Origin of the sequence: Pseudomonas sp. NIBRBAC000502773, assembly GCF_006517195.1 — a bacterium.
Lineage (GTDB): Bacteria > Pseudomonadota > Gammaproteobacteria > Pseudomonadales > Pseudomonadaceae > Aquipseudomonas > Aquipseudomonas marginalis.
In genome coordinates this window covers 573119-628636 of record NZ_CP041189.1, presented here as the reverse complement: position 1 = coordinate 628636, position 55518 = coordinate 573119, and the positions used below count along the sequence as shown (strand labels likewise).

The following is a 55518-nucleotide window of genomic DNA, read 5'->3' as shown; positions in this document are numbered from 1 at the left end:
GGCGTCGGTGACTTGCACCTGGGCACTGGCGTGGGCGGCGAGGCCCAGCAGGGTCAGGCCAAGGGTAAAGCGCTTGAGGTGTTGAACGGCAGTCATTAGCAGACCTCCATGACGGTGAGCAGGTCTTCTGCGCACTCTTTAGCGGTAAGGGATGCCTGCAACCCCAGGCGCAGGTTGCCACGGGTGTCGAAGACAAAACTGGTGGCCGTGTGGGACAGGGTGTAGGTGTCGCCGGCGGGGATCTTTTCATAGAAGATCCCGAATTCTTTGGCGGCCACGGCGATTTCTTCCGGGGTGCCGTACAGCGCTTCGAAACTGGGGTCGAAGGCCTTGACGTACTTGTCGAGAATCTCCGGAGTGTCGCGTTCCGGGTCCAGGGTGATAAAGATCACCTGCATGATCTCGCCGTCGCGGCCCATCAGTTTCTTGGCCTGGGCGGCGCGGGCCAGCGTGGTCGGGCACACGGCCGGGCACTGGGTGAAACCGAAGAACACCACCGGCATCAGGCCACGGTAGGAACTGAGGGTGACGGTGTCGCCCTCGGTGTTCTTGAGCTTGAAGGTGCGGCCCATGATCTTGTCGCTCAAGTCCTTGCCGTACTTGAAGTTCAACTTGGGGCTGTTGTCACAACCGGCCAGCAGGCCCAGGCCCAACAGGCCCATGCCGGTCAGGACCTTGCGGCGGGTGAATAACGTACTCATCAACGGTGCATCCTGTGAAACGCCCGCATTGCGCGAAATCAACTCGGCGGGCTTTGAATAGGAGTAAACGAGGAGGGCGCCAAGTCTACCAACCCTGGCCAGCCCGCGTAATCTGCGACGTTCTGCCACAGGGGCACGCTGAATTTCATCCTTTTGCACCGCTGGTGGTAGAGTCGCCGCCATGAAATCGAGCCACCCCGACCGTTCCCTGATCGTCTGGACCCTGTACTTCTGCGTGCTGATGAACCTGTTCGTGTGCGGTTTGGGCCATGGCCAGATGACCGGCCAGCAACTCAACGGGATCGGTGGCGCGTTCTGTGGAGTGGACGGCCAACAGCTTCCACTTTCCGACAAAGGGCTGGGCGCGCCGTCTTCCAGCAACATCTCGAACTACTTTGCCTGCCCGGTGTGCAACGCCGTGACCGTCGCGCTGGTGTTCCTGATCGGCCTGGCCTGGTTGCTGGGCCTGGGGCAGAACCCACGCCCGGCCCATGAGCGGCGCAACAAGGCGCCGCCGCGTTATTCCTGGCCCTCGGCCAACCCCCGCGCATCCCCCGCATTCTGACGTGTGCCCTGGGCCTCCTGTGAACAGGGGGCGTTCTATCGTCACGACTGTGAGTGTGCTTTATGAATCATCACTTGCCTGCCGGCGCCAGCCGTCTGGTCAGCCAGGCGTCCCGTCGCCTGCGCGCGGAACCGGCACGCCCGGACTACCCGAGCAATGCTCGCTGCTTTGTGCACCTGGATGCACGCCTGTTGCCGTATTGGCACACCCTGTTCGACATCTGCCCGACGCTGCTCAAGCTCGACCCGCCCGAGGGCCTGAACCTGTTTCGCAGCTTCATGACCTGGGCCTATCGCAACCAGCCGGCCCAGGATTGGACCTGGCACCTGAACGTGTGCCGTTGGTTGCTGGCGTCGCCGTATCGCGGGCAGATTGATGAAGAGCCCATCGAAACCTTCATGGCAGCGGCGGCGGCGCGTTGGATCAGTACGGATGACAGCCAGGCCCAGGGAGTGGTCCTGGCCTGGCAAGGCTTGACGGTGTTCGATTGGAAGGGCGTGCGCAGTGCCGCCGCCGAACAACAGGCACTTCCTGCCACGCAATGGGATTTTGCCTGGTGTCCGCTCTCCTCCCCAGGGGTATTCCAGGGCTGGTTGCCGGTGCCTTGAACGAGCGGGATTGTTACGTAAACCGCAACAGTGATTGACGGTTTTGGCGGCTGTTTCCCCAAGGCCCAAGGCTATACCGTGCGCGCACCCGTTGAATGCAGCACCACCCGACCGACAAACAACAGGGTTGGGCTGTAACGGGGTCGCCTCAATCACTTCACGGAGCCTTCATGAAACACACCACGTGCCTGGCGTTCGCCGTCTCCCTCGGCGCCGCGCAGCAGGCGGCTGCAGCGGGTTTTATCGATGACAGCAAAGCCACCCTCGACCTGCGCAATTTCTATTACAACCAGGACACCCGCAACACCAGGGCACCGTCGGACAAGGAGTGGGGCCAGGCCTTCATGTTCAACTACCAGTCCGGTTTTACCGAGGGCCTGGTGGGCTTCGGCCTGGACCTGCAGGCTATGTATGGCCTGCGCCTGGATGCCTCGGGGCGCGCCGGCAAGGCCGGAGAAGACAACACCCCCGGCAGCGTTTTCCCGTTGTCCGATGGCAAGGCCGCCCATGACTTCAGCAAGACCGGCGCCACCGGCAAGGTGCGCATCTCGCAAACCCAGCTCAAGGTCGGCACCTTGATGCCGAAGATGCCGGTGCTGATGTCCGAAGACGGCCGCTTGTTGCCGCAGACGTTCCGTGGCTATCAGGTCGATTCCAGGGACCTCAAGGACTTCAACCTGATCGCCGGCAAAATGGAGCAGGTGCTCGACCGCAACTCCAGCAACGGCCAGGGCCTGTCGATCGCCGGGGCCAATGACCCGGCCAAGGGCAAGTCCAGCAACCAGTTCTACTACGGCGGGGTGGATTACGCCGTCAGCAGGCAACTGCAAGTGCAGTACTACTACGCGACCCTGGAGAATTTCTACCAGCAGCATTTCGTCGGCCTGGTGCACAACTGGCAGTTGCCGGTGGGGCAGCTCAAGACCGATCTGCGTTATTTCTACAGCACCGCCGACGGCAAGAACGGCAGCGCCGCCGGGCGCGGTGAAGGCTATGTGAGTTCCGGGTATTACGCGCCGGGAGTCAACTCAGGCAAGGTCGACAACCGCCTGTGGAGCGCGATGTTGACCTATGGCGTGTACGGGCATTCCGTGGGCCTGGGGTATCAGAAAACCACCGGCGCCAGTGACTTCCCCCACATCAACCAGGGCCAGGGCCGTTCGCTGTACCTGATCACCAACGCCCAGTCGTTGAAGTTCGTCAACGCCGGCGAACAGGCCACGGTGGGTAACTACACCTATGACTTTACCGGCCTGGGCGTTCCGGGCCTGAAGTCGAGCGTGACCTATATCCACGGCAGCCACATCCGCGCGGCGCGTCGCGACAACAGCGAGTGGGAGCGCGATGTGCGTGTCGACTACGTAATCCCCACGGGCACGTTCAAGGGCCTGGGCCTGACCTGGCGCAGCGCCGTGCTGCGCGGCAATGACACCGCCGACAAGGATGAGACGCGGCTGATCGTCAGCTACAGCCTGCCGTTGCTGTAAGCCAGGCAGGAGCAACGCTTGACCGGCATCAAGGCCGCCCCGTGCGCCAGCCCGCACACTGGGCTCCCCACGGCCGGTCCCTCTGCGAGGCTTGCATGCTCTACCTCCTGTTGCTATTGGCCCACCTGTTCGCCGCGCTGGTCTTTATCGGCACGGTGTTCTTCGAAGTGCTGATCCTCGGGCACCTGCACCAGCACTTGCCGATTCGGGTGATGGTGCTGGTGGAGCAGGGCGTCGCCCGGCGTGCCCGGGTGTTGATGCCGTGGGTGTTGCTGGTGCTGTTCGGCGCCGGGCTTGGCATGGTCTGGCTGCGCTACCTGCCGGCGTTGTCGGCCCCGCTGGCGTCCTCGTTCGGCACGTTGCTGGGCCTCAAGTTGTTCCTGGCCGCCAGTGTGCTGCTGCACTTCCTGGTGACCATGGCGCGGATGCGCCGGGGCAAGGTCAGTGCGCGCTATAGCCATTTCATTCACCTGAGCCTGTTCGTGCACATGGTCGCCATTGTGCTGCTGGCCAAGGGCATGTTTTACCTCAGCTGGTAGCGACCTTGATGCATATCAAGGTGCGCGCAGCGGTCGCACCGGACAATGGACCACCGCCGCCCGCTCCGGAGTCCGCCATGCGCAGCCATCTTCATCCCACCCGCTTTCGTCAGGACCAGGGCGTGCTGGGCCTGGCCTGCCAGACGGACACGCGCCGCTTCCATGCCGGCGTCGGTTCCCTCGACCTGCTGCGCGCCCTGCGCGACAGCCGCCAGCGCCAGCGGCCCCTGGCGTTGAACCTGCACTGGCCGGCAAGCGATGCCGGCGCTGAGTACCTGCAGAGCCTCACCCAGGAAATCCAGCTGATCGGCTGCCAGCTCGGCCCGCGCCAACCGGTCGAGCACTTTCACCTGCGCGGCACCACGCCGACGATCGAGCAGGTGTGCACGTTGCTGGAACACCTGCACAGCCGCTTCAACTTTCTCGACCACGACCGTGGCGACTACCGAATCGACCTCGACCCCTGGCACACCGACTGGGCCACCATGGGCCTGTTGCGCGACCAGGGTTTCAACCACGCCAGCATCGGCGTGCCCGACGCCAACCGGGACGGGCCGCTGTCCCAGGCACACTATCAGGACCCGGCGCCCATCGAGTCGCTGGTGGATGCGGCGCGGACCTTCGGGTTTCGCTCAGTGAACATCGACCTTGGCTACGGCCATGCCTGGCAGACGCCGGCCAGTTTCGAGCAGAAACTGGCCAGCCTGATCGCCCTGGAGCCGGACCGCCTGCAGTTGTTCGATTACGCCCAGCCACCGGTGCGCTACCTGGGCCGGCAATCCCAGGCGTTTTGCAGCGCGGCGGATAAACGCGCGATGCGCCGCAGCGGCTTTGAACACCTGGCCGCCGCCGGGTACCACTACATCGGCCTGGGCCAGTTCGCCCGCACCGACGATGACCTCAAACAGGCCCAGGAGCGCGGTCGCCTCAGCCGTAATTGCGAAGGCTTCACCCTGCACGGCTACTGCGATCACATCGGCTTTGGCCTGGGCGCCATCAGCCAGATCGACACACTGTGTGCCCAGAACACCCCGGATGCCCGTGAGTACTGTGCCCAGCTGAGCAATGGCCAGCTCGCCACCTGTTGTGGCAGGTTTCACGAAACCGCCGACCCGGCGCGTCTGTACGTCACCGAGCCCCTGACCACCCCCGTCAGCGCCAACGACGAGGTGATCGACCATGACGGCGTTTGAGTTCGACCGTGCCCTGGTGCACAAATACGACCGCCCGGGGCCGCGCTACACCTCCTACCCCACCGCGCCGCAGTTCAACAGCGCGTTTGCCCTGGACGACTATCACCAGGCCGTGCGCGCCAGTCACCACCTCGCCGCGCCCAAGGCGTTGTCGGTGTACATCCATATTCCGTTCTGCCAGAGCCTTTGCTACTACTGCGGCTGCCACAAGATCATCACCCGCAAGACCCATCGCGCCGTCGAGTATGTGGCGTACCTCAAGCGCGAGATCCAGATGCAGGGCGCGTTGTTCGAGCGCTCCCGGCGCCTGACCCAATTGCACCTGGGCGGCGGCACCCCGACGTATCTGAACGATGCGCAACTGGCCGAACTGATGGCCTGCCTGGCGGACAACTTCAGCCTGGATGACAGCGACGCCCATGAGTTCTCCATCGAGGTCGACCCGCGCACCATCAGCCTCGAGCGCATCAACACCCTGCGCCGCCTGGGCTTCAATCGCCTGAGCTTCGGCGTGCAGGACTTCGACCCCGACGTCCAGGCCGCCGTCAATCGCGTGCAAAGCGAAGCGCAGATCGTGCAACTGGTGGCGGCGGCCCGCGAGGCACGCTTCAAATCGGTGAGTGTCGACCTGATCTACGGCCTGCCCCTGCAAACCGTGGCCAGCTTCGACGTGACCCTGAGCAAGCTGATCGCCCTGCGCCCCGACCGCGTGGCCGCCTACAGCTACGCGCATCTGCCAAGCCAGATCCGCGCCCAGCGCATGATCCGCCCCGAAGACATGCCACCCCCGGCGCGCAAGCTGGAGCTGCTGGAACTGACCATTCGCCGCCTCACCGAGGCCGGTTATATCTACATCGGCATGGACCACTTCGCCCTGCCCGACGATGAGTTGGCACTGGCCCGCGTCAATGGCAGCCTGCAACGTAACTTCCAGGGCTACTCCACCCATGCCGATTGCGACCTGATCGGCCTGGGCGTATCGGCCATCGGCAAGGTCGGCGACAGCTACAGCCAGAGCGTCAAGGAGCTGTCCCAGTACTACGCGCGCATCGATGCGGGCATGCTGCCGGTGCAACGCGGTTACCGCCTCAACCCCGATGACGTACTGCGCCGCGAGGTGATCAATGGGTTGATGTGCGACGGCCGCGTCGATGTCGCCCAAGTGGAAGCGGCCCATGGCATTCGGTTCAATGAGTATTTTGCCCAAGCGTTGACGCAGTTGGACGAGCAAGTGGCGGACGGCTTATTGCTGGTTCGGGACGACGCGCTGCAACTGCTGCCCAAGGGCCAACTGATGGTACGCAGCGTGGCCATGGCCTTCGACGCCTACCTGGGCGGCGCCCACAAAGGCCAATTCTCCCGTACCGTCTGACACTCCCCGTTAGCAGTGTGTCAGCCAGCACCTCTACCAACTGTGCCACCGCCATCGAAGCCTCGCTGAAGCTCGACATCTCCCACAGGGGACCGGCGGTGCCCATGCGCTCTACGACCTGGCTGCTTCCTGCCTGTCACCCGTGTTCAATGCGACGTCCCTTCCGCAAACTCCACCTTATTGCCCACGTTGTACTTGCCCGACGGCTTATTCATGGGAATGCGCTTCACCTCCTCGAGCGTCTGGCTGTCATACACAATCAACGCCCCCTCCGTGGCCCAGATGCTCAGCAACACATACCGCCCATCCCGGGTGAATTCCACATGGGCTGCCGTCTTGCCCGGCACTGGCCTCAGGGTGTGGGCGATCTCGAGGGTCTGCTTGTCGATCAGGTGAATCGCATCATTGCCCGGCCCGAAAAACACGTCGCTCCACACATAGCGCGAGTTCACATGGCTGCGCATGAAAAAGCCCGGCCCGAGGGTGGGGATCTGGTTGATCAGGGTCCAGGTCTTGAGGTCGATCACCGAGATTTGCCCCTTGCTGATGTTCGGCGTGGCAAACACCCATTGCCCGTTGCGTTGCCAGTACGTCCCCGAACCCAGGTGCGGCATGCCGGACAGCGGGATATCGGTGACCACGCGGCCGCTGTCCAGGTCGATCACCTGGCCGCCGCCGGCCTTGCGTGAGGTGGCGATCAGTTGGCGGTAATCGGGCGAGAACGAGAAGTCATCGAGCACGTCCTGGGCCTGGATGCGCCGGGGCTCGAAGCTGGGGCGGGCGTCTGCATAGGACAATTCCCAGACCTCGTTCACGTCCTTGAGCGCGACGATAAAGCTGTTGCGCGGTGGCGCGGTGTACACCGCACTGACCCGTGAGCCGGTGTCCAGGGTCTTGACCAGCGACAGGTCGCGCGCATCCAGCAGCACCAGGTTGCCCGGCAGGTAATTGCCCGCCAGCACCCAGCGGCCATCCTTGCTCACCGCCAGGTTGCGGGTGTTGAGGCCCACGCGGATCTCGGCGATCAACTTGAGGTTGTGCAGGTCGTACTGGCTGATCCAGCCGTCCCGCGAGGCGAAGTACACAAAGCGTCCGTCCGGGGAGAATTTCGGCCCGCCGTGCACCGCGAAGTGGGTGGGGAAACGGTCCAGCACGGCAAAGGTGTCGCCGTCGAGAATATCCATGTGATGGTCGCCGGACTCCACCACCACAAACAGGTTGAGCGGGTCGGCGTGATGCTGCGGTGTGCTCGGCAATTGGCGCAGGTCCGCCAGCACGCTGTGGCTGGTGCGGATGTCATGCTCGTTCCACGTCGCCGGTGAGTCAGGCGGCTGTTGCAGAAGCTGCGCCAGCCCATCGATCTGCGCGGCGCTCAGTTGCGCACTGAACGCCGCCATCTGGCTGGCGGGCCGGCCTTGTTCGATGACCTTGCGCACTTCATCCGGCTTGATCCGCCCCAGGCTCTCCGGCAACAGCGCCGGGCCGCTGGCGCCGATGCGATTCAGCCCGTGGCAGCTTTCGCAATACTGGCGGTAGTCCTGCGCGGGCGTAGCGTGCGCGGCCGTCGCCCACAGCAGCGGCACCAGCAGCAGGCGTTTCATACCGCCACCGCTTCACGGGCCGGTGCCAGGCTGGCGGGGAAGTGCAGGGCGGCGTCGGCAAACAGGTTGACGACGTGGCCGATCACCGTCAGCGTCGGCACGCCGGGTTCGCAGTCGGCGGCCAGGGTGGGCAACTGGCGCAGGGTGCCACGGGCCACCTGTTGATCGGCGCGCGCGCCGTTGCTGATCAGGGCGGCCGGTGTATCTGCGGGTAAACCGGCCGCCACCAAATGCTCGGCGATCAGCGCCAGGTTTGACAAACCCATGTAGAACACCAGGGTCTGGCTCGGCTCGGCCAGGCTGGCCCATGGCAGTTTCAACGCACCGTCGCGTTGCAGGTGGCCGGTGACGAAACGGCACGAATTGACCAGGTCGCGGTGGGTCAGCGGGATACCGGCATAGGCGCTGCAGCCGGAGGCGGCGGTGATGCCCGGCACCACCTGGCACGGGATACCGCGCGCAAGCAGGTACTCCAGCTCCTCGGCGCCGCGCCCGAAGATAAACGGGTCGCCGCCCTTGAGGCGCACCACCCGCTGGCCCTGGTCGGCCAACTCGGCCAGCAGTTCATTGAGTTGATCCTGGGGCAGGCTGTGGCAACCGCTGGCCTTGCCCACGTAATGACGGGCGCAGGTCAACGGGATCAGCGCGAGCAGTTCGGCACTGATCAGCCGGTCGAACACCACCGCGTCGGCCTGCATCAACAGGCTCCAGGCGCGCAGGGTCAGCAGGCGCGGGTCACCGGGGCCGGCGCCCACCAACGCGACTTCGCCAGGGTGCAAGGGGCTGTGCAGACTGGCCGGCAGGCCAGTGGAGGAGTGGGCAGTTGAAGTGTGCATGCGACGTCCTTGGTTCATCATCAGGTAGGCGGCCCCCGGTTGTGTCACCGGGTGGTCGAGCAAGGGATCAGGTTGAGGGGCTGGCGCGCGATCTCGGCGTCGCTGAAGTAGCAACCGGGGTCCGGGCCCCACAGGTCGCCATCGGCCCAGGCGCGGGTGCGGGTATTGCCGTTGCAGATCGCCAGCCAGCGGCACTCGGCACAACGCCCGCCAATGCTGCGCGGGTGTTCGCGCAGGCGCAGCAGCAACGGGTCGGGCTGTTCCAGCCAGAGCTGGCGGAAGGTGGTGTTGCGCACATTGCCCACCGATTGCTGCCACCAGTAGGTGTCCGGGTGCACCTCGCCGGTGTTGTCGATATTGGCGATGCCGCTGCCCGAGGCGTTGCCGCCCCAGCCGTGCAGCAGGTGTTCAAGCTGCGGGTAGTGTTCGGGCAGGTGCTGGTGTACCCATTGCAGCAACAGCACGGCGTCGGCGTCGTTGTTGCCGCTGACGAAATCGCTGTCCACGCCGTGTTGAATATCGCTCCAGGCCTGCTGGAAAATCAGCGCCATGGCCTCGCGGCTCATCTGCCGGTGCGCATCCAGCTGGCGGCTGCGCTTGCCGCGCCCGCTGTAGTTGAGGTGTGACAGGTAGAACTTCTGCACGTCATAGGTGCGCATCAGCGCCAGCAACTGCGGCAGCTGCCCATGGTTGTCCTGGGTCAGGGTGGTGCGCAGGCCCACGCGAATCCCGGCTTCGCGGCACAGGCGGATGGCGTGCATGGAGCGCTGGAAACTGCCGTGCAGTTGGCGAAACGCGTCGTGGGTCGCCTCCAGGCCGTCGATGCTGATGCCCACGTAATCGAAACGGGCGTCGGCGATCTGCTGGATGTTGTGCTCATCGATCAGCGTGCCGTTGGTCGACAGCGCGACGAAAAAACCTTTGTCACGGGCATAGGCGCTCAGCTCGAAGAGGTCTTCGCGCAGCAGCGGCTCGCCCCCGGACAGGATCAACACGCGAACCCCGGCGTCGTGCAAATCGTCGATCACCCGCAGCGCTGCCGGGGTATCGAGTTCATCGCGAAACACGCTGTCGGCACTGGTGGCGTAACAGTGTTTGCAGGTGAGATTGCAGCGCCGCAGCAGGTTCCAGATCACCACCGGCGGCCGCTCACTGCCAGGGGGCGAGGTGCGCGGCGGCGGGCATTGACCGGCGAGGGTGCGCAGGTACTGACTGATTCGCAGCATGGGCTATTCCTTTGAGTGCGCCGGCGTCAGGCGCAGGCCGGTCTTTTTCAGGATGCGGCTGCTCACCAGCATCTCGTCGGCGCGGCAGGCATCCCCCAGCAGGAAACGCAGGTGCTCGCGGTAGCTGTCGATTTCTTCGCGGCTGCGGCCATGCACCATGGCGAACAGGTTGTAGGGCCAGTCCGGGCGCCGGGGGCGACGGTAGCAATGGCTGACAAACGGCTGGGCGCCGAGCAGTTCTCCCAGGCGCGGCAGGTGCACATCGGCCACGTCCCACACGGTCATGCCGTTATGCCGGTAGCCCAGGCGGTAATGGTTGGGCACCGCGGCGATACGTCGGATCGCACCTTCGGCCTGCAGGCGCTTGAGCAGGTCGAGGGTCGACTCGACGCTGATGCCCAGTTGCTCGGCGAGCCAGGCCCATGGGTCCTCCACCAGCGGCAGGCCGCTTTGGGTGAGGGCGACCAGTTGCAGGGCCAGGGTCTTGTCAGACCGGGAAATACAGACCGACATGGTAGGTGTGCTCCTTCGGCAGGTTGAGCACCGCCAGCCCGGTGAGGGCCTCGATGCACGACAGGGTATTGGCCAGCTCCTGCGCGGTGGCGCAGGCCAGCACGAACCACATGTTCCAGCGGTGTTCGCGGCGGTAGTTGTGGGCCACCTGGGGCAGGGCGTTGAGCTGTTCGGCGACGACATCAAAGCGCGCCTCGGGTACGGCGAGCGCCGCGAGGGTGAAAGCGCCGCCGAGATGCTCGATATCGAACATCGGGCCAAAGCGCGTGAGCACGCCGTCTTCGAGCAGGGCATACAAGCGGTCGAGCAGTTCACTCGGATGGCTGTGCAGTTCCTCGGCCACCTGCTGCCAGGGCTGGCGCACCAGCGGCAGTCCGCGTTGCAGGCGGTTGATCAGTTGTCGATCCAGTTCATCCATGGGCCCATACCTGCGATGGCGGTGGTGCAAAACGCCCGCCGCATTGCTTGAAGGCGCGGGTGCTGAACAGCAGTTGGTGGGGCAGGTCGCTGAGCAGATGCTGCTCCAGCAACGCCTGGATCTGCGCCTCGACCACCGCGCGCTCGCGCCCGTGCACCATGCAGAACAGGTTGTAGCGCCACTGCGGCAGGCGTCGCGGGCGCTGGTAACACAGGTTCACGCCGGGCGCGCGGCCCAGGCGCGCCCCGACTTCATCGACCAGCGCATCCGGCACATCCAGCACCAGCATGGCGTTGGCCACATAGCCCAGGGCGCGGTGATTGAGCACCAGGCCGACACGACGGAACAGACCCTGGTCGTGCCATTGCTGCATCTGTTGCAGCACCTGATCGTGGTGGGCACCGATCTGCTCGGCGAGCTCGTCGTAGGGCCGTGGCACGATGGGCAAACCGCGCTCCAGGCACTGGCGCAGGTCGAGCATCTGCTCGTGGTTCAGTGGCGCGATCACGGCTGCTCTCCGAGGGAAAAACCGAGGTCGATGCGGTAGGCGGTGAGCATCGGCAGGTCCAGGGGCGTGAGGCCGGTGTCTTGCTCCAGCTCATCGAGGACTTGCTGCAAGTGCTGGCGATGGGGCCCGGTGAGCACGAACCACAGGTTGTAACGGTGCTCACGGGCATAGTTGTGATTGACCTCCGGGTACTGGCTGACCCGTGCGGCCACTTGTTCCAGGCGCTCGATCGGCACCGCCAGGGCGGCCAGGGTGCTGGCGCCGGCGCGGGTGTGTTCGAACACCGGGCCGATGCGCGACAAGGCGCCCGCCAGTTCCAGGCGTTGCAGGCAGGCCATCACCTCGGCCGCGCTGCAACCCAGCACCTGGGCCATTTCGCGGTAGGGCTCGGCGCACAGCGGCATGCCGTGCTGGAAGCGTTCGATCAATTGCTGGCTGAGCGAATCAAGGTCCATTTCAATACCCCATCTTTTGCGCGCGCAGGCTGAAGAAAATCCCGCTGGGACTCTGGGCCGGCAGGCTTTTCAGCAGGGTCAGGCGGTACGGGTCCCACACTTGCAACTGTTCGCCATCGCGCACCGACAGCCACAGCTGCTCGCCACGCCCGGTGAATTCCATGTGCAGCACACCGGGGCCTGGGCGCAGGTCGGCGACCACCTGGTGGGTTTCGGTGTCGAGTACCTGCACCCGGTCGTTGTCCGGGTAGGCGAAGTTGACCCACAACTGGCGCCCGTCGGGCCGCGCAGTGACGAAAATCGGCTGTCCGGCCACCGGGATCGCCGCGGTCTGCTGCCAGGTGCGCGCGTCCATCACCAGCACCTGATGGCGCCCCACCGCCGGCACGAACGCCTGGTCATCGGCAACGGCCCAGCCCTCCAGGTGGGGCATCTTGTACACCGGCAGCTTGGCCTGGCCGCGGCCATAGTCCTTGAGCACGCGCACCACGCCGCGCTCCGGGTGCCACAGGTCGAGCTGGGCCATGCCGTCTTCACCGAACAGCCCGGCCATGTAGTAGCGGCCGTCGGCGGTGATCAGCGCGTCATAGGGTTGCTCGCCGACGTCCTTGAAGCGGGTGATGCGCGGCGGGTTGCCGTGGCTGAAGTCGGCGCTCCAGATCTCGCCGGTGTCGAACAGGCTGAACACGAAGCGCTGCCCGGGCGCATCCACCAGGCCGACCACCCGCGAGCGTTTGCCATCGGCCAGTGCGGTCGCGGGGATGTCGGCGATGAGGGTCAGGTCTTCTGCATCGAACACCTTGACCCCGCCCGGCACGTAATTGGACACGGCGATCAGGCGCCCATCCTGGCTGATGGCGCCGCCGATGCTGTTGCCGCCCTGGACGATGCGCCGCTCGATGCGTTGGCGCAGCAGGTCGATCTTGGTCAGGCCGCCATCGCGGGCAAATACATAGGCATAGCGCTGGTCGCGGGAAAACACCGCCGAGGCGTGGGACAGGTCGCCCAGCCCCTCGATACGGGCCAGTTCGGTCATGCCGGTGCTCTCGATAATCTGCACGCTGCCACTGGCGCGTTCGATCACCAGGCCCAGGTCGCCGCTGCCGCGCAACGCGGGTTGGGCACAGGCACCCAGCAACAGGCACAGGCATAACAGGGTAGGGCGCATCATGGTGGGGGGCTTCCTTGCAATAGGCGGTCGACCAGCCAGGCAATATCGCCGGCACTCAGCAGCGGGCCCCAACCGGGCATGGCGCGGGCAGGGCGGCCGTAGGTCACGGTGGCGATCAGGCTGTCGCGGCTGTGGTGGGCCAGGGCTTGCGGTGTGAGGGCCGGGCCCAGGCCGCCGGTGAGGTGCAGGCCATGGCAGGCCCCGCAATCCTGGGTCAGCAGGTGTTCAAGGCGGGCAGCGTCCGGGGTGGCCGCTGCCCGCGCGGGAATCAGCAGGAGCAGCGCCATGGCCGTACCGATCATCGATGCTTGCATGGCGTGCTCCTTGTGCTTATTTCAAGGTCAGGACCCAATCGGCCAACACCTTGGCTTCATCATCGGTGACCTGGTTCGGCGGCATCGGCACCGGCCCCCAGTTGCCCTGGCTGCCGTTCTTGATGTGGCTGGCCAGGGTGGTGGCTGCGTCTTTCACACCGGCATTCTTGGCGGCGACATCCTTCAAGGCCGGCCCCACCAGTTTGCTGTCGATCGTGTGGCAGCCCACACAGGGTTTGCTGTTGAACAACCCCGGGCCGTCTTGTGCCAACACCGGTTGCAGGCTGAGCGCAGCGGCGGATGCCAGCAGTGCGAGGAGAATATTTTTCATTCGGTGACCTCGTGTTGATGGGGCTCAATAAATGTCGTGTTGGGTGTTGTAGACGTTGAATTTTCCTGTCGGCGTGATCAGGCGCTTGTCGCGGATCACTTGCTTGAGCTTCAAGGTCTTGTCATCGATCACCACCAGCGCCGACTCTTCGGTCTGGCCGTTCCACACCGAGAACCACACTTCGTCACCGGCCTTGTTGTATTCCGGTTGCACCACCCGCAGCGCGCCTTGCTTGATGCCCGAATACTCGGCAATCGGCAGCACGGTGTAGCCCTTGTCCAGCTGGTTGATGTCGAACACCGCCACCGACTGGCTGAGCTTGGCGTCGGGGTTGAGGGTGGTGTCGACATACAGGTGATGGGAGTTGGGGTGGGTCTTGATAAACAGCGAACCGCCGCCCTGGCCCTTGAGGGATTCCACCTGCTTCCAGGCGTATTGCGGGTGCTTGACCGGGTCGGTGCCGATCACCGAAATACCGCCGTCGCCCAAGTGGCTGGTGGCCCATACCGGTCCATATTTTGGGTGAATGAAGTTGGCGCCACGGCCGGGGTGCGGGGTCTTGCCGACCTCTACCAACGCGGTGAGCTTGCGCTCCCTGGAGTCGATCACCGCGACCTTGTTGGCGTTGTTCGCGGCGGTCATGAAGTAGCGGTGGGTGCTGTCCCAGCCGCCGTCATGCAGGAACGGCGCGGCGTCGATGGTGGTGATGGTGAGGTTCTTGATGTCCTGGTAATTGACCAGCATCACCTTGCCGGTTTCCTTGATATTGACGATGAACTCCGGCCACTCGTGGGAGGCGATGATTGCCGCCACGCGGGGTTCGGGGTGGTATTCCTGCTTATCGACGGTCATGCCCCGGGTGGACACGATCTGCCTGGGCTCCAGGGTTTCGCCATCCATGAGGGTGAACTGCGGCGGCCAGTAGGCGCCGGCAATCGTGTACTTGTCTTCATAGCCCTTGAACTTCGAAGTCTCCACCGAGCGGGCCTCGATACCCACCTTGATCTCGGCGACTTTGGTCGGCTCCAGGGGCCACAGGTCGATCATGTCGATCTTGGCATCGCGGCCGATCACCAGCAGGTAGCGGCCAGACGCGGAGATACGCGAGATATGCACGGCGTAACCGGTGTCGATCAGCTTGATGATCTGCTTGGTGTCGCCGTCCACCAGGGCGATCTTGCCGTCGTCGCGCAGGGTGACCGAGAACAGGTTTTGCAGGTTGAGGGTGTTCAGTTGTTTTTTCGGCCGGTCTTCGGGCTTGACCAGCACTTTCCAGGTCTTGAGGGTTTCGGCCATGCCCCATTCCGGCGGAGTGGGCGCGGTGTGCTGGATGAAGGTGGCCATGCTGGTGATCTGCGCCTTGGTCAGCGCATTGGACGTGCCCCAGTTGGGCATGCCGGCCGGGGAGCCGTAGGTGATCAGCGCTTCCAGATAAGCCTGGCCGCGGGCCTGGGTGATGTCCGGGGTCAGCGGCTTGCCGGTGGCGCCTTTGCGCAACACACCGTGGCAGCCGGCGCAGCGTTCGAAGTAAATCTGCTTGGAGGCGTCGAACTCCGCCTGGCTGATGTCCGGCGCGCCGGGGCTTTTCACCATCCCGGTCGGCGCGTCGCCATGGGCGTTGATGGGCAATGCGAGGGCCAGGGCGCAGCTCAGGCTGGCAAGACTCAGGACCCAGGGTTTTCTGTTGCGAGTCAGCATTCCATATCTCCTCAGGCAAGACCTTTGCGATGCCCGGCGAAGGCGGGGTAGAGCGCAGGTTCTTAGTGCCAGGCAAGACTATGTTGCAGTGGCGCAAGGCTCGCTTGACGGCGATCAAGTTTGCCGTTGTGCGCGCTTGCCAGGTTGTCGCAGGGGCCTTTAGCGTGGGGGCCGAACCCGTTGCGAGTACGCGTGATGACCGAGCCCTTCTACCAACCGCAGGACAACGAACAGCAACTGTTCGAACACGCCTGGCGCCACCACCTGCCGGTGCTGATCAAAGGCCCCACGGGCTGTGGCAAGACGCGCTTCGTGCAGCACATGGCGCACCGCCTGAACCTGCCGCTGTACACCGTGGCCTGCCACGACGACCTCAGCGCCGCCGACCTGCTCGGCCGCCACCTGATCGGCACCGACGGCACCTGGTGGCAGGACGGCCCGCTGACCCGCGCCGTGCGCGAAGGCGGGATCTGCTACCTCGACGAAGTGGTGGAAGCGCGCCAGGACACCGCCGTGGTGCTGCACCCGATTGCCGATGAACGCCGCGAACTGTTTCTGGAACGCACCGGCGAAGTGCTCAAGGCGCCGTCGTCGTTCATGCTGGTGGTGTCGTACAACCCCGGCTACCAGAACCTGCTCAAGGGCATGAAACCCAGCACCCGCCAGCGCTTCGTGGCGATGCGTTTTGGTTACCCGCCGGTGGCCGACGAAGAACGCATCGTCGCCCGCGAGGCCGGTGTGGATGTGGCGCTGGCCGCCCCGGTCGTGCGCCTGGGCCAGGCGTTGCGTCGGCTTGACCAGCATGACCTGGAGGAGGTGGCCTCCACCCGGCTGCTGATCTTCACCGCCCGCCTGATCGGCGCCGGCATGAGCCCACGCGAAGCCTGCCTGGCGTGCCTGGCCGAACCGCTGAGCGACGACCCGCAGACCGTCGCCGCACTGATGGACGTGGTGGATGTGCACTTTGCCTGAACCGCGCCGGCTGCCAGGCGACCTGGCGATGTGGTTTTTTATCCTCGCCGAGCTGTCGGTGTTCGCGATTCTGATCCTCACGTTTGCCGTGACCCAGGCGCTCAAGCCCGAGCTGTTTGCCGCCGGGCGCGCACAGCTGGATACCTCGATGGGGTTGGCGATGACCTTGAGCCTGCTGACCGCAGGCTTGTTGGCCGCGTTGGCGGTGCAGCAGGTGCGATTGCAGCGCTGGCGACGCGGCGCCGGTTTGTTCGTCGCGGCGTTGTTGGTGGCGCTGGTGTATGTGGCGATCAAGCTTGGCGAGTACGCCCACCTGGGCGCTGCCGGACTGGGCCTGGAGCACAGCACGTTTTTTACCTTGTACTGGATACTCACGGGGTTTCATTTCCTGCATGTGCTGCTGGGGATGGTGATTCTCGGGTGGCTGGCGCTGGCCTGCTGGTGCGGCGGGCTGTCAGTCGGCGGGCTGGAGTCGGGGGTGCTGTATTGGCACATGGTGGATCTGGTGTGGGTGGTGTTGTTTCCGCTGGTCTATGTGATTCGCTGAGGTGGGTATGACGGGTTCCCGGACGCTGATCCTGTGTTGGCTGATGTTGGTGGTGTTGAGCGTTGGCACTGTACTGACGGGGACGTCCGGGTTGTGGTGGGGGGTGCTGTTGCTGGCGGTGGTCAAGGGCTGGGTGATTGTGGATGGGTTTATGGAATTGCGGCGTGGGCCAGTGTTGTGGAGATTTTTGATGCTGGGGTGGGGGGTGGTTGTGGTCGCTTTACTGAGTACATATCCGTTATTTGTGTAGCGGCTGCTTACGAGGCTCGGTATGCCCTCACTCCAGATCAAAAGCCAAGCTGCGGCAGCCTTAGAGCCGACCGGAGTTGGGTCTGGTGTACTGGGTTAAAAATGTGGGAGGGGGCTTGCCCCCGATTGCAGTGGGTCAGTACCAAATCCATCAACTGACACTCCCTCATCGGGGGCAAGCCCCCTCCCACATTTGGATCTCCATATATCAGCTGGACCTCGGTCTGCTTTTGCTCTGCTTTTGCTCTGGCTTTTGCTCTGGCTTTTGCTCTGGCTTTTGATCTTGATCCTGGGCGCCCCGTCAAACACGCTGGCCGAACGCAGGCTTGAATCCGTGGGTAACCCGGCAGGACGCCGGGTTAGCCGTCCTGGGCCAAGGATGGCCCATGACGGCGGCCCACGGATTCAAGCCGGAGTGAGGGAACACCGAGCCTAAGCGAGGTGCCGAGTGTTGGGGCAAGAGCCCTTTTTGGTTACTTTTGGGGCTCTTTTCCAAAAGTGACCCGCTGTAAGAGCGGAACCATAAGCAGCCGTGACCGCAGCAACGGATATGTACCCAACCCAACCCCCAAAAAAATACCCCACCAAAACCATCAACAATTCTTGATCGCCATCAAGCAGTTTCCACCCCCCACCTCCCTATCATTCCCTGGCCAAGCAATGAGGAAGCGACCATGTCAGAGACCTTCACCAAGGGCATGGCCAGGAATATCTACTTCGGAGGAAGCGTGTTCTTCTTCCTGATTTTCCTGGCCCTGACCTACCACACCGAACAAACCTTTCCCGCCCGCAGCAACGTCGACCAACTCAGCGAATCCGTCGTGCGCGGCAAGGGCGTCTGGGAGCGTAATAACTGCGTCGGCTGCCACACCTTGCTGGGCGAGGGCGCTTATTTCGCGCCGGAGCTGGGCAATGTGTTCAAGCGCCGGGGCGGCGAAGAAGGGTTCAAGCCGTTCCTGCATGCCTGGATGAAGATGCAGCCCCTGGGTGTACCGGGGCGGCGGGCCATGCCGCAATTCAATCTCAGTGACCAGGAGGTGGACGATATGGCCGAGTTCCTCAAATGGAGCTCGAAGATCAATACCAATAACTGGCCACCGAACAAGGAGGGCTGAGCCATGCGCAGTGCCAATCCATACTTGAAATTCCAATCCCAGGCCGTGGCCAAACCCTACTTTGTGTTCGCCCTGATCCTGTTTTTCGGTCAGGTGCTGTTCGGTTTGATCATGGGCCTGCAATACGTCATCGGCGACTTTCTATTCCCGTTGATCCCCTTCAACGTGGCGCGGATGGTCCACACCAACCTGCTGATCGTCTGGCTGTTGTTCGGCTTTATGGGCGCGGCCTACTACCTGGTGCCCGAGGAGGCCGAACGCGAGCTGCACAGCCCGAAACTGGCGATCGTCCTGTTCTGGGTGTTCGCCGCCGCCGGGGTGTTGACCATCCTCGGCTACCTGCTGGTGCCGTATGCGGCGCTGGCCAAGTTGACCCACAACGAACTGCTGCCGACCATGGGCCGTGAGTTCCTGGAACAACCGACCATCACCAAAATGGGCATCGTCGTGGTGTGCCTGGGATTTCTGTACAACATCGGCATGACCCTGCTCAAGGGCCGCAAGACCACCGTCAGCATGGTGATGATGACCGGGCTGATCGGCCTCGCGGTGTTCTTCCTGTTCTCCTTCTACAACCCCGGCAACCTGGCGCGGGACAAGTTCTACTGGTGGTGGGTGGTGCACCTGTGGGTCGAAGGCGTGTGGGAGCTGATCATGGGCTCGATGCTGGCCTTCGTGCTGATCAAGGTCACCGGCGTCGACCGCGAAGTGGTGGAGAAATGGCTGTACGTGATCATCGCCATGGCCTTGATCACCGGGATCATCGGCACCGGTCACCACTTCTTCTGGATCGGCGCACCCGAGGTGTGGCTGTGGGTCGGTTCGATCTTCTCGGCCCTGGAGCCGCTGCCGTTCCTGGCGATGGTGATGTTCGCCTTCACCATGGTGAAGCAACGTCGGCGCCAGCACCCCAACCGCGCGGCCACGTTGTGGGCCAAGGGCACCACGGTCACGGCGTTCTTCGGCGCGGGCGTGTGGGGTTTCCTGCACACCCTGGCACCGGTCAACTTCTACACCCACGGCACCCAACTCACCGCCGCCCACGGGCACCTGGCGTTCTTCGGTGCCTACGCAATGATCGTGATGACCCTGATCAGCTACGCCATGCCCCGCCTGCGCGGTATCGGTGAAGCGCCGGACGCGCGTTCGCAGACCCTCGAAATCCGGGGCTTCTGGATGATGGTGCTGTCGATGGTGATGATCACGCTGTTCCTCACCGCTGCCGGGGCCGTGCAGGTCTGGCTGCAACGCTGGCAGGTGGACGGGGTGGCCTTGCCGTTCATGGCCACGGTGGAGCATTTGCAGGGACTGTTCTGGGCGCGGTTGGTCAGTGGGCTGGTGTTCCTGCTCGGGCTGGTCTGCTACCTGTGCAGCTTCCGGCAACGCGCCCGGATGGCTGGAGCACCGGTACCGATCGTCCATTGAAGTAACGCGGTCCAAATGTGGCAGGGGACTCGCTGTGGCAAACGGGCCTGCTGTGGTGAACGGGCTCGCTGTGGTGAACGGGCTTGCTGGGGGAGCGGGCTTGCTGTGGTGAGTGGGCTTGCTGTGGTGAGCGGGCTTGCCCCGCGCTGGGCTGCGCAGCAGCCCCCTGGGATCTAAGCCCCATTCACCACAGCAAGCCCCTCCCACATTTGCACCGCAGTGTACCCGTCGAATACCCACTAGTTGGAGCCCCTCCCATGGCCTTCACCCTTGAGCTGGAAGAATGGGTCGGCAGTGCCTGGCACCGCTTTATCACCCGCCGCGCCAGCGTCGATTTTCCGCACGCGCGGGTCGATCTGGTCGACCGCCAGCGCAGCCTCGCCGTATTGTTTCGCGCCCTGGGCGGTGCCAGCGGGATCGCCCTCGAAGCCGCCAGCGAACGCGACCTGCTGCTGCGCCGCAACCTGTTGATGCGCATCGCCGGCACCTGCAAGCATGCACCCCTGGCCTCCTGCGATGGTAACCGTCTGCGCCTGCCGTCGAGCCTGGCGGTGTACCCCACCGTCGCCTTGAACCGGGAGCTGTACCGTTGGCTGGCGCTGCTGGCCGCCCATGCAGGCCCCATGACCCATTGGGCCCGGGACAACCAGCGCTGGACCTGGCTGCTGCTGCAACGCTACCCGGCGCTGTTGCCCAGTTACCAGCGCCTGGTGGACGCCCATATTACGCTGCGCCCCGACCCGGCCAGTCTGAGCCCCGCTGAAGCCGCCCTGGAAAAAGCCCTGCGCAAGGCCCTGGGCGAGCCCGGCAGCGTGCGCCATTTACCCCGCAGCGAACGCGCCGCCTGGCCGTTGCCCTTATGGCTGTACCCGCCGTTGCACCTGGACACGCCCCAGGCCCTCGATCTTGAAGACGACGGCGACGACCTCGCCACCCCGTCCGGGGAGCAGCAGGGCGCGCCCAAACGTGCCAGCCGTGTGGATGATCACGGCCGTGATGGCGGCCTGCTGGTGGTGCGCCTGGAAAACCTGTTCAGCTGGACCGAGCACGTCGACCTCGATCGCTGGGCCGACGACAGTGAGGACCCGGACGCCGCCCGCGTCGCCGAAGACCTCGACCAGTTGAGCCTGTCGCGCCAGCGCGTGCGCAAGAGTGGCGGCTTGAAGCTGCACCTCGACCTGCCGCCCGCCGATGTGGATGACATCCCCCTCGGCGAGGGCATCAAGCTGCCCGAGTGGGACTACCGCCAACAATGCCTTCGACCCGGTTTCGTCAATCTGCAGCTGATGCAGCCACGTGCCGATGCACCGCAACCGTTACCGGCCCGATTACTCGGCCCGGCCCAGCGCCTGCGCCGTCAATTCCAGCAGCTGCGCACCGACCGCCAATGGCTGCGCCGGCAACCCCAGGGCGCGGAGCTGGACCTGCAAGCCTGGGTGGATTTCTACGCGCAACGCCAACACGGCGCCTGCACCGAACGCGGCTTGTACCAGGAGCAACGTCACACCCGACGCGACCTGGCATGTCTGCTGCTGGCGGACCTGTCGATGTCCACCGACGCGCATTTAAACGACGAGCCAAAGGTCATCGACGTGATCCGCGACAGCCTGTTGCTGTTCGGCGAAAGCCTGGCCGGGCTGGGAGATGCGTTTGCACTGTATGGCTTCTCGTCCCTGCGCCGCCATCAGGTGCGCCTGCACCAGCTCAAGACGTTCGAGCAAGCCTATGACGACCGCACGCGCGGCTGCATCCAGGCCCTCAAGCCGGGTTACTACACGCGCATGGGCGCGGCGATTCGCCAGGCCACCCAGTTGATGGGCGCGTGCAAACAGCGGCGCAAGTTGTTGTTGCTACTGACCGATGGCAAGCCCAATGACCTGGATCTGTATGAGGGCCGCTACGGGGTCGAAGACACCCGCCAGGCAGTGGTCGAGGCGCGGCGCCAGGGCCTGATTCCGTTCTGCATCACCATCGACAGACAGGCCGGGGACTACTTGCCCTATATGTTCGGTGCCCATGGCTACACCCTGATCCGCCAGCCGGAGCAGTTGCCGCTGCGGTTGCCCCAGCTGTACCGGCAACTGACCGAGGGTCAGTAGAAGTCGCGGGGCAACCAGAAGAACATCGCGATGCAAAACAGCGCCAGGCCCAGGCAGAACCACTGGAAACGCCGTAGCCGCCGCGCTTGCAGGCTGGCATCCGCGGCAGGCAGGGGCGTTCCGCAGCCGGCGCACGCCTCGCGCACGTCGGCATTGCGCTGCTGGCAATACAGGCAGGTTTTCACTCGAATTGCTCCAGGCGCAACCGGTCCAGAATGGCGATCTGGCGTCCGTCCTGGGTGATGATCTTTTCATCGATCAGGCGCCGGATAATCCGCGAAAAGGTCTCCGGCTGGATCGACAGATGCCCGGCAATCAACTGCTTGGCCATCGGCAGTTCGAAGGTGGCGTCGGTGCTGTGCAGGCGCATCAGTTGGGTCAGCAGGTAGCGCACCACGCGGTGGGTGGCGTTTTTCAGCGACAGGGTCTCGATCTCGTTGACCCGCTGGTGCAAGCGCACGCACAGCTTGCCGAGCAGGGCGAAGGTCAGGCGGCTGTTGCTGTGCAGCAGGCGCATGTAGGTGGCGTTGGACAAACGGTACAACTGGGTGGGGCACACCGCTTCGGCGCAGGCCACGTAGTTGGGGGTGTCCATCAGCATCATGGCCTCGGCGAAGGTCTGGCGCTCGCCGATTACTTCGAAGACTTTCTCCTGGCCGTCGGGAGTCAAACGGTAGACCTTCACCGCACCGGCGATCACAAAGTAAAACGCCTCGGCCGATTCGCCCTGGCGGAACAGCGGCTCGCCTTTGTCGATGCTCAGCAACTGGCTGTTGCCCATCAGCTCGTCGAGTTCTTCGTCGTTCAGCGGTTCGAACAGGTGATGGCTGCGCAGGATCTGGTGGTGCACGCGATGCAGCACCATGCCCGGTTCCTTGAACAGCAGCGGGGCGTTCACACCAGCACCAGCGAGAGCCCGCTGGCGGCGGCCAGCATGGAGCCGAGGATCACAAACCAGGCGAGGGGGACATAGGCGTTTTTCATCATGGCTCCGGGGTGCGGTGTGGATATAGGCGCGAGGGTAATCCCTTGGCCCCGATAGCGACTTGATCTACGACAAGGGCAACACGCAGGTATCGGCGCAAGATTGCCGCAGTCCTGAAGGGAGACCGTGTCATGCAAGTGCTCGATCGGCGCAAGGCCATGTCGATTACCCCGTTGTTTCGCCTGGCCTTCCGGCCATTCTTTCTCGGCGCCTGTGTGTTGGCGGCGCTGGCAATTCCCCTCTGGCTGCTGGCCCTGGGCGGGCACCTCGGCACCTGGCAACCCGCCGGCGGCTGGCTGGCCTGGCATCGCCATGAGCTGCTGTTCGGCTTTGGCGTGGCGATCATCGCCGGGTTCCTGCTCACGGCAGTGCAGACCTGGACCGGCCGCCCGGGCATCAGCGGCAATGCCCTGGCGCTGCTTGCCGGCGTGTGGCTGGCGGCGCGCCTGGGCTGGTTGTTCAACCTGCACTGGCCGCTGCTGGCGGTGCTGGAGCTGACCTTTCCCCTGGCTGTCGCCGCGGTGATGGGCTGGACCCTCTGGCAGGTAAGACAGACGCGTAATTACCCGATTGTGCTGGTGCTGGCGCTGCTGACCGTGGCTGATGCGCTGTCGCTGTATGGCTTGCTGCGCAATGACTCCGGGCTGCAGCGCCAGGCGGTGCTCACCGGCCTGTGGCTGGTGGCGGCGATGATGGGCCTGATCGGCGGACGGGTGATTCCGTTTTTCACCCAGCGCGGTTTGGGTCGGGTCGAAGCGGTCAAACCCTGGGCGTGGCTGGACCTTATGTTGCTTGGCGGCTCGCTGCTGATCGCCGTGCTGTATGCCGCAGGGCCCGCGTTGGGCGCCAACCTGTGGATCGGCCTGCTGTTCGCCGTCCTCGGGCTGGGGCACCTGGTGCGCCTGGTCCGCTGGCATGATCGCGGCCTGTGGCGCGTGCCGTTGCTGTGGTCATTGCACCTGGCATATGCCTGGCTGGCCGTGGCCTGCCTGGGCATGGCGCTGTGGCACTGCGGTGCGCCGCTCAATCCCAGCCTGGCCGTGCATGCATTGACCATCGGCGCCATGGCCGGGCTGATCCTGGCCATGATCGCCCGCGTCAGCCTGGGCCACACCGGCCGCCCGTTGCAGCCGCCGGCCGGCATGACCCTGGCCTTTGGGCTGCTGAACCTGGCGTGTGTGTGCCGGGTGCTGCTGGTCCTGCTGTTGCCGATGGCCGCGTTATGGCTGGCGGGGGTGTGCTGGACCCTCGGGCTCGGCCTGTACCTGTGGCGGTATGGCCCGATGCTGTGGCAGGCCCGGGTCGATGGGCATCCGGGCTAGGAGGACGTCATGCTCTATTCCACCTTGTTGATCGTGCATCTGCTGGCGGCGATTGCGTTTATCGGCACGCTGTTTTTCGAAGTGGTGATCTGGCACAGCGCCCGCGAGGAGCTGGCCTGGTCGGCGCAGTTCACCTCCGACCATGCCATTGCACGGCGTTCGCGCCAGGTACTGCACGGCGTGGTGGTGTTGCTGTACGGCGCGGGCATCGGCCTGGCCTGGCACTATCGCGGGCTGTTGGCGGTGCCCTGGGCCAGCCACTTCGCCGCGCTGCTGAGCCTGAAAATTTTGCTGGCCCTGAGCATCATCGGCCATTACCTGTGGCTGGCGTACCTGCTGAGTCACCAGCGCTTGAGCCCAAGGCGTGCGACATGGATTCGTCGCAGCATCCTGGGGCATATGGTTGTGATCGTGATTCTGGCCAAGTTGATGTTGCGCTGATCAGGCAGGCTGATAGGTACCTGATGTATAGAGATCAGATGTGGGAGGGGCAGTGCGACGATTCGACTTGCTCCCGATGGCGGCCTGTGGGCCGAGCATTTTTTTTGGATTGGGCTGGGTACATATCCGTTGCTGCGGTAACGGCCACCTAGGGTTCCGCCCTTACGGCGGGTCACTTTGGAAAAGAGCCCCAAAGTAACCATGGACTTGTTCCCTCGCAGCGGACGCCAAGAAGCGATATTTTAATCGCAATCTTGGAGGCACCTATGTCACAGCAAACCCGCCGCAGCTACACCGATGACTTCAAAGCTCAAGCAGTGACACTTGCTGAAAGTATTGGTCGAGGAGAAGCTGCCCGACAGTTGGATATCTCGGTCAAAACCCTAGGGAATTGGCTGGACGCCGCACGCAACGGGCGTCCTCTCAGTTCTCCCTCCCGGCATCCGGTTTCTGACCTGGAAAGCGAGCTGGCCCGGCTTCGAGCTGAAAATGCCACGCTTAAAATGGAACGAGAAATCCTAAAAAAAGCGACGGCGTTCTTTGCCAGAGAGTCCAACTGAGATACGCCTTCGTCGCCCGTGAACGGACTCACTTTCCAGTCAGGCTGTTATGTCGAGTGATGGAGGTCTCGGTGTCGGGCTTTCACGACTATTTGAAGCGCCAGGAACGTCCTGATCCAGATGCGGCGATTCGCTTGGAAATTCGTGCGATTCATCGGGCAAGCCGCGGCACTTATGGGCGACCACGTATGGTTAAGGCGCTTCATAACCGGTCGTACGCGATAGGACACAAGCGAGTAGCTCGTCTGATGAGAGAGGAGATGCTGCGAGGAAAAATCAAAGCACGGTTCAAACACTCGACGGATAACCGGTATATCCAACCCATTTCTGAGAACGTGTTGAAACGACGCTTTTCTGTGACAAGCCCGGCGCCCGCCTGGGTGGGGGATATCACGTATATTTCGACTCGCCAGGGTTGGTTGTACCTGGCTGTGGTGTTGAGTGTCCAAACCCGGCAGGTGCTGGGTTACAGCCTGTCGGACCGTATGCCCGAGGGCTTGGTACAACAGGCGTTCATGAACGCCTGGACTAAAGCGCCAGTTGATCACGGTGTGATTTTTCACTCTGATCGAGGCCGGCAATACACCGGTAGCGGTTTTCGCAGCATGATCGCGGAAAGAGGCTTCGTGCAAAGCATGAGCCGTAAAGGAAATTGCTGGGATAACGCCGTGGCAGAGAGCTTTTTTGCCACACTCAAGAAGGAAGAAGCCACCGGTGTGTATCCCAGCAAAGCGCAGGCCCATACATCAATCGCAAGCTACATCCATGGGTTTTACAACGCGGCACGGCTGCACTCGGCGCTGGGATACAGCTCACCTAATGACTACGCAACGCAACTGAAGCAAACTGCTTAACACTCGCTTCATGGCGTACGTTTTGAGGGAACAAGTCCACCAAAGGGCTCTTGCCCCAACACTCGGCACCTCGCCTAGGCTCGGTGTGCCCTCACTCCGGCTTGAATCCGTGGGCCGCCGTCATGGGCCATCCCTGGCCCAGGACGGCTAACCCGGCGTCCTGCCGGGTTACCCACGGATTCAAGCCTGCGTTCGGCCAGCGTGTTTGACGGGGCGCCTGAGATCAAGATCAAGATCAAAAGCAGAGCCAGAGCCAGAGCAACAGCAACAGCAACGCGATCCGTGGTGTAGCCCCCCACATGTAGCCCCTCACACCCCAAGCAACCACATGCGGCGTCATGCCACGGGCGAATGTTGATCGCGGTCAAGGGATAACTTCGTGGTAGTTCCCACACTGTGGCGAACTTTCTGGAGGACTGCGTCATGCCCCTGTCTCTTGCGCAATTGCGCCGCAACTACACCCTTTATGGCCTGCGTGATGACCTGGTGCAGGACGATCCCTTGGTGCTGTTCGGCCAGTGGCTGGATCAGGCGCGTAAAACCGAAGTGCCACCGGCCGAGGCCAATAGCATGGCCTTGGCTACGGTCGATCATGACGGGCATGCCCACTGTCGCATCCTGCTGCTCAAGGGTTTCAGCGCCGAGGGTTTTTTCTTTTTCGGCCACTACCAGAGTGCCAAGGGCCAGGAGTTGGCGAGCAATCCCCATGCGGCCATGACGTTTTTCTGGCCGGGGCTGGAGCGTCAGGTGCGTATCGAAGGCCCGGTGGTGCGGGCGGATGCGCAGCTGTCGGACGATTATTTCGATACACGCCCGGCCGCCAGCCAGTTGGGCGCCTGGGCGTCGCCGCAAAGCCAGCCCCTTGGCCATCGCAGCGAGTTGGAAAGCCGCCTGCGTGACGTTACCGAGCGTTTCGCCGGGCAGCAACCGCCACGGCCCGAGCATTGGGGCGGCTACCGCCTGCAGCCGCAGCGCATCGAGTTCTGGCAGGGCCGGCCCGACCGTCTGCATGACCGTCTCGACTACCGCCTGCACGGGGGCATTTGGCAGCGCACACGCCTGGCCCCCTGAACGAGATACCTCCTTGGAGGAATAGGCCCTGCGCCCGTTGCGGCGCAGGCTGACGGCAACTTTCTTGACGCCTGGAGCCTTGATCATGGCCCATTTGAAACAACGCAATTTCGTGCCCCTGAACATCGCCGTGCTGACCATCAGCGACACCCGTACCCTCGACACCGACACCTCCGGCCAGACCCTGGTGGACCGCCTCGAAAGTGCCGGGCATGTGCTCATCGACCGTGGCCTGGTGATCGACGACATCTACCAGATTCGTGCGCAAGTCTCCCTATGGATCGCCGATCCCGAGGTGCAAGTGGTGCTGATGACCGGCGGTACCGGTTTCACCGCCCGCGACAACACGCCCCAGGCGGTGTTGCCGTTGCTGGACAAACATGTCGAAGGCTTCGGTGAGCTGTTCCGCCAGGTGTCCCTGGCCGAAATCGGCACTTCCACCTTGCAGTCCCGCGCGTTGGCCGGCCTCAGCAACGGCGTGCTGGTGTGCTGCATGCCGGGCTCTCCGGGCGCATGCCGCACCGGCTGGGACCAGATCCTGGCGGGGCAGTTGGACAGCCGCACCGGCCCGTGCAATTTCGTGCCGCACCTCAAGCCCCAGCCTGAGCAAATCCTGCAAGCCTGCGAGTCGCGTTCATGAGTGTCTCGGTGTGTGACAGCGGCCACCTGATGCCGGTGGACGAGGCCATCGCCACGCTGCTGGCCCAGGCGCCGCCGCCGCCGAGCACCCAGGTGATTGGCCTCGAGCAGGCGCTGGGGCGGGTGGTCGCTGAAGAGCTGTTCTCGCCCCTGGATTTGCCCGGTTTCGACAACAGCGCCATGGACGGCTACGCCCTGCGCGCCGAGGATGTGCCGGCCGAAGGCGGCTACCTGATGCTCGCCGGGCGCATTGCGGCGGGGCAGCACAGCAAGGTGAGGGTGCAGGCCGGGCAGGCCGTGCGCATTTTTACCGGTGCGCCGCTACCGCCTGGCGCTGACACGGTTGTGGCACAGGAGCGTTGCCGCCTGTACGGCCAGCGCATCTGGTGCCCGCCGGTACGTCTCGGCGAGCACGTGCGCAAGCAGGGTGAAGAGCTGCAGCGCGGGCAGACCCTGATCGCCGTCGGCAAGCGCCTGCGCGCCCAGGACATCGGCTTGCTGGCCTCGGCCGGCATCCCTCGGTTGAAAGTCTATCGCCCGTTGCGGGTGTGCCTGCTCAGCAGCGGCAACGAGCTGCGTGACCCGGGCGAGGCGCTGGTGCCGGGGCAGATCTACAACAGCAACCGCTATGCCCTGGCTGCCTTGTTGCGTGGCTGGGGCGTGGACGTGCACGACTACGGCGTGATGGCCGACGAGTTGGCCGCCAGCCGTGATGCGCTGGCCCTGGCCTCGTCCGAATGCGACCTGTTGCTGACCTCGGCGGGGGTGTCGGTGGGGGAGGAGGACCATCTCAAGCAGGCCATCGAAGCGCTCGGCCGCGTGGACTTCTGGCGCCTGGCGATCCAGCCCGGCAAACCCCTTGCATTTGGCGACGTGGCGGGCAAGCCGTGGCTGGGCCTGCCCGGTAACCCGTCGGCGGCGCTGATCACCGCGCTGGTGGTGGTGCGTCCGTTCCTGCTGCGCGCCCAAGGGGTGGAGCGGGTGCTGCCGGTGCCGATCCAGGTGCCGGCCGCATTCGAATGGCTCACGCCCAACAAGCGCCGCCAGTACCTGCGTGCACGCCTGAGCCCCGGCGAGGACGGGCAATTGCGCGCCGTGCTGCACCCCCAGCAAAGCTCGGCGATGCTCACCGCCGCGTGTTGGGCCGATGGCCTGGTGATCGTCGAGCGTGAGCATCAGGTGCTCAAGGATGAACCGGTGCCGTTTGTGTCTTTCGCTGAATTTCTCTGAGGAGCCCCCATGCAACTGGTCTGCCCCGCAGGCAACCTGCCTGCGCTTAAAGCCGCGGTGCGCCAAGGCGCCGATGCGGTGTATGTCGGTTTTCGCGATGACACCAATGCCCGGCACTTTGCCGGGTTGAACATGGACGACAAACAGTTCGACGGTGCCGTCGCCTTTATTCGCCAGCACCAGCGCAAGCTGTACGTGGCGGTCAATACCTACCCGCAACCGAAGATCTGGGCGCGCTGGCAACGCGCCGTCGACCGCGCGGCGGACCACGGCGTGGACGCCCTGATCGCCGCCGACCCCGGCGTGCTCGACTACGCCAGCCGCCAGCATCCGCACATGGCCTTGCACCTCTCGGTACAGGGCTCGGCCACCCACGCGGCGGCGCTGAAGTTCTATGCCGAACGCTATGGCATTCGCCGCGCGGTGTTGCCCCGTGTGCTGTCCCTGGCCCAGGTCAAACAGGTGGCTGCGAGCAGCCCGGTGCCCATCGAAGTGTTTGGTTTTGGCAGCCTGTGCATCATGGCCGAGGGGCGTTGCCACCTGTCTTCCTATATCACCGGCGAGTCGCCGAACCTGTGCGGCGTGTGCTCGCCGGCCAAGGCGGTGCGCTGGAGCGAAGATGCCGAGGGCTTGAGTGCGCGCCTGAGCGACGTGCTGATCGACCGCTACACCGCCGACGAACCCGCCGGCTACCCGACCCTGTGCAAGGGCCGTTTCCTGGTCGGCGGCAAGCGCTTCCATGCCCTCGAAGAACCCACCAGCCTCGACACCCTCGACCTGCTGCCGGAGCTCAGCGCCATCGGCGTCGAAGCGGTCAAGATCGAAGGCCGGCAACGCAGCCCGGCGTATGTGGAACAAGTCACCCGGGTCTGGCGCGCCGCGCTCGACGCCCACCGCAGTGCACCGGCCAGCTTTGTGGTCAAGGACCAATGGCGCCAGGTGCTGGCCGGGTTATCCGAAGGCAGCCAGACCACACTCGGCGCCTACCATCGTGCATGGCAGTGAGGAGACACAGATGAAACTCAGCCTGGGACCGGTGCTGTTTTATTGGGCTAAGGAACACCTGGGGCGCTTCTACTCGGACATGGCCGGCTTGCCCCTGGACGTGATTTACCTGGGCGAAACCGTGTGTGCCAAGCGCCGCGCGTTTTCCCTGGACCGTTGGTTAGGCCTGGGCCGGGAGCTGCAAACCTGCAGCTCGGCGCAGATCGTGTTGTCGAGCCTGACCTTGATCGAAGCCGCCTCCGAACTGTCGAGCCTGCGCCGCCTGTGCGACAACGGCGAGTGGCTGGTGGAGGCCAATGACATGGGCGCGGTGCAGATGCTGATCGAGCGCAAATTGCCCTTTGTCGGCGGCCCGGCGCTCAACCTCTACAACGGTCACGCCCTGGTGCAACTGCTCGACGCCGGCATGCAGCGCTGGGTGCCGCCGGTGGAGTGCTCCCAGGGCCTGATCGCCGACGTGCTGGAACAGGTGCGCGAATTGGGCCGGCCACTGCCCGAGGTGGAAATCTTCGCCTACGGCCATTTGCCCCTGGCCTACTCGGCGCGTTGCTTCACCGCCCGTGCAGAGAACCGCCCCAAGGACGATTGCCAGTTCTGCTGCATCAACTACCCCGACGGCATGCCCCTGACCAGCCAGGAAGGGCAGGCGCTATTCACCTTGAACGGCATCCAGACCATGTCCGCCGACGTTACCAACCTGCTGGCCGATTACCCCGGCCTGGTGTCCAGCGGCGCCGACCTGTTGCGCCTGAGCCCACGGGCCGAGGGCATGGTCGAGGTGGTACGTGCCTACGACCAGGTACGCCAGGGCGCTACGCCGCCGCTGTATGTCGAAGGCTGCAACGGCTATTGGCACGGCCACGCGGGTATGTTGCGGGTTGAGGAGGTGGGCCTGTGCTGAGTCGTAAACCATGGCTGCTCAAGGGTGCCGACCGGTTGTTGCCGTTGATCCGCCGTGTGCCGTTTGGCGTACAGCGCCTGGTCTTGCAGCAAGCCCTCAACCGCTGCCTGGCCGAACCCCTGCGCGAGGGCGGGTTTGACCTGCTGCGCGGGCGTTGGCTGTGTTTGCGTATTCCTGACCTGGGGTTGTGCTGGTACCTGACCCTGGGGCGGGATGGGTTGCGGATTGCGCAAAAGGCTGAGGCGCAGGTCAGCATCAGTGGTAATTGGCGGGAGTTCTTGTTGCTGGCCAGCCGCCAGGAAGATCCGGATACGCTGTTCTTTCGCCGCCGGTTGGTGATCGAGGGGGATACGGAATTGGGGCTGGGGTTGAAGAATCTGATCGACAGTTTGGACCCGGATGTGTTGCCGCCCTGGTTGTGGCGGAATCTGGAGCGGGCGGGGCGGGCGTCAGCGGTTCATAGCGGGCACTGATCAGCCGGCCTGATAGCCCATCAACTGTTCTTCGCAGAGGATTCGAATGGTGCGCCGCTGCACCTCGATCAACCCGCCTTCCACCAGCCGGTGCAGGATCCTTGAAAAGGTCTCCGGCTGGATCCCCAGCTTCGACGCCACCAGGCGCTTGGGCACTTGCAGCACCACCTCGCCACTCAGCGCATCGCGCTCCTGGAACAGGAAGTTGATCACCCGGCGGCTGGCGTTGGCCAGGGTCAGGGTGTCGATGTCCTTGAGGCGCTGATGCAGGTGGATGCTCATGCTGGCCAGGATCGCCAGGCAGATTTTCGGCTGGTCCTCCAGGGCCCGGCGGTAGTGCTGGCCTTCGATGCTGACCAGCACGCTGTCCTTGAGCGCGGTGGCGCTCACCGGATAGGCCTTGGCCTGGGTGAACAGCAGGGCTTCGGCAAAGGTCTGGCCGGGCTGGATGACTTCCACCAGGTGTTCCTGGCCTTCGCCCGTGACCCGATGCAGCTTGATCTGGCCGCTGACCAGCAGGAAGAAACGCTCGGCCGCGTCACCCTGGTGCATCAACGGCGCATGGCCGGGCAGGCGCTTGAGATTGGCCAGGGTGCAGACGTCCTGGAAGGTTTTTTCCGGGAGCTGGCTGAACAGGTGATGGCGACGCAGGGTGAGCACGATGTGGGGATGGGTGAGCATGGTTGGGCCTCCGCAATGGGCTAGCGTAGAAGGCTTGGGGCGGGGTTGATATGCCTCTGTGGGGGTACCTCTTGCGGGGTTTGTGTAAACAATGTGGGGGGCTTGCCCCCGATGAGCAAGGGTATCCACACAACTTTTCAGCCCCAGACAAATCTCCCTGTGGTGAGCGGGACAAGCCGGCTCACCACAACAGCCCTATCTGCCGCGCGTTCAGCCTCAAACAGCCTCACCCCGCCTGCCGCAAATGCTCCATCGCCCAGACCGCCGCCTCGACCCGCGACCGCAACCCCAGCTTATGCAGCAGATTCTTCACATGCACCTTCACCGTGCCCTCGGTAATCCCCAATTTGTGCCCGATCACCTTGTTGCTGTGCCCACTGGCAATCGTCCTCAGCACCTGGCGTTCGCGCTCGGTCAATTCCACCGCTGCATGGGGCTGCGGCGAGCGCAGGGCCTGGGCCAGGACGCGGGTCAGACCGGGGCTGATGACCAGCGCGCCATGCAACGCATCACGGATGTACTGGATCAACAACTCCGGCTCCATGTCCTTGAGCAGATAGCCATTGGCATCCAGGCGCAGCGCATCGCGGATGTCGTCCTCGGCGTCGGACACGGTAAACAGCAGCACCTTGCCGGCATAGTTCATGGCCCGCAGGCGGCGCAGGGTTTCGAGGCCGTTCATGTGCGGCATGTTGTTGTCCAGCAGCACCAGGTCCGGTTGCAGCCCGTCGATCTGGTCCAGGGCTTCCTGGCCGTTGCCGGCTTCGCCGACCACTTGCAGGTCGTCTTCCAGTTCAAGCATCTGGCGCATGCCGTGGCGCATCATCGGGTGATCGTCGACCAGCAGGATACGGTGGCGGGTGAGGGTGTTCATGAGGCGGTGCCTTGTAGGGAGTGGCCGAGAAATTCCGGTTGGAAACGCAATTGCACGCGGGTGCCCTGGGGCTCGCGGGGGCTGATGTCGAGGCGGCCATGCAGGCTGCGGGCGCGCTCGTCCATGATGGTCAGGCCGTGGTGTTCGCGGGTGTCGACCTCACCGCAGAAGCCCCGGCCGTCGTCCTCGATGCTCAGGCTCACAGTCTCGCCTTCCTGGCGCAGTTGCAGCCAGGCGTTTTGCGCATGGGCATGGCGCAGGCAATTGGACAGGGCCTCGCGGGTGACCTGCAACAAGTGGATCTGTTCGCTGGCCGACAGCTGGAAGGCCAGGGCATCCACATGCAGGTGCACCTGGAACTCGCCACGCCGCGAGAACTCTTCGGCGGTGTCCTGTAGCTCCTGCACCAGCCCGGCATCGTGGATTTGCAGGCGGAAGGTGGTGAGCAATTCGCGCAGTTGGCGGTAGGCGTTGTTCAGCCCGTCGCGCAGTTCGGCGGTGACGGTGGCCAGGGTTTCCACCGGTTCGCCACGGCGGATCAGGGTTTGCATGCGGCTGACCTGCAGCTTCATGTAGGACAGCGCCTGGGCCAGGGAATCGTGCAGTTCCCGGGCGATGATGGTGCGTTCGTCGAGCAGCAGCAGGCGGTGGTCCTGTTCGCGCTGGCGCTTGAGCGACAGCGAGGTGCCGATCAGGTTGGCCAGGGCCTGGATCAACTGTTTCTCCCAGTCCTGGGGCGCATGGCCGTCGAGGAAGTGCGCCTTGAGTTCGCCCAGTTCCGAGCCCTGGTTGCTGATGCTGAATACCTGGGGGAGCGCCACTTTCTGTTTTTGGCACGTTGCGCAATCACCGATGGCGCAGACGTTGCGGCTATCCCCTCCATTCAGGGAGAGCATCTGCTGGGCCGGCGCCAGGAAGTGCCCTTGCAGGCACAGCGACAGGCGCAGCCCCGGCAGGCGTTTCTGGAAGCGCCGGATCAGTTCATCCAGGCCCTCGGCATTCGCCAGGCGCGTGGCCAGGCTGCGGCTGCTCTGGTAAAGCAGCTCCAGGGCAGCGTTGGCTTGTTGCAGGTTGAGGGTTTTCTGCCGCACCTGGCTCTCGAGGGTGCGGTGGGAGTGTTCAATGGTTTCGGCCATGGTGTTGAAGCTCAGGGCGAGTTGCCCCAACTCGTCTTCGGAGCGGTGATTGACCCGGGTCTTGAAGTCGCCATCACGAAAGCGCCGGGTCGCGTGCACCAGCTCTTCGAGGGGGTTGACCACGCCGTACTGCAATTCATACAGGCCGATCAGCAGGATGATCAGCGTGCTGAACAGTGCCAGGCCCTGGATGCTTTGCTGCCAGCCCTGTTTCTGTTCGCTGTGTTGTTGCAGGAGGCTGACGAATTGGTTCAATTGCTCGACGAACCCCGGTGCGCTGGCCTGGAACAGCATCGCGTCGCCACGGGCCAGCGCCGGGCGCAGATCGGTGTCCCAGCGCTGCTGGATCTGTTGGTAGCTCTGCAGCAGGGCGCTGCGCGGGCCGTCTTCGAGCACCGCCTTGAGCGATTGGCTGTCGAGGCGCCCTTGCAGGCTGTGGGTGATGGCGTCGATCTCGTCGGCAGGCGCGCCGGCTGCCAGTTTCCAGCTCAGGTGGTAGGTCTCCATGCGCACCGAGCCGGCGGTGTTGATGGCGGCGGCATCGCCCTGGCTGAACCAGGCGATCAGGCCGGCGCTCAAGGAACTGGCGAGGGCGAGGATGGCGATCAGGATCACCGCCAGCCCGGCGCGCGCGGGCAGGGAGCTGCGCAGCCAGTTAAACATGGCGGCGTGATCGAAGGGGGTTGAGAGCCTGCATGGCGGCACCTGAAAGGAAAAAGGGCTGAGAAACCGCAATCCCTGGCGCACTACCTCTAAAGAGTTGCCGGCAAACCCTCCCACGGGAAAACGCCGGCACAAGAGATCAATCCATTGATAAATAAAGACTTTCTCTTGTTGTTAGGACTACCTCCTTAGAGGTATGTGGGGCCAGCATAGCCCCATACCCCCCAGGCGGACGTTGACCTGGGTCAAGTTCCACGGGGGTGTCGCCCCTAACCTGCGCCCATGGAATCACTTTCTGGAGCGCATACCGTGACTCAACCCCGTATGAGACAAGGCCTGGTGCTGGGCATGAGCACCCTGGCCTTCACCGTCTGCTTTATGGTGTGGATGATGTTCGCCGTGCTGGGCGTACCCATCAAAGAGCTGCTGCAACTCAACGAAACCCAGTTCGGCCTGCTGGCCGCCACGCCGGTGTTGACCGGTTCCCTGGTGCGCCTGCCGCTCGGTCTGCTGACTGACCGCTTCGGCGGGCGCATCGTGTTCTTCCTGTTGATGCTCGCCTGCGTGCTGCCGCTGTACCTGATCACCTACGCCACCGCCTATTGGCAGTTCCTGGTGCTGGGCCTGTTCGTCGGCCTGGCCGGCGGTTCGTTTTCGGTGGGCATCGCCTACGTGGCCAAGTGGTTCGACAAAGACAACCAGGGCTTTGCCATGGGCGTGTTCGGCGCCGGCAACGCGGGCGCCGCCGTCACCAAGTTCCTGGCCCCGGCGCTGATCGCCCTCGGCACCTGGCACCTGGTGCCCAAGGTGTTCGGCGCGATCCTGTTTATCACCGCGCTGCTGTTCTGGTTCCTCACCAGCGAGAACAAGGCGCACCGCAGTGCCGGCGGCGCCACCCTGCGCCAGCAGTTGCTGTGCCTGAAAGACCCGGCCGTGTGGCGCTACTGCCAGTACTACTCGATTGTGTTCGGCGGCTATGTGGCCCTGGCGCTGTGGATGACCAAGTACTACGTGCAGGAATACGGCTTCAGCCTGCAAAGCGCCGCGTTGCTGGCCGCGTGTTTCTCCCTGCCGGGCGGCGTGCTGCGTGCGGTGGGCGGCTGGATGTCCGACCGCTGGGGCGCCCAGAGCGTGACCTGGTGGGTGCTGTGGGTGAGCTGGATCTGCCTGTTCCTGCTCAGCTACCCGCAGACCCAATTGCAGGTGCAGACCGTCAACGGTCCCCTGGATTTCCATATCGGCCTCAACGCCACCCTGTTCACCGTGCTGCTGTTCGTGATGGGCATCGCCTTCGCGTTCGGCAAGGCCTCGGTGTTCAAGTACATCGCCAATGACTACCCACAGAATATGGGCGCGGTGTCCGGCATCGTCGGCCTGGCCGGTGGCCTGGGCGGCTTTGTGCTGCCGATCCTGTTTGGCGCCCTGGTGGACCTCACCGGCGTGCGCTCGTCCTGCTTCATGTTGATGTACGGCGTGGTCTGGGTGTCCCTGACCTGGATGTACTTCAGCGAAATGCGCAAGCAACCGCTGTTGGGCAAAACCGCCCAACCTCTCCAAGGAGAATGAACATGTCCATCGCGCAAAAGCCCGGCTCGGGGCCGGTGATCCACGACTGGCGCCCTGAAGACCCGGCGTTCTGGGGCGCCAGCGGCAAGAAGACCGCGACCCGCAACCTGTGGATCTCGATCCCTGCGCTGTTGCTGGCCTTCGCCGTGTGGATGGTGTGGAGCACGGTGATCGTGCGCCTGAACGCCATCGGCTTTACCTTCAGCACCGACCAGTTGTTCTGGCTGGCGGCGTTGCCGGGCCTGTCCGGTGCCACCTTGCGGGTGTTCTACTCGTTCATGGTGCCGATCTTCGGCGGCCGCCGCTGGACCGCCCTGAGCACCGCGTCGCTGCTGCTGCCGTCGCTGTGGATGGGCTTTGCGGTGCAAGACCCCAACACCCCTACAGCGTGTTTGTACTGATCGCGCTGCTGTGCGGTTTCGGCGGCGGCAACTTTGCCTCGAGCATGTCCAACATCAGCTTCTTCTACCCCAAGTCGCAGCAAGGCACGGCCCTGGGCCTGAACGCCGGCCTCGGCAACCTGGGAGTGTCGGTGATGCAGTTCTGCGTGCCGCTGGTGATCACGTTCGGCGTGTTCGGCCTGGTGGGCGGCCAACCGCAGACCTTGGCGGATGGCAGTCAACTCTGGCTGCAGAACGCCGGTTTCATCTGGGTGCCGTTTATCCTCACCGTCACCGTGGCGGCCTGGTTCGGCATGAATGACCTGTCCAGCGCCCGCGCTTCGTTCAGCGAGCAGGCGGTGATCTTCAAGCGCAAGCACAACTGGCTGATGTGCTGGTTGTACCTGGCGACTTTCGGCTCATTCATCGGTTTTTCGGCGGCGTTCCCGCTGCTGATCAAGACCTCGTTCCCCGACGTGGTGGCGCTGAAATTCGCCTTCCTCGGCCCGCTGGTCGGCGCCCTGGTACGCCCACTCGGCGGCTGGCTGGCGGACAAGCTGGGCGGCGCACGGGTGACCTTGTGGAACTTCGTGCTGATGATCGTGATGGTGTTCGGCGTGCTGCACTTTTTGCCGCAGAACGGGCAGGGCGGCAGCTTCTACGGCTTCCTCGGCATGTTCATGCTGCTGTTCATCACCACCGGCGTCGGCAACGGCTCCACCTTCCGCATGATCCCGGTGATCTTCCGCACCCAGCACGAGAAGGCCAGTGCCGGTAAATCCGCCGCCGAGCGCGAGCAGGCGATCAAGGATGCCGGCAAGGAATCCGCCGCCGTGCTGGGTTTCAGTTCGGCCATGGGCGCCTTCGGTGCGTTCTTCATTCCCAAGTCCTTCGGCACGTCCATGGCCGCGACCGGCAGCCCGGCGATGGCCTTCTACATGTTTGTCGGTTTCTACCTGAGCTGCATCGTCGTGACCTGGTGGTGGTACGCCCGCAAAGGCTGCGCCACACCCTGCTGATCGACCACGAATTCGCGGGGCAACGCACCCCACGGCACGCCTGATGAGGAAAGCATCATGAGTCACTTACTGGATCAACTGCGGTTCTTCAACCGCAAGCAAAACGAATTCTCCGACGGTCACGGCGAGACCCGCAAGGAGTCCCGCGACTGGGAAAACGTCTACCGCTCGCGCTGGCAGTACGACAAGATCGTGCGCTCCACCCACGGCGTGAACTGCACCGGCTCGTGCTCGTGGAAGATCTACGTGAAGAACGGCCTGATCACCTGGGAAACCCAGCAGACCGACTACCCGCGCACCCGCAACGACCTGCCCAACCATGAGCCGCGCGGCTGCCCACGGGGTGCCAGCTACAGCTGGTACATCTACAGCGCCAACCGCCTCAAGTACCCGAAGATCCGCAAGCCGCTGCTCAAGTTGTGGCGTGAGGCGCGCCAGACCCTGTCGCCGGTCGAGGCGTGGGCGAGCATCGTCGAGGACAAGGTCAAGGCCGACTCGTACAAGAGCAAGCGCGGCATGGGCGGTTTCATTCGCTCGAACTGGGAGGAGGTCAACGAGATCATCGCCGCCTCCAACGTCTACACCATCAAGCAATACGGCCCGGACCGCATCGTCGGCTTCTCGCCGATCCCGGCCATGTCGATGGTCAGCTACGCGGCGGGTTCGCGTTACCTGTCGCTGCTCGGCGGCGTGTGCCTGAGCTTCTACGACTGGTACTGCGACCTGCCACCGGCCTCGCCGATGGTGTGGGGCGAGCAGACCGACGTGCCGGAATCGGCCGACTGGTACAACTCCAACTACATCATCGCCTGGGGTTCCAACGTTCCGCAGACCCGTACCCCGGACGCGCACTTCTTCACCGAGGTGCGCTACAAGGGCACCAAGACCGTGGCCATCACCCCGGACTATTCGGAAGTGGCCAAGCTCACCGACCTGTGGCTCAACCCCAAGCAGGGCACCGACGCCGCGTTGGCCCAGGCCTTCAACCATGTGATCTTCAAGGAATTTCACCTGGATAAACCGAGCGCCTACTTCACCGACTACGCCAAGCGCTTTACCGACTTGCCGGTGCTGGTGATGCTCAAGCCGATGACCGGGTTCGCGCCCGGCGCCGGCTTCCAGCCCGATCGCTTCCTGCGTGCCTCGGACCTCACCGGCAACCTCGGCCAGGACAACAACCCGGAATGGAAAACCATCGCCCTCGACGAAAGCGGTGAACTGGTGTCGCCACAAGGCTCCATCGGCTACCGCTGGGGCGAGAAGGGCAAGTGGAACATCCTCGCGAAGGAGGGCGGTGAAGGCCGCGCCATCGACCTGAAACTCAGCCTGATCGGTGACGACGTCGCCGAAGTGGCGTTCCCGTATTTTGCCGGCGAAGCCCACGAGCACTTCCAGCACGTGGCCGGCGATGCCGTGCAGTTCCGCCGCGTACCGGTGCACAGCGTGACCCTGGCCGACGGCAGCGTGGCCAAAGTGGCGACGGTGTTCGACCTGTCCGCCGCCAACCTGGCCATCGACCGTGGCCTGGGCGGCCAGAACGTGGCCAGGGACTACGACGACGCCAGCGTGCCGGGCACCCCGGCGTGGCAGGAAGCGATCACCGGCGTCAGCCGCGAGAAAGCCATCCAGATCGCCCGTGAGTTCGCCGACAACGCCGACAAGACCAAGGGCCGTTCGATGATCATCGTCGGCGCGGCGATGAACCACTGGTACCACATGGACATGAACTACCGCGGGCTGATCAATATGCTCATGCTCTGCGGTTGCGTCGGCCAGACCGGCGGCGGCTGGGCCCACTACGTCGGCCAGGAAAAACTGCGCCCGCAATGCGGCTGGCTGCCCCTGGCCTTCGGCCTCGACTGGAACCGCCCGCCACGCCAGATGAACGGCACCAGCTTCTTCTACGGCCACAGCTCGCAATGGCGCCACGAGAAGATGAGCATGCACGACGTGCTCTCGCCCCTGGCCGACAAGTCGCAATTCCCGGAACACGCCCTGGACTACAACATCCGCGCCGAACGCGCCGGCTGGTTGCCCAGTGCCCCACAGCTCAACACCAACCCGCTGCACATCTGCCGTGACGCCGCTGCAGCCGGCATGACGCCGAAAGACTACGTGGTCAAATCCTGGCAGGACGGCAGCCTACGCTTCGCCTGCGAACAGCCGGACAGCCCGGTGAACTTCCCGCGCAACATGTTTATCTGGCGCTCCAACCTGCTCGGTTCCTCGGGCAAGGGCCATGAGTACATGCTCAAGTACCTGTTGGGCACCAAGAACGGCGTGATGAACGAAGACATCGGCCACAGCACCGAATGCAAGCCCACCGAGGCCGAATGGGTCGAAGACGGCGCCATCGGCAAGCTCGACCTGGTGACCACCCTCGACTTCCGCATGTCCTCCACCTGCGTGTATTCCGACATCGTCTTGCCGACTGCCACCTGGTACGAAAAAGACGACATGAACACCTCGGACATGCACCCGTTCATCCACCCGTTGTCGGCGGCCATCGACCCGGCGTGGGAGTCGCGCTCCGACTGGGAAATCTACAAGGGCATCGCCAAGGCGTTCTCGGCCATGTCGGTCGGCCACCTGGGCGTGGAGCAAGACCTGGTCACCGTCCCGTTGATGCACGACAGCGTCGGCGAACTGGCCCAGCCGTTTGGCGGCACCGACTGGAAAAGCGCCGGTGTGGCGCCGGTTCCGGGCAAGAACGCGCCGAACATGGCGGTGGTGGAACGCGACTACCCGAACATCTACAAGCAGTTCTCGTCCCTGGGCCCGATGCTGGAAAAACTCGGCAACGGCGGCAAGGGCATCAACTGGAACACCGATGAAGAAGTCGAGTTCCTCGGCGAGCTGAACCATCACGAAAGCGATGCAGGCATCAGCCACGGCCGGCCGAAAATCGACACGGCCATCGACGCCGCCGAAGTGATCCTGTCCCTGGCCCCGGAAACCAACGGCAAGGTCGCCTTGAAAGCCTGGGCCGCGCTGTCGGAATTCACCGGCATCGACCACAGCCACCTGGCGATCTCCAAGGCCCACGAAGCGATTCGCTTCCGCGACATCCAGGCGCAGCCGCGCAAGATCATCTCCAGCCCGACCTGGTCAGGCCTGGAAGACGAGCACGTGAGCTACAACGCCGGCTACACCAACGTGCATGAAAACATCCCATGGCGCACCATCACCGGCCGCCAGCAGTTCTACCAGGATCACCCGTGGATGCAGGCGTTCGGCGAGCAGCTGATGAGCTACCGGCCACCGGTCAACACCCGCACCATCGAAGGCGTGAAGGGCAAGCGCAGCAATGGCGAGACCGAGATCGTGCTGAACTGGATCACCCCGCACCAGAAGTGGGGCATCCACAGCACCTACAGCGACAACCTGCTGATGCTCACCCTGAGCCGTGGCGGACCGATCGTGTGGCTCTCGGAAATCGACGCCAAGCGCGCCGGCATCGAAGACAACGACTGGATCGAATGCTTCAACGTCAACGGCGCATTGACCGCCCGTGCGGTGGTCAGCCAGCGCGTCAAGGAAGGCATGGTGATGATGTACCACGCCCAGGAACGCATCGTGAACGTGCCGGGTTCGGAAACCACCAAGACCCGCGGCGGCCACCACAACTCGGTGACCCGCGTGGTGCTCAAGCCGACCCACATGATCGGCGGCTATGCCCAGCAGGCCTACGGTTTCAACTACTACGGCACGGTCGGTTGCAACCGCGATGAGTTTGTCGTGGTGCGCAAGATGGCCAAGGTCGACTGGCTCGATGGCTCCAGCGGCGATGATTTGCCGCGCCCATTGCCGACTGACATCGAGGAGAACTGAGATGAAAATTCGCTCACAGATCGGCATGGTCCTCAACCTGGACAAATGCATCGGCTGCCACACCTGTTCCATTACCTGCAAAAACGTGTGGACCAGCCGTGAAGGCATGGAATACGCCTGGTTCAACAACGTCGAGTCCAAGCCCGGCATCGGCTACCCCAAGGAGTGGGAGAACCAGGACAAGTGGAAGGGCGGCTGGGTGCGCAACGCCAATGGCTCGATCAACCCGCGCATCGGCGGCAAGTTCCGCGTGTTGGCGAACATCTTCGCCAACCCCGACCTGCCGAGCCTGGACGACTACTACGAGCCGTTCGACTTCGACTATCAGCACTTGCACACCGCGCCATTGGGCGAGCACCAGCCGACCGCACGCCCGCGTTCGCTGGTGTCCGGCAAGCGCATGGAAAAGATCGAGTGGGGCCCGAACTGGGAGGAAATCCTCGGCACCGAATTCGCAAAGCGCCGCAAGGACAAGAACTTCGACCAGATCCAGGCCGACATTTATGGCGAGTACGAAAACACCTTCATGATGTACCTGCCGCGCCTGTGCGAGCACTGCCTCAACCCGGCGTGTGCGGCATCCTGCCCGAGCGGTGCGATCTACAAGCGTGAAGAAGACGGCATCGTGCTGATCGACCAGGAGAAGTGCCGGGGCTGGCGCATGTGCATCAGCGGTTGCCCGTACAAGAAAATCTACTTCAACTGGAAGAGCGGCAAGTCCGAGAAGTGCATCTTCTGCTACCCGCGTATCGAAGCCGGTATGCCGACCGTGTGCGCCGAAACCTGTGTGGGTCGGATTCGCTACCTCGGTGTGCTGCTGTACGACGCCGACCGCATCAGCGAAGTGGCCAGCACCGCCAACGAGCAGGACCTGTACGAGAAGCAACTGGAAATCTTCCTCGACCCGAATGACCCGGCGGTGATTCGCCAGGCCCTGGCCGATGGCGTGCCGCAGTCGGTGATCGACTCGGCCCAGCGTTCGCCGGTGTACAAAATGGCCGTCGACTGGAAGTTGGCCCTGCCGCTGCACCCGGAATACCGCACCTTGCCGATGGTTTGGTACGTGCCGCCGCTGTCACCGATCCAGAACGCCGCCGCGGCCGGCACCGTGGGCATGAACGGGGTGATCCCGGATGTGGACAGCCTGCGTATTCCGCTGCGTTACCTGGCGAACATGCTCACCGCCGGCGATGAAAAACCGGTCAAGCGTGCACTCAAGCGCCTGTTGGCGATGCGCGCCTACAAACGCTCCCAGCAAGTCGATGGCGTACAGGACCTGCAAGTGCTCGAAGACGTCGGCCTGAGCGTTGAACAGGTGGAAGAGATGTACCGCTACCTGGCCATCGCCAACTACGAAGACCGCTTCGTGGTACCGAGCGCCCACCGTGAAGACGCCATGAGCGACGCGTTCGCCGAACGCTCCGGCTGTGGTTTCAGCTTCGGCAGCGGTTGCAGCGGCAGCTCCGACACCAACATGTTCGGCGCCAAGAAAGCCAACCGCCGCGACGTGCTGAAAACCGTCCAGATCTGGGAGGACTGAGCCATGCGCATTCTTAAAGTGATTTCGTTGCTGCTGGACTACCCCACTGAAACCCTGGTGAACGGTCGCGACGAACTGGAACAGGCGATTCTTGAAGCACGGGAAATCAGCCCCAAGCAGCGCGGTGCGTTGTTCGAGCTGCTGGAACTGATCTGCGCCAATGACCTGATGGACGGCCAGGAACACTACGGCGCGCTGTTTGGCCGGGGGCGGTCGCTGTCGCTGTTGTTGTTCGAACACGTGCACGGCGAATCCCGCGACCGGGGCCAGGCCATGGTCGACATGATGGCCCAGTACGAGGAGGCCGGCTTCGCCATCGGCGTCAAGGAGCTGCCGGACTACATCCCGTTGTACCTGGAGTTTCTGTCCACCCGCGAAGACATCGAGGCCCGCGAGGGCCTGGCGGATGTGGCGCACCTGCTGGCCTTGCTCGCTGCGCGTCTGGACGAGCGTGAGAGCGGCTATGCCAGTTGCTTCCGTGCGCTGTTGCAGATTGCCGGCGCCGAGCCGCACCAGGCCGTGGCCGAACTGCGTGCCCAGGTCGCCGCCGAACCGCGCGACGACTCCCTCGAAGCCCTGGACAAAATCTGGGAAGAGGAAGCGGTGGACTTTATGCAGGCTGAGCAACAGGACCGCTGCAGCTCGATGCCGAGCAGTCCGGGCAAGGCCCGCGAAGAAAGCGCGGTGCCGTTGCACTGGGTGGATTTTCAGCAAGAAGGCCGGGCCGCAGCGCCCGCCGGGGAGGTGGGTAATGTCTAAGTGGAATTTGCTGGTATTCGGGGTGTACCCCTATGTGGCCCTGGCGATCTGCCTGTTGGGCAGTTGGGCGCGGTTCGACCTGTCGCAGTACACCTGGAAGGCCGGTTCCAGCCAGATGCTCAACAACCGTGGCATGCGCGTGGCGAGCAACTTTTTCCACGTCGGCGTGCTGTTCGTGCTGGCCGGGCATTTTGTCGGCCTGCTGACCCCGGCGTCGGTCTACCACCATGTGATCAGCACTGAGCACAAGCAGTTGCTGGCGATGGTCTCGGGCGGCTTCTTCGGCCTGCTGTGCCTGGTGGGCCTGCTGATGCTGGTCAAGCGCCGCCTGGGTGACCCCCGTGTGCGGGCGACCTCGAGCCCGTCGGACATCCTGATCCTGCTGGTGCTGCTGGCGCAGTTGCTGCTGGGCCTGCTGACCATCGTCGCCTCCACCGGGCATATGGACGGCTCGGTGATGGTGATGCTCGCCGACTGGGCGCAGAACGTGGTGCTGTTGCGGCCGGTGGAAGCGGCCGAGTCGATTGCGCCGGTGTCGCTGATCTACAAGGCCCACGTGGCGCTGGGCTTGACCCTGTTTGTGCTGTTCCCGTTTACCCGCCTGGTGCACATGGTCAGCGCGCCGATCTGGTACCTGGGGCGTCGTTATCAAATCGTGCGGCAGAAGTATTGAGGAGAACGTCATGACTACAGGATGCGGATGTGGTGGCGGTAACGGCGGCAGCGGTGGTTGCGGCTCGTCGGCCAAGGAACCGGTGATGGCCGAGGCTGTGGCCCAGGCTTCTTTCGAGGAGATCAAGGCGCCGGAGTTGATCGCCAGCAGTGAACAGGAATGGCCGATCATCAGCGTCAACGGCGTGGCGGTCACGCCCGAGGCCATGGCCCTGGAGTTGCAATACCACCCGGCCGCCAGCCGCGAGGAGGCGGTGTACCTGGCCGCTCGCGCGCTGGTGATCCGCGAGCTGTTGCAACAGCGGATCGCCGAGCTGGGCCTGGCGGTGCAGATCGCCTCCGGCGAGAACGAAGAAGAAGCCGCCACGCGCCTGCTGCTGGAGCGTGAGGTGACGGTGCCCGACTGCGACGAAGCCACCTGCGTGCGCTACTTCGAGAACAACCGTGGGCGCTTTCACAGCGCGCCGTTGCTGGCGGTGCGGCATATCCTGCTCGAGTGCGCGCCGGACGACGCCGAGGCACGCCACCTGGCGCACACCCAGGCCGAAGTCCTGCTGCTGAGCCTGGAAGAACAGCCCGGCCAGTTTGCCGAACTGGCGCTCAAATACTCGGCCTGCCCGTCCAAGGCCCAGGGCGGTTCGCTGGGCCAGGTGAGCAAAGGCCAGACCGTGCCCGAGCTGGAGCGCCAGTTGTTCACCCTGGCCCCGGGCCTGGCCGCCAAGCCGCTGGAGAGCCGTTACGGCTGGCACGTGATCAGCGTCGACCAGCGTATCGAAGGCCAGCCGTTGCCGTATGAAGCGGTGGCCGTGGCGATTCGCACCCAGTTGCAGCAAGGGGTGTGGCAGAAGGCATTGGTGCAGTACCTGCAAACCCTGATCGGCGCGGCGGACATCCGCGGCATCGCGCTGCAGGGTGCCGACTCACCGTTGGTGCAGTGACATGAGCCTGGTGGATGGGGTGGGCCGTTCGATCGATTACCTGCGCTTGTCGGTGACCGACCGTTGCGATTTTCGCTGTGTGTACTGCATGGCGAAAAACATGACATTCCTGCCGCGCCAGCAGGTGTTGACCCTGGAAGAACTGCAACGCCTGGCCGCGCTGTTCGTGGGGCAGGGCGTGCGCAAGATCCGCCTCACCGGGGGCGAACCGCTGATTCGCCTGGGCATTGTCGGGCTGTGCCGCAACATCGCGGCACTGCCGGGCTTGCGTGAACTGGTGATGACCAGCAATGGCTCGCAGTTGGCGCGACTGGCGCGGCCGTTGGTGGAGGCGGGGGTCAAGCGCATGAACATCAGCCTCGACAGCTTGGATGCGCAGCGCTTTCGTGGGATCACCCGCAACGGTGATCTGCGCCAGGTGCTGGACGGTATCGAGGCCGCGCGGGAGGCGGGGTTCGAGCGGGTCAAGCTCAACTGCGTGGTGATGAAGGGGCGCAACTTCGACGAGGTCCCGGCGTTGGTGCGGTACGCCATCGACCAGGGTGTCGACATCAGTTTTATCGAGGAAATGCCCCTGGGGGACGTGGGGCGGTCGCGGGGCGAGACGTTCTGCTCCAGCGATGCAGTACGCGCGGTGATTGCCAATGAGCATGGGCTGATCGATAGCACCGAGAACAGCGGCGGGCCGGCGCGGTATGTGCGGTTGGCGGGGCATCCTGGGACGCGGGTGGGGTTTATTTCGCCTAAGTCGCATAATTTCTGTGGCAGTTGTAATCGGGTACGAATGACGGTGGAAGGGCAGTTGCTGTTGTGCCTGGGGCAGGAAGATGCGCTGGATTTTCGCGCGTTGTTACGGCGCTATCCGTTGGAGGATGGGCCGTTGGTCGAGGCGTTGCACAGGGGGTTGAAGGGTAAGCCGTTGCGGCATGATTTCAGTGGGGATGGGGAGGTGCAGGTGGTGCGGTTTATGAATATGAGTGGGGGGTGAGGGGTGTGTGGGGTGGTGTGGTACTGAGTACATATCCGTTACCTAAATAACGGATATGTACCCAATCAAAAAACCTTGACCCCGATCAAGGGACCCCCACCCCATTCTCCGTAACCTCACTGCATATTGTGTCTTAAAGACTAAAAGCATCTATATGTAGTGCCTGGAGCCCGGAAAATGCAAAACACGCTCACCCCGCTGGTCAGCACCCGCCTACACAAACGCGACGGCAGCCTGGTCCCCTTCAACGCCGAAAAAATCCACCACGCCCTGACCGCCGCCGGTACCGCCACCGGCGAGTACCAGGAGGCCGACGTCGACCTGTTACTGGGCGCTGTCCTGGCCCGCCTGAGGGGCATCGAACACCTGGACGTCGAACAAATCCAGGACAGCGTCGAACGCGTGCTGATGGACGCCGGCTACTTCCTCTCCATGCGCGCCTATATCGTCTACCGCGAACAACACGGCCGCCTGCGTCGCGACCGCAAGACCCTGGTGGAAGTCGCCACCTCGATGAACGAATACCTCGACCGCGAAGACTGGCGTGTGCAAGCCAACGCCAATCAGGGCTATTCCCTGGGCGGGCTGGTGTTGAACGTGTCGGGCAAGGTCACCGCCAACTATTGGCTCGACGAGGTCTACAGCCAGCAGATCGGCCGCGCGCACCGTGAGGCGGATTTGCATATCCATGACCTGGACATGCTCGCCGGGTATTGCGCCGGTTGGTCGCTGCGTTCGCTGTTGCACGAAGGCCTCAATGGCGTGCCGGGCCGTGTCGAAGCCGGGCCGCCCAAGCACTTGAGCAGCGCCCTGGGGCAGATGGTCAATTTCCTCGGCACCCTGCAAAACGAATGGGCCGGCGCCCAGGCGTTCAGCTCGTTCGATACCTACCTGGCGCCCTATGTGCGCAAGGATAAACTGAGTTACGCCGAGGTGCGCCAGGCGGTGCAGGAGTTCATCTACAACCTCAACGTACCGTCGCGCTGGGGTACCCAGACGCCGTTTACCAACCTGACCTTCGACTGGGTCTGCCCGGAGGATCTGCGCGAGCAGGTGCCGGTGATCGGCGGTGAGGAAATGCCGTTTGCCTATGGCGATCTGCAAGCGGAAATGGCGCTGATCAACCGCGCCTATATCGAAGTGATGCAGGCCGGCGATGCCAAGGGCCGGGTCTTCACCTTCCCGATTCCCACCTACAACATCACCCACGATTTCCCCTGGGACAGCGAGAACGCCGACCGCCTGTTCGAGATGACTGCGCGCTACGGCCTGCCGTATTTCCAGAACTTCCTCAATTCCGATATGCAACCCAACCAGGTGCGCTCGATGTGCTGTCGCCTGCAATTGGACGTGCGCGAGCTGCTCAAGCGCGGCGGTGGGTTGTTCGGTTCGGCGGAGCAGACCGGCAGCCTGGGCGTGGTGACGATCAACTGCGCGCGCCTGGGTTACCTGTTCAAGGGCGACACCTCGGGCCTGCTGCAACGCCTGGACAGCCTGATGGACATGGCCATGGAAAGCCTGGAGGTCAAGCGCAAGGTGATCCAGCACCATATGGACGCCGGCTTGTACCCCTACACCAAGCGTTACCTCGGCACCTTGCGCAATCACTTCTCCACCATCGGCCTCAACGGCATGCACGAGATGCTGCGCAATTTCACCGGCGACGAGCAGGGCATGCACACCGAAGAGGGCCGCGCATTTGCCCTCAAGTTGCTCGACCATGTGCGCGCTACGTTGCTGCGCTTCCAGGAAGACACCGGCCACCTCTACAACCTCGAAGCCACCCCGGCGGAAGGCACCACCTACCGCTTCGCCAAGGAAGATCGCAAGCGCTACCCGGACATCCTGCAGGCCGGCAGCGACGTCGCGCCGTACTACACCAACTCCTCGCAACTGCCGGTGGGCTTTACCCAGGACCCCTTCGAAGCCCTGGAACTGCAAGACGAACTGCAATGCAAATACACCGGCGGCACCGTGTTGCACCTGTACATGGCCGAGCAGATTTCCTCGGCCCAGGCCTGCAAGCAACTGGTGCGCAAGGCGTTGGGGCGTTTCCGCCTGCCGTACCTGACGATCACCCCGACGTTCTCGATCTGCCCGGTGCACGGTTACCTCGCCGGTGAGCATGAGTTCTGCCCCAAGTGCGATGAAGTGCTGGCACGGGCCGCTGCGCACTGAACCGATCTTCCAACCCGCAAGGAGATTCACCATGCAAGCATCCCAGCCACAACGTCAGCGCTGCGAAGTCTGGACCCGGGTGATGGGCTATCACCGGCCCGTGTCGGCGTTCAATCCCGGCAAACAATCCGAGCACAAGGAACGCGTGCATTTCACTGAAACGGCCGCCGTGGCCGGGCGCCAATGAGTCGAGCGCTACGGGTCGGGGGCCTGGTGCCCCTGACCACCCTCGACTACCCCGGCATGCTCGCCTGTGTGCTGTTTTGCCAGGGCTGTGCCTGGCGCTGTCGTTACTGCCACAACCCGGACCTGATCCCGCCGCGCGGTAGCACGGAGGTGGATTGGCGCCGGGTGTTGCTGTTTTTGCAGCGGCGCAAGGACTTGCTCGACGCCGTGGTGTTCAGCGGCGGCGAGCCGACCTTGCAGGAAGGCTTGCCGGCGGCCATGGATGAAGTGCGGGCGATGGGGTTTCGCGTCGGCCTGCACAGCGCCGGGATCAAACCGGCAGGGTTTGCCAATGCGTTGCGGCATGCCGATTGGGTCGGCTTTGACGTCAAGGCGCTGGCCGAGGATTGCCAGTTGATTACCCAGGTCAGGAACAGCGGTGCCGCCAACTGGCGCAGCCTCGACACCCTGTTGGCCAGCGGCGTCGAGTACGAGTGCCGCACCACGGTGCATTGGCATTTGATCGACCCCCTCGGTTGCTGTTGCTGGCCCAGCGTTTGCAAGCCAACGGCGTGCAACGCTTTGCGGTGCAAATGGTGCGCACGGCCAGCATGCTCGATGCGCAATTGTCGAGCTCTCCGGCACAGGCTGCCTTGCCGGAGTTATGGAGCCGATTGCGCGAGTTGTTTCCTGCTTTTGTATTGCGAGGGTGATCGGCGCCCTCAAGCGGATTTTTATAGATGCTGCCCATGACGGGCAGGTGTTCATCAGGGACTATCACAATGAAGCAATTAACCACGGCACAACGCATTGTCATCGGCTTCGCGATTGCGCCGCTGGCGCTGGTCGGCTTGGTGTTTTACGCCCTTCACGACCTGGCGACCCTCAAGCAGCAGTCCGAGCAGATCGTGCAGCAGGACTGGCCCAGAATTGCGCCGATCATGGTGATCGCCACCGGGGTGCGCGATAACGGGCGCAACACCCGCGACCTGCTGATCGACCAGGACAACCAACAGGCCCAGGCCTCCATCGGCACCACGCGCGAGCGCATCACCCAGGCGTTCGCCACCCTTGAGCCGCTGCTCGACACCGCCGAAGGCAAGGCCGCCTATGCCACCTTGAAAACCCACCGTGAGGCCTACGTGGCGGCCTTCACCCAGGTGCAGGCGCTGATCCGGCAAGGGGCGCGCGAGCAGGGCCTGGCCCAGCTCAAAGAGCAGGTGATCCCGGCCGAGCTTGAGGTGTTCAAGAGCCTGGATGCGTTGATGGCCATGCAGGGGCGGCTGTTCGCCGAACGTCAGCAGGCGGCGCAAACCCTGTATGACGAGGCGCGACGCACCATGCTCGGGCTGTTCCTGCTGTGCCTGGCCCTGGTGGTGGCGGCGGCGGTGATTGTCACGCGCAGCGTCACCCGACCGCTGGGCGGCGAGCCGGATGAGGTGGCGCGGGTGTTGAGTCATATCGCCGAGGGCGACCTGACCCTCGAGGTGCCGTTGGGCAACAGTATCGACGGCAGTGTGATGCGCAACCTGCACCAGATGCAGCAGAACCTGAACCAGATGGTCCGCCATATCGCGACGTCGGTGGACGGCGTGGCCAGCTCGTCGGAAGAGTTGAGCGCGGTCAGCGGCCAGACCAGCAGCAGCCTGCAGTTGCAGGGCCAGGAAATCGAACAGGCCGCCACGGCGGTGAATGAAATGACCGCCGCCGTCGACGAAGTGGCACGCAATGCCGTGAGCACCAGCGAAGCCTCGCGCCTGTCGGAGCAGACCGCCCAGCGTGGACAGGCGCAGGTGCAGGAAACCGTGGCGTCGATCAATACCTTGGCCACCGGAGTGGTGGAAACCTCGGAGCGTATCCAGCAACTGGCTGGCCGCGTGCAAGACATCAGCAGCGTGCTCGAAGTGATCCGCAGCATTGCCGACCAGACCAACCTGCTGGCGTTGAACGCGGCCATCGAAGCGGCCCGCGCCGGGGAGGCCGGGCGCGGGTTTGCGGTGGTCGCCGATGAAGTGCGCGCGTTGGCCCATCGCACCCAGGTCTCGACCCAGGAGATCGAGCAGATGATCGGCAATATCCGCCAGGACACCGAACACGCCGTGGCCGCCATGCACAGCAGCAGCGAGCGGGTACAGGCGACCTTGAGCGTGGCGCAACGTTCGGGAGAAGCGCTGGACGAGATCACCCGGTCGATCTCGCAGATCAACGAACGCAATATGATGATTGCCAGCGCCACCGAAGAACAGGCGCTGGTGGCGCGGGAAGTGGATCGCAACCTGGTGGGCATTCGCAACCTGTCCCAGCAGGTGTTGCAGGGCGCGATACACACCGAGACGGCCGGGCATGACCTGGCCGGGATGGCGGGGACGCTGCATCAGACGGTGGCGCGGTTCAAGGTGTAACTTCGCCTGGAGGAGGGGCGGTGCGGCGATTCGATTTGCCCCCCGATGGCGGTGGGTCAGTGGCAGATGCATCAACTGACACGCCCTCATCGGAGCATAGGTATCTAAACAAACTTTGGCTCAACACTGAACGTCCGGCAGATAGGGCTGTTGTGGCGAGCGGGCTTGTCCCGCGTTGGGCTGCGTAGCAGCCCTAAAACCAGCCTCTACAGAGTGTCTGATACACCGCATTCTTCTTTACTGGGGCTGCTACGCACCCCAACGCGGGACAAGCCCGCTCGCCACAGGGAGATCTGTCAGGATCTGCAAATTGTGTAGATACCCCATGCTCATCGGGGGCAAGCCCCCTCCCACAGTTGCATCGGTGCACATCAGCCAGCCCACCCCCAGAACTGCAACCACCAGCCATAGCCCACCAGCCCGTTGCTCAGCAGTAAGCACGACCACCCAAGGTAACGGCGCCGGGTTTCCAGCCCTTGGAGCTGCCGCCACCCCAACCACAGGCACCAGCCAATCGCCGCGCTCAGCATCAGTGCGCGCGCCGGTTGCACCCATGCCAATGCCAACCCTTCATAGCGCAACAACTTCACCGTCGTCGCCGACAGCCCCAGGAACAGCCCTGCACCACCCAGGGGCGTGAGTGTCAGTGCCAGGGGCCGAAACAGTGCGCGGTCGCCGGCCACAGATGCGGCCAGGCGCAGCAGCAGCCAGCAGCCACCGCCGAGCAGCAGTGCGCTGCCAGCCAGGTACAGCACGATGCACAGGCCATCGAGCCAGCTGAAGCTGTCGTTGAGTGGCGGGTAGTGGGTGAGCAGCCACCACGGCGCGTTGTCTTGCAGCAGCCATACCCAGTCGCGGCTTACCAGCCATTCGGCGAGTGCCTGTTTGAGCGCGATAAACCAAGGGCTCAAGGTCCATTGGAACGCGCCCATGGCAAGGCCGATCACGCCAAACAGCAGCAGGCGCGCATCCCACGGTGAGCCGGGTTGATAGGGCGCGTGGAGAATCTCCTGATTGCATGAGCGGGCGATCAGTTGCACCGCGCCGCGTTGCCCGCTGCAACGGCCACAGGCGTGGCATTCGCTGGCGCCTTGCAGGCGGCGGATGTCCAGGAGTGGCGCGCAGTTGGGCAGCGGCAGGCGCGGGGCGTGGTTGGCTTTCCAGCGCTGTTCATCCACGGCGAAATGCACCGGCGCCAGGCGGGCGAGCAGGGCGAACACGCCGCTGACCGGGCACAGGTAGCGGCACCACACGCGTTTGCCGCGCACGAACAACAGGCCGACCACCACCGCCGCCAACGTCGAGCCGCCCAGGATCAGCAACGCCGCCTGGGCATAGTCGTACACGCTGATCAACTGGCCGTAGAGCGTGGTGAGGCAAAAGCCCAGGGTCGGCCAGCCGCCCCAACGCAGCCAGCGTGGTATGCCGAGGCCACGCCCGTGCTGGCTGGCCCACTCGCTCAGCGAACCCTCCGGGCACAGCACGCCGCACCACAGGCGCCCGAACAGCACCATCGACAGCAACACGAACGGCCACCAGATCCCCCAGAAGATAAATTGCGCCAGCAGCGTCAGGTTGTTCACCATGCGCGCCTGGCTATCCGGCAACGGCAGCGCTGCGGGCAGTACCAGCAGCACGGCATACGCCAGCACCACGGCCCATTGCATGGCACGAATCAGCCGGGCATGGCGGCGCATGCCATCGCCCAGTTGCTGCAGCCAGCTCATGCCGCGTGCCGGGCGCGACGCAAGCCGTTGCCCACCCACAGCCAGTAGCCGAGCAGTACCAATACGGTGATAAGGCTGGGGGCCGCGCGGTAGCCGGCAAAGTCGGCCAGCAGCGCGCCGAGGCCATGGCTGTCACTGAGCACTGCGCTGCTGTCCCAGCGGCTGTCACCGAAGGCGGCGTAGACCCACTCGGGCATGTCCATGCCCAGCAGTTGCCCACTGATACGGTCCACGGCCGCGATCAGCAAGGCGCCGCCGAGCAGTAACAGCAGCGCCTCGCTGAGTGCGAAAAACCGTGACCAGGAGATAAAGCGCCGACTGCCGCGCAACACCAGGACGGTGAGCCCCGCGAGTGCCAGGCCGAGCAGGCCGCCGACGGCGAACAGGCCTTGCGCCTCATCGTGCAGGCGCGCCCCGGCGCCATACAAGAACACCACGGTTTCACTGCCTTCGCGGCTCACCGCCAGCAGCGCCAGTAACAGCACGCCCCAGCCGCCCTGGCGCGCCAGGCGCTCGTCGGCCTCGCGTACCAGGGTGTGTTTGAGCGTGGCCGCGTTGCGGTGCATCCAGAACACCATCTGCACCATCAAGCCGCTGGCCAACAGGGTCAGCGCCGCTTGCAGCCACTCGCCCTGTGGGCCGGTAATGGCGTCGCCGGCCCAGAGCATCAAACCGGCCAGCCCGGTCGAACACAGCAACCCCAGCAACACCCCGGCCCAGAGGAAACGGGCCAGCTGAACATGACCGGCCTGGCGGCTGATCCAAGCCTGCAGAATGCCGATCACCAGCATGGCCTCGACGCTTTCACGCCAGACAATAAACATCGATTGATTCATCAACGGCTCCTATTGGGCGAGGATGCTGCCTTCGGGCAATTGCGGGTTGAACTCGTCGAAGAACGGGTACAACCCCGGCTTGAGCGGGTGGATCACCACAAAGGTGGTCACCCCCGCAGACAACACCTTCTCGACCCGCAACGGCGTGCTTTCGAATTCGGCCGGGCCTTGGCCGATGTTCTTGAGCACGATCTTGAAGCGCTCATCGGCCTTGACCACCAGTTGTGGCGGGTCGAAATGGCCGTCCTCCAGGCTCAGCTCGTAGGTGGGCAATGGCGCCGCCACCGCCGCGATGCTCAGCAGCAGGCCGCCCAGCAATAGGGCGCGGCGCATCAATAGCCGCCTTTTTTGCCGATGCCGGCGTAGACGAATTCGTAGTGCACTTCACAGCGTTCGAACCACGGGGCGACCCCGGTTTCCTTGTCGGTATGACGGCCCAGGGAGTGATGGCCGGTGGGCGGCAATACGCTGAAGGTGAGGGTGTATTTGCCGGGGCCTTGCAGCTTGACGTTATCGCCGTAGTGCGGCCCGTCGTTGGCGACCATGGCGTGGAAGTCGCCGCTGATGGGGGTGTCGCTGCCTGTTTTCTTCAGGGTGAAAGACAGGTTGAGGTAGGGCACGAAACTGCCTTCCTGAAACCCTTGGGCGTTGTCCGCCGTGGCGCGTACGTCGGCTTCCAGGTGCACATCGGAATCCGCCGTGGCGCGCATCATGCCGGCGGGTGCCATCTCGATCGGTTGCAGGTACACCGCGCCGATTTCCAGGCCCGGACAGTGTTGCGGTTCGCCGATGGGGTACTCCTTGGCAACTGCCACGGAGGTGCTCAGCAGCAGGGCAAGGCACAGCAAAGAAGGGCTACGCATGGAGGCTTCCTGAGGGGTGTGGAGAGAGAACCCGAGTTTAGGAAGGTCAGCAGTAAATAATAATGATTCTTGTCAAGTTCCGAGGATATTTCATCTTGGCCAGGCTTGATGCCGGTCAAGGTTGCACAGGCTGGATGGGGGTAGGTTGCAGGGAGTGTTCGTCGCCAGGGAGTCGACTCATGGCCAAGCCTTTTCCGCTGCACCCCAAGCATCCCGAACGTATCTGTTGGGGCTGTGATCGCTACTGTGCCGCCACCGAGCTGGCTTGCGGCAATGGCGCCGACCGCACCATGCACCCGGCCGAGATGCTCGGGGATGACTGGTACGAGCATGGCGACTGGGGGCTGGCGCCCGAGCCGCCGGTGCCGGATGAACCGTCAGCTGCCTGAGCGGGGTTTTTCCTTGCCGTCTTTATCAGTGTCAGCCGGCCTGGCGGGTTTGCTCGGCGGTTTGGCGGTGTCCTTGGTTTTTTTGTCGCTGTCGGAAGGGCTGCTCGGATAGGTGCCCGGTGGCAGGGCGGAGCCGGCGGCGCTGTCGCCACTCAAGGCGTTGGCGGCAGGTTCCGGGTTATCGCCAAAGGCGGCGAGGGCGGGGCCGGTGAGCAGGGCTGACAGGCCGACGATAAGCACAATCCGTTGGGACGATCTGGTCTTCATGACGCTATCCCCTATCGTGTGGGTGTATCAGGAGCCTGGATGAATTCCAGGCTCCGGTCCTGCCTAGATCAAGCCGCCATCGGCTTGCTCGATTGCGACTTTTTATGCGCCTTATGCGCCGCTTTCATGGCTTCCATTTCGGCGCCCAACTCTTCAAGCAATGCCTTGCCCAGCAGCTTTTTGGCCTGGGGGAACATCTCGGTTTCCTCTTCTTCGATAT

The 55518-nt window shown here is 63.8% G+C and carries 57 protein-coding genes and 2 pseudogenes (2 of these 59 only partly in view); 35 read left to right on the top strand and 24 right to left on the bottom strand.

Annotation, left to right across the window (positions count from 1 at the left end):
- Together NIBR502773_RS02720 and NIBR502773_RS02715 are read right to left on the bottom strand one after the other, a co-directional pair.
- Positions 1–96, bottom strand: the 5' portion of a protein-coding gene (locus NIBR502773_RS02720) for a copper chaperone PCu(A)C (RefSeq protein WP_141155305.1). The gene continues 372 nt to the left of window position 1, outside the view; 96 of the gene's 468 nt are visible here — the first part of the coding sequence; it begins with the start codon at positions 94–96; its stop codon lies beyond the left edge, outside the window.
- The gene (locus NIBR502773_RS02715; protein WP_024074981.1) at positions 96–701 is read right to left on the bottom strand and encodes an SCO family protein; all 606 of its coding nucleotides are present in this window, start codon (positions 699–701) and stop codon (positions 96–98) included. The genes NIBR502773_RS02720 and NIBR502773_RS02715 overlap by 1 nt, the downstream gene beginning before the upstream one ends.
- Positions 702–882: 181 nt before the next feature.
- On the opposite strand from NIBR502773_RS02715, the gene NIBR502773_RS02710 reads away from it, so the two are divergent.
- The 6 genes from NIBR502773_RS02710 (at position 883) to hemN (ending at position 6465) form a co-directional block, all read left to right on the top strand.
- Complete coding sequence (locus tag NIBR502773_RS02710; RefSeq protein WP_141155304.1) at positions 883–1266, top strand: DUF2946 domain-containing protein; 384 nt, start codon at positions 883–885, stop codon at positions 1264–1266.
- Between the two features lie 62 nt (positions 1267–1328).
- Entirely contained in the window at positions 1329–1874 is a 546-nt protein-coding gene (locus tag NIBR502773_RS02705; protein WP_141155303.1) for a putative natural product biosynthesis protein, read from the top strand.
- Positions 1875–2044: 170 nt separating this feature from the next.
- Positions 2045–3361 (top strand): OprD family outer membrane porin, encoded by a 1317-nt coding sequence (locus NIBR502773_RS02700; RefSeq protein ID WP_141155302.1) that lies wholly within the window; start codon positions 2045–2047, stop codon positions 3359–3361.
- A gap of 95 nt (positions 3362–3456) precedes the next feature.
- Positions 3457–3900, top strand: coding sequence for a hypothetical protein (locus NIBR502773_RS02695; RefSeq protein ID WP_141155301.1), 444 nt, complete (start codon positions 3457–3459; stop codon positions 3898–3900).
- Between the two features lie 77 nt (positions 3901–3977).
- Entirely contained in the window at positions 3978–5093 is a 1116-nt protein-coding gene (locus NIBR502773_RS02690) for a coproporphyrinogen III oxidase (RefSeq protein WP_141155300.1), read from the top strand.
- Positions 5080–6465 (top strand): oxygen-independent coproporphyrinogen III oxidase, encoded by a 1386-nt coding sequence (gene hemN / locus NIBR502773_RS02685; RefSeq protein WP_141155299.1) that lies wholly within the window; start codon positions 5080–5082, stop codon positions 6463–6465. Before NIBR502773_RS02690 ends, hemN begins: the two co-directional genes overlap by 14 nt.
- A gap of 146 nt (positions 6466–6611) precedes the next feature.
- On the opposite strand, the gene NIBR502773_RS02680 is transcribed toward hemN, so the two are convergent.
- Genes NIBR502773_RS02680 through NIBR502773_RS02630 form a run of 11 tightly spaced genes read right to left on the bottom strand, consistent with a single transcriptional unit; the run spans position 6612 to position 15431 of the window.
- Positions 6612–8066 (bottom strand): nitrite reductase, encoded by a 1455-nt coding sequence (locus NIBR502773_RS02680; RefSeq protein ID WP_141155298.1) that lies wholly within the window; start codon positions 8064–8066, stop codon positions 6612–6614.
- Positions 8063–8902 (bottom strand): uroporphyrinogen-III C-methyltransferase, encoded by an 840-nt coding sequence (cobA, locus tag NIBR502773_RS02675; RefSeq protein ID WP_092490156.1) that lies wholly within the window; start codon positions 8900–8902, stop codon positions 8063–8065. Before cobA ends, NIBR502773_RS02680 begins: the two co-directional genes overlap by 4 nt.
- Before the next feature lie 44 nt (positions 8903–8946).
- Positions 8947–10128 carry a heme d1 biosynthesis radical SAM protein NirJ gene (gene nirJ / locus NIBR502773_RS02670; RefSeq protein WP_141155297.1) on the bottom strand — a complete coding sequence of 394 codons (1182 nt, stop codon included), beginning with the start codon at positions 10126–10128 and terminating at the stop codon, positions 8947–8949.
- Between the two features lie 3 nt (positions 10129–10131).
- Positions 10132–10641, bottom strand: coding sequence for an Lrp/AsnC family transcriptional regulator (locus tag NIBR502773_RS02665; RefSeq protein WP_141155296.1), 510 nt, complete (start codon positions 10639–10641; stop codon positions 10132–10134).
- Positions 10616–11059: an Lrp/AsnC family transcriptional regulator gene (locus tag NIBR502773_RS02660; protein ID WP_141155295.1), complete on the bottom strand. Its 444-nt coding sequence runs from the start codon at positions 11057–11059 to the stop codon at positions 10616–10618. The genes NIBR502773_RS02665 and NIBR502773_RS02660 overlap by 26 nt, the downstream gene beginning before the upstream one ends.
- The gene (locus NIBR502773_RS02655) at positions 11052–11567 is read right to left on the bottom strand and encodes an Lrp/AsnC family transcriptional regulator (RefSeq protein WP_027607202.1); all 516 of its coding nucleotides are present in this window, start codon (positions 11565–11567) and stop codon (positions 11052–11054) included. Before NIBR502773_RS02655 ends, NIBR502773_RS02660 begins: the two co-directional genes overlap by 8 nt.
- On the bottom strand, positions 11564–12022 hold the full coding sequence (locus tag NIBR502773_RS02650; protein ID WP_141155294.1) for an Lrp/AsnC family transcriptional regulator: 459 nt from the start codon (positions 12020–12022) through the stop codon (positions 11564–11566). The genes NIBR502773_RS02655 and NIBR502773_RS02650 overlap by 4 nt, the downstream gene beginning before the upstream one ends.
- A 1-nt stretch (position 12023) precedes the next feature.
- Positions 12024–13193, bottom strand: a complete 1170-nt coding sequence (locus tag NIBR502773_RS02645) for a cytochrome D1 domain-containing protein (RefSeq protein WP_141155293.1) — start codon at positions 13191–13193, stop codon at positions 12024–12026.
- Entirely contained in the window at positions 13190–13507 is a 318-nt protein-coding gene (locus NIBR502773_RS02640) for a cytochrome c (RefSeq protein WP_027607199.1), read from the bottom strand. The genes NIBR502773_RS02645 and NIBR502773_RS02640 overlap by 4 nt, the downstream gene beginning before the upstream one ends.
- A gap of 16 nt (positions 13508–13523) precedes the next feature.
- Positions 13524–13838, bottom strand: coding sequence for a c-type cytochrome (locus NIBR502773_RS02635; protein ID WP_115488968.1), 315 nt, complete (start codon positions 13836–13838; stop codon positions 13524–13526).
- Between the two features lie 24 nt (positions 13839–13862).
- Complete coding sequence (locus NIBR502773_RS02630) at positions 13863–15431, bottom strand: nitrite reductase (protein ID WP_257228319.1); 1569 nt, start codon at positions 15429–15431, stop codon at positions 13863–13865.
- A 300-nt stretch (positions 15432–15731) separates the two neighbouring features.
- Here NIBR502773_RS02630 and NIBR502773_RS02625 point away from each other — a divergent pair, with 300 nt between their 5' ends.
- The 6 genes from NIBR502773_RS02625 (at position 15732) to NIBR502773_RS02595 (ending at position 21943) form a co-directional block, all read left to right on the top strand.
- Positions 15732–16508, top strand: a complete 777-nt coding sequence (locus NIBR502773_RS02625) for a CbbQ/NirQ/NorQ/GpvN family protein (protein ID WP_141155291.1) — start codon at positions 15732–15734, stop codon at positions 16506–16508.
- Positions 16492–17055, top strand: a complete 564-nt coding sequence (locus NIBR502773_RS02620) for a cytochrome c oxidase subunit 3 (protein ID WP_141155290.1) — start codon at positions 16492–16494, stop codon at positions 17053–17055. The genes NIBR502773_RS02625 and NIBR502773_RS02620 overlap by 17 nt, the downstream gene beginning before the upstream one ends.
- A 7-nt stretch (positions 17056–17062) precedes the next feature.
- On the top strand, positions 17063–17305 hold the full coding sequence (locus NIBR502773_RS02615) for a cytochrome C oxidase subunit IV family protein (RefSeq protein ID WP_141155289.1): 243 nt from the start codon (positions 17063–17065) through the stop codon (positions 17303–17305).
- 673 nt (positions 17306–17978) lie between these two features.
- Entirely contained in the window at positions 17979–18419 is a 441-nt protein-coding gene (locus NIBR502773_RS02605) for a cytochrome c (RefSeq protein ID WP_074847069.1), read from the top strand.
- A 3-nt stretch (positions 18420–18422) separates the two neighbouring features.
- Positions 18423–19844 carry a cbb3-type cytochrome c oxidase subunit I gene (locus tag NIBR502773_RS02600; RefSeq protein WP_141155288.1) on the top strand — a complete coding sequence of 474 codons (1422 nt, stop codon included), beginning with the start codon at positions 18423–18425 and terminating at the stop codon, positions 19842–19844.
- A gap of 257 nt (positions 19845–20101) precedes the next feature.
- Positions 20102–21943, top strand: coding sequence for a nitric oxide reductase activation protein NorD (locus tag NIBR502773_RS02595; RefSeq protein WP_141155287.1), 1842 nt, complete (start codon positions 20102–20104; stop codon positions 21941–21943).
- Here NIBR502773_RS02595 and NIBR502773_RS02590 read toward each other — a convergent pair.
- Complete coding sequence (locus NIBR502773_RS02590) at positions 21937–22128, bottom strand: protein DnrP (protein WP_141155286.1); 192 nt, start codon at positions 22126–22128, stop codon at positions 21937–21939. The genes NIBR502773_RS02595 and NIBR502773_RS02590 overlap by 7 nt on opposite strands.
- Positions 22125–22808 carry a Crp/Fnr family transcriptional regulator gene (locus NIBR502773_RS02585; RefSeq protein ID WP_141157817.1) on the bottom strand — a complete coding sequence of 228 codons (684 nt, stop codon included), beginning with the start codon at positions 22806–22808 and terminating at the stop codon, positions 22125–22127. The genes NIBR502773_RS02590 and NIBR502773_RS02585 overlap by 4 nt, the downstream gene beginning before the upstream one ends.
- A 251-nt stretch (positions 22809–23059) precedes the next feature.
- On the opposite strand from NIBR502773_RS02585, the gene NIBR502773_RS02580 reads away from it, so the two are divergent.
- From NIBR502773_RS02580 to NIBR502773_RS02530, 10 genes are all read left to right on the top strand, one after another.
- A complete protein-coding gene (locus NIBR502773_RS02580; protein WP_141155285.1) occupies positions 23060–24250 on the top strand; it encodes an NnrS family protein in 1191 nt (396 codons plus the stop codon).
- Between the two features lie 9 nt (positions 24251–24259).
- Positions 24260–24691 carry a hypothetical protein gene (locus NIBR502773_RS02575; RefSeq protein ID WP_141155284.1) on the top strand — a complete coding sequence of 144 codons (432 nt, stop codon included), beginning with the start codon at positions 24260–24262 and terminating at the stop codon, positions 24689–24691.
- A 266-nt stretch (positions 24692–24957) separates the two neighbouring features.
- Positions 24958–25251: a transposase gene (locus tag NIBR502773_RS02570; RefSeq protein ID WP_078833403.1), complete on the top strand. Its 294-nt coding sequence runs from the start codon at positions 24958–24960 to the stop codon at positions 25249–25251.
- Positions 25248–26105, top strand: a complete 858-nt coding sequence (locus NIBR502773_RS02565) for an IS3 family transposase (RefSeq protein WP_141155283.1) — start codon at positions 25248–25250, stop codon at positions 26103–26105. The genes NIBR502773_RS02570 and NIBR502773_RS02565 overlap by 4 nt, the downstream gene beginning before the upstream one ends.
- Positions 26106–26528: 423 nt before the next feature.
- A complete protein-coding gene (gene pdxH / locus NIBR502773_RS02555; RefSeq protein ID WP_141155282.1) occupies positions 26529–27176 on the top strand; it encodes a pyridoxamine 5'-phosphate oxidase in 648 nt (215 codons plus the stop codon).
- A gap of 85 nt (positions 27177–27261) precedes the next feature.
- A complete protein-coding gene (gene moaB / locus NIBR502773_RS02550) occupies positions 27262–27816 on the top strand; it encodes a molybdenum cofactor biosynthesis protein B (RefSeq protein WP_141155281.1) in 555 nt (184 codons plus the stop codon).
- A complete protein-coding gene (gene glp / locus NIBR502773_RS02545; protein WP_141155280.1) occupies positions 27813–29045 on the top strand; it encodes a gephyrin-like molybdotransferase Glp in 1233 nt (410 codons plus the stop codon). The genes moaB and glp overlap by 4 nt, the downstream gene beginning before the upstream one ends.
- Before the next feature lie 9 nt (positions 29046–29054).
- Entirely contained in the window at positions 29055–30050 is a 996-nt protein-coding gene (locus NIBR502773_RS02540; RefSeq protein ID WP_027607183.1) for a peptidase U32 family protein, read from the top strand.
- A gap of 10 nt (positions 30051–30060) precedes the next feature.
- Positions 30061–30951 carry a U32 family peptidase gene (locus NIBR502773_RS02535; RefSeq protein ID WP_141155279.1) on the top strand — a complete coding sequence of 297 codons (891 nt, stop codon included), beginning with the start codon at positions 30061–30063 and terminating at the stop codon, positions 30949–30951.
- Positions 30945–31424, top strand: coding sequence for an SCP2 domain-containing protein (locus NIBR502773_RS02530; RefSeq protein ID WP_141155278.1), 480 nt, complete (start codon positions 30945–30947; stop codon positions 31422–31424). Before NIBR502773_RS02535 ends, NIBR502773_RS02530 begins: the two co-directional genes overlap by 7 nt.
- Here the strand turns inward: NIBR502773_RS02530 and NIBR502773_RS02525 are convergent, their stop codons facing one another.
- The 3 genes from NIBR502773_RS02525 to NIBR502773_RS02515 form a co-directional block, all read right to left on the bottom strand.
- Positions 31425–32105 carry a Crp/Fnr family transcriptional regulator gene (locus tag NIBR502773_RS02525; RefSeq protein WP_065924648.1) on the bottom strand — a complete coding sequence of 227 codons (681 nt, stop codon included), beginning with the start codon at positions 32103–32105 and terminating at the stop codon, positions 31425–31427.
- Positions 32106–32331: 226 nt separating this feature from the next.
- Positions 32332–32979, bottom strand: coding sequence for a two-component system response regulator NarL (narL, locus tag NIBR502773_RS02520; protein ID WP_027607179.1), 648 nt, complete (start codon positions 32977–32979; stop codon positions 32332–32334).
- The gene (locus tag NIBR502773_RS02515) at positions 32976–34778 is read right to left on the bottom strand and encodes a HAMP domain-containing protein (RefSeq protein WP_141155277.1); all 1803 of its coding nucleotides are present in this window, start codon (positions 34776–34778) and stop codon (positions 32976–32978) included. Before NIBR502773_RS02515 ends, narL begins: the two co-directional genes overlap by 4 nt.
- Positions 34779–35087: 309 nt before the next feature.
- On the opposite strand from NIBR502773_RS02515, the gene NIBR502773_RS02510 reads away from it, so the two are divergent.
- From NIBR502773_RS02510 to NIBR502773_RS02455, 12 genes and pseudogenes are all read left to right on the top strand, one after another.
- A complete protein-coding gene (locus tag NIBR502773_RS02510) occupies positions 35088–36344 on the top strand; it encodes a nitrate/nitrite transporter (RefSeq protein WP_141155276.1) in 1257 nt (418 codons plus the stop codon).
- Positions 36345–36346: 2 nt separating this feature from the next.
- A pseudogene (locus NIBR502773_RS02505) lies at positions 36347–37743 on the top strand (NarK family nitrate/nitrite MFS transporter).
- 57 nt (positions 37744–37800) lie between these two features.
- Positions 37801–41574, top strand: a complete 3774-nt coding sequence (locus NIBR502773_RS02500; protein WP_141155275.1) for a nitrate reductase subunit alpha — start codon at positions 37801–37803, stop codon at positions 41572–41574.
- Position 41575: 1 nt separating this feature from the next.
- The gene (gene narH, locus NIBR502773_RS02495) at positions 41576–43114 is read left to right on the top strand and encodes a nitrate reductase subunit beta (RefSeq protein ID WP_027607174.1); all 1539 of its coding nucleotides are present in this window, start codon (positions 41576–41578) and stop codon (positions 43112–43114) included.
- Between the two features lie 3 nt (positions 43115–43117).
- Complete coding sequence (gene narJ / locus NIBR502773_RS02490) at positions 43118–43873, top strand: nitrate reductase molybdenum cofactor assembly chaperone (RefSeq protein WP_115489187.1); 756 nt, start codon at positions 43118–43120, stop codon at positions 43871–43873.
- Entirely contained in the window at positions 43866–44546 is a 681-nt protein-coding gene (gene narI, locus NIBR502773_RS02485) for a respiratory nitrate reductase subunit gamma (RefSeq protein WP_141155274.1), read from the top strand. The genes narJ and narI overlap by 8 nt, the downstream gene beginning before the upstream one ends.
- A 10-nt stretch (positions 44547–44556) precedes the next feature.
- Positions 44557–45483, top strand: a complete 927-nt coding sequence (locus tag NIBR502773_RS02480; RefSeq protein ID WP_141155273.1) for a peptidylprolyl isomerase — start codon at positions 44557–44559, stop codon at positions 45481–45483.
- A 1-nt stretch (position 45484) separates the two neighbouring features.
- On the top strand, positions 45485–46471 hold the full coding sequence (gene moaA, locus NIBR502773_RS02475; RefSeq protein WP_141155272.1) for a GTP 3',8-cyclase MoaA: 987 nt from the start codon (positions 45485–45487) through the stop codon (positions 46469–46471).
- Positions 46472–46648: 177 nt separating this feature from the next.
- Positions 46649–48649, top strand: coding sequence for a ribonucleoside triphosphate reductase (locus NIBR502773_RS02470; RefSeq protein ID WP_141155271.1), 2001 nt, complete (start codon positions 46649–46651; stop codon positions 48647–48649).
- 31 nt (positions 48650–48680) lie between these two features.
- On the top strand, positions 48681–48836 hold the full coding sequence (gene nrdD, locus NIBR502773_RS02465; protein WP_049712898.1) for an anaerobic ribonucleoside-triphosphate reductase: 156 nt from the start codon (positions 48681–48683) through the stop codon (positions 48834–48836).
- Positions 48833–49527 (top strand): annotated as a pseudogene (locus tag NIBR502773_RS02460) (anaerobic ribonucleoside-triphosphate reductase activating protein). The gene nrdD and the pseudogene NIBR502773_RS02460 overlap by 4 nt, the downstream one beginning before the upstream one ends.
- 69 nt (positions 49528–49596) lie before the next feature.
- Positions 49597–51216, top strand: a complete 1620-nt coding sequence (locus NIBR502773_RS02455; RefSeq protein ID WP_141155270.1) for a methyl-accepting chemotaxis protein — start codon at positions 49597–49599, stop codon at positions 51214–51216.
- Between the two features lie 371 nt (positions 51217–51587).
- On the opposite strand, the gene NIBR502773_RS02450 is transcribed toward NIBR502773_RS02455, so the two are convergent.
- From NIBR502773_RS02450 to NIBR502773_RS02435, 4 genes are read right to left on the bottom strand one after another with little or no spacing between them, the layout of a single operon-like run.
- The gene (locus NIBR502773_RS02450; protein WP_141155269.1) at positions 51588–52943 is read right to left on the bottom strand and encodes a 4Fe-4S binding protein; all 1356 of its coding nucleotides are present in this window, start codon (positions 52941–52943) and stop codon (positions 51588–51590) included.
- Positions 52940–53779: an FTR1 family protein gene (locus NIBR502773_RS02445; protein ID WP_141155268.1), complete on the bottom strand. Its 840-nt coding sequence runs from the start codon at positions 53777–53779 to the stop codon at positions 52940–52942. The genes NIBR502773_RS02450 and NIBR502773_RS02445 overlap by 4 nt, the downstream gene beginning before the upstream one ends.
- Positions 53780–53788: 9 nt before the next feature.
- On the bottom strand, positions 53789–54112 hold the full coding sequence (locus tag NIBR502773_RS02440) for a cupredoxin domain-containing protein (RefSeq protein ID WP_141155267.1): 324 nt from the start codon (positions 54110–54112) through the stop codon (positions 53789–53791).
- The gene (locus NIBR502773_RS02435; protein ID WP_141155266.1) at positions 54112–54642 is read right to left on the bottom strand and encodes an iron transporter; all 531 of its coding nucleotides are present in this window, start codon (positions 54640–54642) and stop codon (positions 54112–54114) included. The genes NIBR502773_RS02440 and NIBR502773_RS02435 overlap by 1 nt, the downstream gene beginning before the upstream one ends.
- A gap of 179 nt (positions 54643–54821) precedes the next feature.
- Between NIBR502773_RS02435 and NIBR502773_RS02430 the strand changes: the two genes are divergently transcribed.
- Entirely contained in the window at positions 54822–55031 is a 210-nt protein-coding gene (locus NIBR502773_RS02430; protein WP_141155265.1) for a DUF3079 domain-containing protein, read from the top strand.
- Here the strand turns inward: NIBR502773_RS02430 and NIBR502773_RS02425 are convergent.
- Together NIBR502773_RS02425 and NIBR502773_RS02420 are read right to left on the bottom strand one after the other, a co-directional pair.
- Positions 55020–55298, bottom strand: a complete 279-nt coding sequence (locus NIBR502773_RS02425; protein WP_141155264.1) for a hypothetical protein — start codon at positions 55296–55298, stop codon at positions 55020–55022. The two genes, NIBR502773_RS02430 and NIBR502773_RS02425, sit on opposite strands and share 12 nt — an antisense overlap.
- Positions 55299–55366: 68 nt before the next feature.
- Positions 55367–55518: the final stretch of a hemerythrin domain-containing protein gene (locus NIBR502773_RS02420; protein ID WP_141155263.1), read on the bottom strand. Its footprint extends 334 nt past the window's final position; the window shows 152 of its 486 coding nt (coding positions 335–486); its start codon lies beyond the right edge, outside the window — the gene reads right to left on this strand; its stop codon occupies positions 55367–55369.

Bases quoted from the DNA above. Each gene is read 5' to 3' on its own strand.
- NIBR502773_RS02715 (WP_024074981.1), bottom strand. From the start codon at position 701: ATGAGTACGTTATTCACCCGCCGCAAGGTCCTGACCGGCATGGGCCTG.
- NIBR502773_RS02710 (WP_141155304.1), top strand. From the start codon at position 883: ATGAAATCGAGCCACCCCGACCGTTCCCTGATCGTCTGGACCCTGTAC.
- NIBR502773_RS02705 (WP_141155303.1), top strand. From the start codon at position 1,329: ATGAATCATCACTTGCCTGCCGGCGCCAGCCGTCTGGTCAGCCAGGCG.
- NIBR502773_RS02700 (WP_141155302.1), top strand. From the start codon at position 2,045: ATGAAACACACCACGTGCCTGGCGTTCGCCGTCTCCCTCGGCGCCGCG.
- NIBR502773_RS02695 (WP_141155301.1), top strand. From the start codon at position 3,457: ATGCTCTACCTCCTGTTGCTATTGGCCCACCTGTTCGCCGCGCTGGTC.
- NIBR502773_RS02690 (WP_141155300.1), top strand. From the start codon at position 3,978: ATGCGCAGCCATCTTCATCCCACCCGCTTTCGTCAGGACCAGGGCGTG.
- hemN (WP_141155299.1), top strand. From the start codon at position 5,080: ATGACGGCGTTTGAGTTCGACCGTGCCCTGGTGCACAAATACGACCGC.
- NIBR502773_RS02680 (WP_141155298.1), bottom strand. From the start codon at position 8,066: ATGAAACGCCTGCTGCTGGTGCCGCTGCTGTGGGCGACGGCCGCGCAC.
- cobA (WP_092490156.1), bottom strand. From the start codon at position 8,902: ATGCACACTTCAACTGCCCACTCCTCCACTGGCCTGCCGGCCAGTCTG.
- nirJ (WP_141155297.1), bottom strand. From the start codon at position 10,128: ATGCTGCGAATCAGTCAGTACCTGCGCACCCTCGCCGGTCAATGCCCG.
- NIBR502773_RS02665 (WP_141155296.1), bottom strand. From the start codon at position 10,641: ATGTCGGTCTGTATTTCCCGGTCTGACAAGACCCTGGCCCTGCAACTG.
- NIBR502773_RS02660 (WP_141155295.1), bottom strand. From the start codon at position 11,059: ATGGATGAACTGGATCGACAACTGATCAACCGCCTGCAACGCGGACTG.
- NIBR502773_RS02650 (WP_141155294.1), bottom strand. From the start codon at position 12,022: ATGGACCTTGATTCGCTCAGCCAGCAATTGATCGAACGCTTCCAGCAC.
- NIBR502773_RS02645 (WP_141155293.1), bottom strand. From the start codon at position 13,193: ATGATGCGCCCTACCCTGTTATGCCTGTGCCTGTTGCTGGGTGCCTGT.
- NIBR502773_RS02640 (WP_027607199.1), bottom strand. From the start codon at position 13,507: ATGCAAGCATCGATGATCGGTACGGCCATGGCGCTGCTCCTGCTGATT.
- NIBR502773_RS02635 (WP_115488968.1), bottom strand. From the start codon at position 13,838: ATGAAAAATATTCTCCTCGCACTGCTGGCATCCGCCGCTGCGCTCAGC.
- NIBR502773_RS02630 (WP_257228319.1), bottom strand. From the start codon at position 15,431: ATGGTGAAAAGCCCCGGCGCGCCGGACATCAGCCAGGCGGAGTTCGAC.
- NIBR502773_RS02625 (WP_141155291.1), top strand. From the start codon at position 15,732: ATGACCGAGCCCTTCTACCAACCGCAGGACAACGAACAGCAACTGTTC.
- NIBR502773_RS02620 (WP_141155290.1), top strand. From the start codon at position 16,492: ATGTGCACTTTGCCTGAACCGCGCCGGCTGCCAGGCGACCTGGCGATG.
- NIBR502773_RS02615 (WP_141155289.1), top strand. From the start codon at position 17,063: ATGACGGGTTCCCGGACGCTGATCCTGTGTTGGCTGATGTTGGTGGTG.
- NIBR502773_RS02605 (WP_074847069.1), top strand. From the start codon at position 17,979: ATGTCAGAGACCTTCACCAAGGGCATGGCCAGGAATATCTACTTCGGA.
- NIBR502773_RS02600 (WP_141155288.1), top strand. From the start codon at position 18,423: ATGCGCAGTGCCAATCCATACTTGAAATTCCAATCCCAGGCCGTGGCC.
- NIBR502773_RS02595 (WP_141155287.1), top strand. From the start codon at position 20,102: ATGGCCTTCACCCTTGAGCTGGAAGAATGGGTCGGCAGTGCCTGGCAC.
- NIBR502773_RS02585 (WP_141157817.1), bottom strand. From the start codon at position 22,808: ATGGTGCTGCATCGCGTGCACCACCAGATCCTGCGCAGCCATCACCTG.
- NIBR502773_RS02580 (WP_141155285.1), top strand. From the start codon at position 23,060: ATGCAAGTGCTCGATCGGCGCAAGGCCATGTCGATTACCCCGTTGTTT.
- NIBR502773_RS02575 (WP_141155284.1), top strand. From the start codon at position 24,260: ATGCTCTATTCCACCTTGTTGATCGTGCATCTGCTGGCGGCGATTGCG.
- NIBR502773_RS02570 (WP_078833403.1), top strand. From the start codon at position 24,958: ATGTCACAGCAAACCCGCCGCAGCTACACCGATGACTTCAAAGCTCAA.
- pdxH (WP_141155282.1), top strand. From the start codon at position 26,529: ATGCCCCTGTCTCTTGCGCAATTGCGCCGCAACTACACCCTTTATGGC.
- moaB (WP_141155281.1), top strand. From the start codon at position 27,262: ATGGCCCATTTGAAACAACGCAATTTCGTGCCCCTGAACATCGCCGTG.
- glp (WP_141155280.1), top strand. From the start codon at position 27,813: ATGAGTGTCTCGGTGTGTGACAGCGGCCACCTGATGCCGGTGGACGAG.
- NIBR502773_RS02540 (WP_027607183.1), top strand. From the start codon at position 29,055: ATGCAACTGGTCTGCCCCGCAGGCAACCTGCCTGCGCTTAAAGCCGCG.
- NIBR502773_RS02535 (WP_141155279.1), top strand. From the start codon at position 30,061: ATGAAACTCAGCCTGGGACCGGTGCTGTTTTATTGGGCTAAGGAACAC.
- NIBR502773_RS02525 (WP_065924648.1), bottom strand. From the start codon at position 32,105: ATGCTCACCCATCCCCACATCGTGCTCACCCTGCGTCGCCATCACCTG.
- narL (WP_027607179.1), bottom strand. From the start codon at position 32,979: ATGAACACCCTCACCCGCCACCGTATCCTGCTGGTCGACGATCACCCG.
- NIBR502773_RS02515 (WP_141155277.1), bottom strand. From the start codon at position 34,778: ATGTTTAACTGGCTGCGCAGCTCCCTGCCCGCGCGCGCCGGGCTGGCG.
- NIBR502773_RS02500 (WP_141155275.1), top strand. From the start codon at position 37,801: ATGAGTCACTTACTGGATCAACTGCGGTTCTTCAACCGCAAGCAAAAC.
- narH (WP_027607174.1), top strand. From the start codon at position 41,576: ATGAAAATTCGCTCACAGATCGGCATGGTCCTCAACCTGGACAAATGC.
- narJ (WP_115489187.1), top strand. From the start codon at position 43,118: ATGCGCATTCTTAAAGTGATTTCGTTGCTGCTGGACTACCCCACTGAA.
- narI (WP_141155274.1), top strand. From the start codon at position 43,866: ATGTCTAAGTGGAATTTGCTGGTATTCGGGGTGTACCCCTATGTGGCC.
- NIBR502773_RS02480 (WP_141155273.1), top strand. From the start codon at position 44,557: ATGACTACAGGATGCGGATGTGGTGGCGGTAACGGCGGCAGCGGTGGT.
- moaA (WP_141155272.1), top strand. From the start codon at position 45,485: ATGAGCCTGGTGGATGGGGTGGGCCGTTCGATCGATTACCTGCGCTTG.
- NIBR502773_RS02470 (WP_141155271.1), top strand. From the start codon at position 46,649: ATGCAAAACACGCTCACCCCGCTGGTCAGCACCCGCCTACACAAACGC.
- nrdD (WP_049712898.1), top strand. From the start codon at position 48,681: ATGCAAGCATCCCAGCCACAACGTCAGCGCTGCGAAGTCTGGACCCGG.
- NIBR502773_RS02455 (WP_141155270.1), top strand. From the start codon at position 49,597: ATGAAGCAATTAACCACGGCACAACGCATTGTCATCGGCTTCGCGATT.
- NIBR502773_RS02450 (WP_141155269.1), bottom strand. From the start codon at position 52,943: ATGAGCTGGCTGCAGCAACTGGGCGATGGCATGCGCCGCCATGCCCGG.
- NIBR502773_RS02445 (WP_141155268.1), bottom strand. From the start codon at position 53,779: ATGAATCAATCGATGTTTATTGTCTGGCGTGAAAGCGTCGAGGCCATG.
- NIBR502773_RS02440 (WP_141155267.1), bottom strand. From the start codon at position 54,112: ATGCGCCGCGCCCTATTGCTGGGCGGCCTGCTGCTGAGCATCGCGGCG.
- NIBR502773_RS02435 (WP_141155266.1), bottom strand. From the start codon at position 54,642: ATGCGTAGCCCTTCTTTGCTGTGCCTTGCCCTGCTGCTGAGCACCTCC.
- NIBR502773_RS02430 (WP_141155265.1), top strand. From the start codon at position 54,822: ATGGCCAAGCCTTTTCCGCTGCACCCCAAGCATCCCGAACGTATCTGT.
- NIBR502773_RS02425 (WP_141155264.1), bottom strand. From the start codon at position 55,298: ATGAAGACCAGATCGTCCCAACGGATTGTGCTTATCGTCGGCCTGTCA.